The following is a 42,370-nucleotide window of genomic DNA, read 5'->3' as shown; positions in this document are numbered from 1 at the left end:
AGAGACAGCCCACGGCCGGGGCCGCCCGCGCGGGGCCGCCCGTCCACCGGCCGCGGGCAGCGTCTCGCCCCGCACCAGCTGGTCGCGCCGCGGCCCGGCGAACCGGAACAACCCACTCAACTCGGCACCTTGCCGAACCAGTTGAAACGCGCCACCCAGTGGACTGGACCTTGACTCGGAGCAGTGCCTACCGCTTTGCTGTGCGTGATCATTCGGCCACACCGTCCAACCGCCCGCGTCCTGGAGGGAATTCCGCGGATGTCCCCGCCTCCGCCGCCTCTCGGCCGCGCCCGCAAGCGGGACGCCCAGCTCTTCGACTCGGCCCTCTGTGACAGCGAACTGGTCGACGTGCGGAGCCAGTTCACCCAGGGCCGGTGGGCCAAGGCCCGCTCCCTCCTCGTCGCCACCGGCGACGACTGGGACCGCCGCGGCCACCGCCTCGTCGTCCTCGCCGAGACCCCCGCCGCCACCGCCTGGGCCCGCGAGTGGCTGCTCGCCGAGCCCGAGAGCGCCGACGCCACGACCCTCCTCGCCTGCGCGGCCGTCTTCACCGCCCTGCGCCGCAAGGGCACGCCCGAGGCTGCCGAGGAGGCCTGCCGCCGGGCCGCCGCCCTCTTCCCCGCCGACCCCACGCCCTGGCTGGGCCTGCTCCTGCTCACCCGCGCCTTCGGCACCGAGGAGGAGTTCAGCCGCCACTTCGACCAGGTCCGGGCCCGCCACCGGGAGCACCACCACGCGCACCACCTGATGGTCGCCAAGCTCGCCGAGCGCACCCCCGCCACCGGACACGACCCGCTCCACGAGGTGTACGACTTCGCCGCCTGGGCCGCCGAGGAGTCCCCGGCCGACTCCCCGCTCGCCGTACTGCCCGTCATCGCCCACGCCGAGCGCTACCGGGTGCTCGCCGGCAAGTACGGCTCCGACACCACCGCCGGCGCCGTGGCCCACTGGTCGGGCCGCCGCGCCCGCCAGGTACTGCGCTCCGCCTTCGACTGGTGGCTGGAGTGGGAGCGCGAGGACCACCCCCGCAACCGGGTGGACCTCAACTTCCTGGCCCACGCCAAGCTCTGCGAGGGCCGCCCCGCCGAGGCGGCCGCGCTCTTCCACCGCATCGGGAGCCACGCGACCCCGGCCCCCTGGTCCTACCCGGACCTCGACCCCCACAAGGCCTTCCTCGCCGCGCGCAGTGTGGCGCTCGGCACCGCCTGAGCCTTCGTCCCCGAAACCCCCGACCCCGAAGGCTCGCAGACCCCCGAAAGGACACCCGCCATGGCGACGGGCAGATCCACCACGCTCCACGACGCGGCCGAGATACGCACGTACAAGGGCCAGGACCGTGCCCTGCGCGCCGACCGCCTCGGCACCGCCGGCCTGCTGCTCTCCGTACTCGCCGCCAGTGCCCCCCTGATGGTGGTCGCGGGGGTCATGCCCACGACCTTCGGGGTCATGGGAGTCGTCGGCCAGCCGCTGCTGTTCGTCATCCTCGGAGCCGTCCTCGCGCTCTTCAGCATCGGCTACGCCGAGATGAGCCGGCACGTGCACAACGCCGGCGCCTTCTACGCGTACATCGCCCGCGGCCTCGGCCCCACCGCGGGGGCCGGCGCCTCGCTCGTCGCCCTCGTCGCGTACAGCGCCATGCAGGTCGGCGTCTACGGCATCCTCGGCTTCGAGATCTCCGGGCTCTTCGCCACCTACCTCGAGATCGAACTCGCCTGGTGGATACCGGCCCTGCTCGCGGTCGCCGCCACCGGCGCCCTCGGCTGGCTCAAGATCGACCTCAACGCCAAGGTCCTCGGAGTCCTCCTCCTCATCGAGTGCGCCCTCGTCGTCATCTTCGACGCCGCCGCCCTCGGCAAGCCCGCCGCCGCCGGCCTCTCGCTGCACGCCTTCAACCCCGAGACCCTCAGCGGAGCCGGGCTCGGCACCGCCCTGTGCTTCTGCATCGCCGCCTTCGTCGGCTTCGAGCAGTCTCCCGTCTACGCCGAGGAGACCAGCAAGCCGCACATCGTCGTCTCGCGCGTCATGTTCCTCGCCGTCGGCTTCGTCGCCCTCTTCTTCGCGCTCAGCGCCTGGGCCCTGACGGTCGCCACCGGCCCCGGCGAGGTGGTCAAGGCCTCCGCCGAAGCCGGCCCCGGCCTGCTCTTCCAGCTCACCGAGGACCGCCTCGGCACCGCCTTCACCGACGCCCTGCACGTCCTGTTCGTGACCGGCATGTTCGCGGCGATGCTCAGCTTCCACAACGTCGTCGCCCGCTACGCCTTCGCCATGGGCCGCGAGGGCCTGCTCCCGGCCGCCTTCGGCCGTACCAACGCCGGCACCGGCGCCCCCGCCACCGGCTCGCTCCTGCAGACCGTCGTCGCCGCCGTCGTCGTCATCGCCTTCGCCGTCACCGACGACAAGCCCGCCGGCGACCCCACCGCCCCGGTCCTGCACCTGTTCACCTGGATGGGCAGCGTCGGCGCCCTCGGAGTGACCCTCCTCATGGCCGCCGCCTCCTTCGCCGTCATCGCCTTCTTCGTCCGCCGCGGCACCGCCGGCGCCCAGGTCTGGCGACTGATCGCGGCCGGCGCCGCCGGCCTCGCCCTCCTCGCCATCGCCGTCTACACCGTCCGCGACTTCGGCGTCCTGGTCGGCGCCGAGGACGGCTCCGCGCTCAGCTGGGTGCTGCCCGGCATCATCGGCGCCGCCGTCGTGATCGGCCTGCTGTACGGGGCCCTGCTGCGCAGCCGCCGCCCCGAGGTGCACGCCCGCATCGGCCTGGGCAACGAGGCCTTCCGCCTCGACCAGGCGGCGGAGGCCGCACCGCACGAATAGCGGGATCGCCTCGCATTCCAGCCCCTGCGAAGCCCCCGACGACCGTTTCCAAGGTCGTCGGGGGCTTCGGCGCGCAGGGGGACGATTTTGGCGGGTGGCGGAGCCTCATGGTCTCCTGGGGCGACAAAACCATCGGACCGCAGCACGGGGGACACCACCCGGCTCCCCTGCGGCGTTCCCGACCTGCCTGTCCGACCCCCCCCACGAAGGCGAAGTCATAGATGAGTGACCGCACCTTGACCGAGGCCCCCGCCCCGGCGTCGCCCCGCCATGTCGACGCCGGTGACGAGGGCTACAGCAAGGACCTCAAGTCCCGCCACATCAACATGATCGCGATCGGCGGAGCGATAGGCACCGGCCTGTTCCTCGGCGCGGGCGGCCGCCTCGCCGGCGCGGGCCCCTCCCTCGCCATCGCCTACGCGGTGTGCGGGATCTTCGCCTTCTTCGTGGTCCGGGCCCTCGGCGAGCTCGTCCTCTACCGCCCCTCCTCCGGAGCCTTCGTCTCCTACGCCCGCGAGTTCATGGGGGAGAAGGGCGCCTACACGGCCGGCTGGCTCTACTTCCTCAACTGGTCCACGACCACCGTCGCCGACATCACCGCCGCGGCGACCTACGCCCACTTCTGGTCGATGTTCACCGACGTCCCCCAGTGGGTCCTCGCCTTCATCGCCCTCGCCATCGTCCTCGCCGCCAACCTGATCTCGGTGAAGTACTTCGGCGAGATGGAGTTCTGGTTCTCCCTGGTGAAGGTCGCCGCCCTGACGATCTTCCTGCTCGTCGGCATCTACCTCGTCGCCACCAGCACCGAGATCGACGGCCACACCCCGGGCCTGTCCTCCATCACCGACAACGGCGGCATCTTCCCCGTCGGCATGCTCCCGATGCTGCTCGTCATCCAGGGCGTGGTCTTCGCGTACGCCTCCGTCGAGCTGTGCGGCGTCGCCGCCGGCGAGACCGAGAACCCCGAGAAGATCATGCCCAAGGCGATCAACTCGATCATGTGGCGCGTCGGCATCTTCTACGTCGGCTCGGTGGTCCTGCTCGCGCTGCTGCTCCCGTACACCGCGTACTCGGACGGCCAGAGCCCCTTCGTCACCGTCTTCGACAAGCTGGGCATCCCCGGGGCCGCCGGGATCATGAACCTGGTCGTCCTGACCGCCGCCCTCTCCAGCCTGAACTCCGGCCTCTACTCCACCGGCCGCATCCTGCGCTCGATGGCCATGTCCGGATCCGCCCCCAAGTTCACCGCCCGCATGAACAAGGGCAAGGTCCCCTACGGCGGCGTCCTGTTCACCGCCGCTTTCGGCCTGGCCGGCGTCGCCCTGAACAAGTTCATGCCGTCCGAAGCCTTCGAGATCGTCCTGAACTTCGCCTCCCTCGGCATCCTCGGCACCTGGGCGATGGTCATGATCTGCTCGCTCTTCTTCTGGCGCCGCGCCCGCGAGGGCAAGGTCGAACGCCCCTCGTACCGCCTGCCCTGGGCCCCGTACACCCAGCTCGTGACGCTGGCCTTCCTGGTCACGGTCCTGGTCCTGATGTGGTGCGACGGCGGAGTGGGCCGCACGACCGTCATGTGCGTCCCGGTCATCGGCGCCGCCCTGGTCGGCGGCTGGTACCTGGTCCGCGGCCGGGTCGCCGAACTCGCCGCGTCCCGCGACTGACGCCGTCAGAACCCCGCGGTGCCCCGCGGGTCCGGTACGAAGGAGTCCAGCGCCGCGTCGAAGTGGCCGCGCGCGTCGGCGGCCCGGCCGACCGGCGCCGACACCCACACGTCGTACAGGACCCCGTCCTGTTCCCAGCAGACGTCGAAGGTGTGCCGGGCGCCCTCGGCGCGGGTGAAGCCGTCCCAGGTGAACTCCCACAGGGCGGCCGGCAGCCCGTCGTGCGTCGTCGGGACGACCTTGCCCTCCCGGTACCCCGGATTGCTCTGCGCACCGTGCCGGTCGGCGAGCCGCATCGACGCGAGCGGGCCGCCGGCCGGCGCCGGGGCCGTCTTGATCCCGATCCGCACGGACTCGTCCGGCGACGCGTAGAACACCCGCTGGTCGTCGGTGGTGCGCCGGAACCCGGCCGGTACGGCGAGGCTGAAGCCCTGCGCGTCGGACACGACCTGGTACCCGGCGGGCGCCGGCCGCACCGACCTGGCGGGCGAGCCCGACGGGGACGCCGACGCGGACGGAGACGGTGACGGGGCAGGGGAGGGGCCGGCGGCGCCCGCCGTCACACCGGACCCCTTCCCGTTGCCCTTCCCCGCGGCCCCGTCGTCGCCGAGCAGCGCCGTCGCCGTCACCGTGCCGACGACCGCCACGGCGATCAGCGCCGCCACCAGCCCCGCGCGCAGCGCCGCCCGCCGCCGCCCGGACCCCGGGGGCAGCGGGCCGCCCGGCCGGGTGGCCCGCTCGGTCGGCGTGTACACCGCGGCCGCCACGGCCACCGCCGCAACCGCCGCCCCGTCGCCCTCGCCCGCCGCGCAGGCCGCCAGCAGCCGCGCCGCCTCCGCCGCGCCCAGCCGCCGCTCCGGATCCCGTTCCAGCAGACCGCGGACCACCGGAGTCAGGGGCCCCAGCCCGTCCGGCGGGCGGATCTCGCCGAACGCCACGGCGTGCAGGACGCCGCCGACCGAATCGCGGTGGAAGGGCGACCTGCCCGTCGCGGCCGCACACAGCAGCACGCCGAGCGACCACAGATCGGCCGCGGGCCCGGCCTCCTCGCCCCGCAACCGCTCGGGCGCCGTGTACTCGGGCGAGCCCACGAAGGCCCCGGTCTCACTGATGGTCGTCGCCCCGGCCAGCCGGGCGATCCCGAAGTCGGTCAGCACGACCCGGCCCGTGCCCGCCTCCAGCAGGACATTGGCGGGCTTCACGTCCCGGTGCAGCACACCGCGGTCGTGCGCCGCGCTCAGCGCACCGAGCAGCGCGAGCCCGAGCCGGGCCGTCTCGACGGGGTTCAGCGGCCCCGCACCCGCGAGCCGGTCGGCCAGCGAGCCGCCGTCGACGAGCTCCATGACGATGTAGGGGACGCCCTCGTGCTCCACGACGTCGTGGACGACCACGACGTGCGGATGCCTGATCTGCGCGACGACCCGCGCCTCCCGCAGGGCGCCCGTGGCCCGCGTACCGCCGTCGACGTGGAGCTCCTTGGCAGCCACCGGCCGCCCGAGCAGCTCGTCCTCGGCCCGCCAGACGGTCCCCATGCCGCCCCGGCCCAGCCGCTCCCGAAGCCGGTAACGGCCACCGATCACCGTGCTGTTGCCCGGCCCGTCCTGCGCCACGCTCTTCCCCCGTCCGCCGGTCACGGGCCATGATGCCGTACCCGGCGCGGGGCAGACCGCAGTCCCCCAACGCAAAGGACCCCACCGAAGTGGGGTCCTTCACTCTGTGTCCGAGGGGGGACTTGAACCCCCACGCCCGATAAAGGGCACTAGCACCTCAAGCTAGCGCGTCTGCCATTCCGCCACCCGGACAAGGTGTCTGTCTCGCGTCCCTCGCGGGCCGTTCCGACGTGGAAAACATTACCAAACATTCCGGGGTCCTCGATCACACCCCCCGACGGCCGGGGATCGCCCTTGGGGAGAGCGGCCCGGGGCGGGAGGATGGGAGGCAGTTCGGTACCGATCAGTGGGAGGAAGCAGCGTGAGCGAGTCGAGCGCGGGCAGGACCGTCTCCGGCGAGGACGAGGTCGTCGACCTCTGCCGGGACCTCATCCGGATCGACACCAGCAACTACGGCGACCACTCCGGGCCCGGCGAGCGCAAGGCGGCCGAGTGGGTCGCCGAGCAGCTCGCGGAGGTCGGGCTGGAGCCGCAGATCTTCGAGTCGCACAAGGGGCGCGCCTCGACCGTCGCGCGCATCGAGGGCGAGGACCCGTCGCGGCCCGCGCTCCTGATCCACGGGCACACCGACGTGGTTCCGGCCAATGCCGCCGACTGGACCTACGACCCCTTCGCGGGCGAGATCGCCGACGGCTGCCTGTGGGGCCGCGGCGCCGTCGACATGAAGGACATGGACGCGATGACGCTGGCCGTCGTACGCGACCGCATGCGCAGCGGGCGCAAGCCCCCGCGGGACATCGTGCTGGCCTTCCTCGCCGACGAGGAGGCGGGCGGTGTCTACGGCGCCCGGCACCTCGTCGACAAGCACCCCGGGCTCTTCGACGGGGTCACGGAGGCGATCGGCGAGGTCGGCGGCTTCTCGTTCACGGTCAACGAGAACCTGCGGCTCTACCTGGTGGAGACCGCGCAGAAGGGCATGCACTGGATGCGGCTCACGGTGGAGGGCACCGCGGGCCACGGCTCCATGACCAACAACGACAACGCCATCACGGAGCTGTGCGAGGCCGTCGGGCGCCTCGGCCGCCACCAGTGGCCGGTGCGCGTGACCAAGACCGTACGGTCCTTCCTCGACGAACTCTCGGACGCCCTCGGAACCCCGCTCGACCCCGACAACATGGACGCGACGCTCGCCAAGCTCGGCGGCATCGCCAAGATGGTCGGCGCGACCCTGCGCAACTCGGCCGCCCCGACCATGCTCGGCGCCGGCTACAAGGTCAACGTCATCCCCGGCCAGGCCACCGCACACGTGGACGGCCGCTTCCTGCCGGGCTACGAGGACGAGTTCTTCGCCGACCTCGACCGGATCCTCGGCCCGCGCGTGAAGCGGGAGGACGTGCACGGGGACAAGGCCCTGGAGACGGACTTCGACGGCCGGCTCGTGGACGCCATGCAGGGCGCCCTGCGGGCCGAGGACCCGATCGCCCGCGCGGTCCCGTACATGCTCTCGGGCGGCACGGACGCGAAGTCCTTCGACGACCTCGGGATCCGCTGCTTCGGCTTCGCGCCGCTGCAGCTGCCGCCGGAGCTGGACTTCGCCGGGATGTTCCACGGAGTGGACGAGCGGGTGCCGGTCGACGGGCTCAAGTTCGGCGTCCGGGTGCTCGACCGGTTCATCGACAACGCCTAACGCCGGGGATTCGCAGAGGTGTGCGCAAACCACTGAGAAGAGTGAATGCGCTCATACGCTCGTAGCCCTGGTGAACCCTCCTCGTTACAGGTGGTGCGGTCCGCGGCTGGGACCGCACTTGCCTACTAGGAGGAACAATGCTCAAGAAGGTTGTCGCCGCTGCGGCTGCTACCGGTGGTCTGGTTCTCGCGGGAGCGGGTCTGGCCGTCGCCGACGCGGGTGCCCAGGGTGCGGCCATCGGCTCCCCCGGTGTCCTGTCCGGCAACGTCGTCCAGGTTCCGGTTCACGTTCCCGTGAACGTCTGCGGTAACACGGTCAACGTGATCGCCCTGCTGAACCCGGCTTTCGGCAACACCTGCGTCAACGCCTGACGCATCTGAAGTTCTCGGCCCCGGAGCGCATCCCAGCGCTCCGGGGCTGCCGGGCTTTACGGCCCGGCACCGATCTTTCGGCGTGCGCGGCGGGGGAGCCTGTACGGCCAGTGCGTCGACCACACGTACACACCAGGGGACGAAGTACAGATGCGACGACAGGTACAGGTCACCACCAGGAAGACCTTGATCACCGTAGCGGCCGCGGGGGGTCTGCTCGCGTTCGGCGGGGGTTACGCACACGCGGACTCCAGCGCGTCCGGTCATGCCGCGAACTCGCCCGGACTGCTGTCCGGGAACAACGCCCAGGCGCCCGTGGACACACCGGTGAACGTCTGCGGCAACACCGTCACGGTCGTGGGGGCCCTCAACCCGGCCTTCGGCAACCACTGTTCCAACGACTCGGGCAAGCACGGGCACCAGGGCCATCCGGGCAATCCCGGTACGCCGGGCCATCCGGGCAACCCGGGTACGCCGGGCCACCCCGGCCACCCGGACGAGCCGTGCGACGAGGACGAGTCCGGCCACCCCGGCCACCCCGGACATCCGGGGAACCCGGGCACCCCCGGCCACCCCGGTACGCCGGGCCACCCCGGGAATGGGGGCACGCCGGGCCACCCCGAAACTCCCGGCCAGCCGGGGAACCCCAGTACGCCGGGGAACCCCGGGAACCCGGGAACTCCCGGCCACCCGGGCACGCCCGGTACTCCGGGTCAGCACGGCACCCCCGGTAACCCCGGCGCTCCGGGTCAGCCCGGCACTCCCGGTACGCCCGCCGCCCCCGGCACCGGCCCCGGTTCCGTGACGCCCATCGGTACACACCCCGGCCAGCAGGCCGGCCCCGGGACCGGCGGTCTCGCCGCCACCGGCGCGGGCGACGTCCTCTCCGCCGGCGTACCGCTGGCCGGAGGCATGCTGCTGGCAGGCGCCGTGCTCTACCGCCGGGCGCGCAACGCAGCCTGACGGCGTACCCGTGACGTGGCGCGGCCCCGGCCCCCCGGGGCCCGCGTCACCAGGTCGCGCGGACCTGGCGGATGATCCGGCGGCGCAGTCGTACCCGGCGACTGCCGTCCCGAAGCAGGGTCAGCCGGTCGAGCTCCCAATGCCCGTACTCGGCATGATCGGTCAACAGGCGGGTCGTGTCCTGGCGAGGAACCCCGCGGGGCACGTACAGGTCGACGAATTCGTATTCCGGCATCGCATCTATTGTGCGGGCAGCACCCTGCTACGGATAGCGTCTGCACTATGTCTGATGCCGCTCTGCCCACTGTTGCCGAGGTACGCGCCGCCGCCGAGGCGGTCAAGGCCGCGCTCGACCGTCACCTCGCCGCGGTCGAGAGCAGGATCGGGGACGAGGACCCCGCCGTCTACACCGCGTTCAACGAACTCGCCGCCGCGGCCGAGGAGTACGACGAACTCCTCTACGACCGGTACGACGAGGTCACCCCGTTCGAGATCCCCACGCCCGAGGACGGGGTCCCGTACACCGGTCCCGCCGAGCCCGCCGCCTTCAGCGTCCTCGTCCGCCGCGATTACGCCGTCGTCGAACCGGCACGGCTGATCGCCCAGGCCGAGCGCGTCGCCGCGCACGACCGGGAGGCCGACCTCGACCACGACGGGGGCACCGCCGGTGCGCTCGGCGTGCTGTTCGGGGAGTACGAGCCGGACGAGATCGCTTCCCGCGCCAAGGACTTCGGCCTGGAGGAGGGCGACTCCACCCTCTGGATCGCGGCGTCACAGGAGATCGCCGAACCGGGGGAGTGGCTGGGCTCGCCCTTCGGCCACACCGATCCGCAGGACGTCCTGCACCGGTTCGACGTCAGCTCCGTCTTCGACGACGAGGCCGACGAATTCGACGAAGAGGCGGACGAGGAGCCGGACGAGGAGCCGGACGAGGAGCCGGACGGCGCGAGCGCGGAGCCGGGTCTGACGCCCGCCTGAGCCACCGCGGCCCCCGTCCCGGGAGGGAACGGGGGCCGCGGCCTGCTCATTCCTGCCCGGCGGCCGACTCCCGGGCCGAGGCCGCCAGCGCCCGCAGCAGACCCGCCAGCCGGGTCGTACGGGGCTTCGGCAGCACCTCGGCGACCGCGTGCGGCAGCGCCTGGTCGACACCGTGCACCACCGACAGGTGCCGCTCGGCGCGGCCGAAGGCCGTGTACACCCAGTCCCGGGACAGCGCGGGCGCCGCGTCACCGGGCAGTACGACGACCACCGCGGGCCAGCGCGCCCCGACGGCCTGATGCGCCGTCACCGCCCAGCCGTGCCGCACCTGGGCCTCCACCCGCTCCTTCGGTACGGTGACCCGCCCGCCCGCGGCCTCCAGGTGCAGCCCCTGCGCGTCCGCCGACACCACCCGGGCCGCCAGCGCGCGCCCGGGCGAGGGCACGTGGACCACGCGGTCCCCGGGGTCGAAGCCGCCGAACCGGCCGGGGCCCGGGTTCAGGCGCTCCTTGAGGGCGGCGTTGAGCGCGCGGGTGCCCGCGGAGCCGCCGTGGCCCGGGGTGATCACCTGCACGCTGTCGGCCGGGATCCCGAAGGCGCGCGGCACCGACTCGGCCACCAGCTGCACGGTGCGGTGGACGGCCTCCCCGGCGTCGCGCACCGGGACGATGACGACCTCCTTGCCGGGGGCGTCGACCTGGTTCAGCTCCCCGATCCCGACCCCGGAGACCAGCTCGCCGAGCGGACCGGGGTCCGGGGTGCGGGAGACCACCTGGGGGCAGGCGCGGGCGGCCAGCACATCGGCGAACACCCGGCCCGGCCCGGCGGAGCCGAGCACGCCCGGGTCGCCGGACAGCACCAGCCGGGCCCCGTCGGGGACCGACTCCACCAGCGCGGCGGCGGTCTCCACGTCCAGCTGGGGGGCGTCCAGGACCACGAGCAGGTCCAGCTCGAACTGCCCGTCCGCGTCCCGCCCGGGGCCCTCGGTCCCGGCGAGCAGGCCGGCCACGGTGACGGCACCGGCGGCCGCGGCGGGGGCCGGGGCGGGCGCGTGCGCGGCCAGGCAGGCGCGCAGGCCGAACTGGCGGGCGGCGGCCAGCAGGGCCAGCGGTTCGGCGCGGGCCGCCTCGCCGCCGGTGTGGGCGACCAGGCCGTGCCGGGCGGCGGCGCGGATCAGCTCGGCGCCCGGGCCGGTGGCGGCCTCGTCCCAGTCCGCCGGGTCCGTGAACGTGTTGGCCAGCCGGGCCAGGCCGTCGGCCAGGCTCTCCTCCGCCATGGCGGATCCCTCCAGGCCGACGAGCACCCGTACGGGCTGCTCCTCGCCCTCCGCGACGGGCTCGCCCAGCGGCTCGTGGAACACCAGCACCGCGCCGTCGCCCACGGCCGCTTCCAGGGCCTCGGCGGGGTCCGGTACGCCGTACTGCGCGAGGGCCGACTCCAGGGTCGGGGCCTCCAGGGCGGTGTGCCCCTTGGCGGCGGCCTGGGCCAGCAGCCAGCCCACCAGCGCGGTGGCACGGCGCTCGTCCCCGGGACCGGCCCCGGCGCCGAGCAGGGCCCGCGCGAAGCCGTCCGCCTGGGCCGGGCGGACGCCGGGGACGGCGAGCAGCCGCCAGGGATCCTCCGCGAGCTGCGCGGCGGCGTCGTCGCCGAGGGCCGCGGCGGCCGGCTCCGCGAGGGCCTCGGGGGCGCCGCCGCGCGCCAGTACGGCGCGGACGTCCTGGACGGAGCCGGCGGAGGGCGCGGGCGCCGGAGCGGGCGCGGGCGCGGGGGTGCGGGGCGGCGGGGGAGCCGGGGCCGCCTTGCGCGGCGCGGCCGGGGCGTCGTCGAAGTACACGGCGGGGGGCTTGGCCCCGCTCTCCACGGCCCGTACGGCGGCCAGCAGGTCGGCGGCCTGGCCGCTGAGCTTCCCGCCGGCCTCGACGGGCGTCTCGCGCTCCGCCTTCCTGCGCGCGATCCGCTCGCGCTCGACCTTCTGTGCGGCCAGCTCGGCCGCCGCCTCGCTCAGCGCGGGCGCTGCGGCCCCACCCTCGGTGGCGCCCTCCGCCGCGGGCTCGCCTTCGGCGGCGCCCTCCGACGCCGGCTCGCCTTCGGCGGCGCCCTCCGACGCCGGCTCGCCTTCGGCGGCGCCCTCCGACGCCGGCTCGGTCCCGAAGCCTTCCGCCGCTGCCGGGACCTGGCCTTCGTCGGCACCTTCGTCGTCCGCCGGCGCGCCTTCGTCAGCGGCCTCGGGCCCGGCAGCGGCGTCGGCCGGCGCGGGCTCGCCTTCGGCGGCGCCCTCCGGCGCGGGCTCGGTCCCGGGCTCGGGGGTGGGCCCTGCGGGGCTTTCCCCCGCCCCGCCCCTTCCCGAAACCGGGGGCTCCGCCCCCGGATCCCCTTCGCCGCCGGACCGCTCCCGGGCTTCGCCCGGACCGCCCTCGCCCTCCCGGGCTTCGCCCGGGTCCGTCCCGCCCGCGGCAACCGCCCCGGCTCCGGCCGGCCCTCCGGCGTCCGCGGGGGTCGCCTCGGTGGCGGCGAGGGGGGCGGCGGGGTCCGTGGTCACAGGGTGCTCCAGTCCTGGTCGGGGTAGCGGTGCACGGGCGCCGAAACGTCGTCCAGTGCCCGGCAGATCTCCTCCGGAAGACTAAGCGCCTCCACCGACAGCGCCGACGCGAGCTGCGCCGCCGTCCGCGCCCCGACGATCGGGGCGGTCACGCCCGGCCGGTCGCGGACCCAGGCCAGGGCCACCTGGAGCGGGGTGACGGCCAGGCCGTGCGCGGCCGTCGCCACCGCGTCCACGATGAGGCCCGCCGCCTCGTCCAGATACGGGTCCACGAAGGCCCCGAGGGTCTGCGACGCGGCCCGCGAGCCCGCCGGGATGCCGTCGCGGTACTTGCCCGTCAGGACGCCCCGGCCCAGCGGGGAGGAGGGGAGGAGCCCGACGCCCAGGTCCAGGGCCGCGGGCAGGACCTCCCGCTCGACCCCGCGCTGGAGCAGGGAGTACTCCATCTGCGTGGAGGCGAGCCGGGTGCGTACCCCCGGCGCCGCGAGCTGCCAGGTCGCCGCCTTCGCCAGCTGCCAGCCGCAGAAGTCCGCCACCCCCGCGTACCGGGCCCGGCCGCTGCTCACCGCCAGGTCCAGCGCCTGGAGGGTCTCCTCCAGCGGGACCGCCGGGTCGAAGGCGTGCACCTGCCACAGGTCCACGTGGTCCGTGCCCAGCCGGGCCAGGGAGTCGTCGAGCGCCGCGAGCAGGTGCCCGCGCGAGCCGTCGACGCGGCGGTGCGGATCCGGGACGCTGCCGGCCTTGGTCGCGACGACCAGCTCCCGGCGCGGCACCAGCCCCCCGATCAGCCGGCCCAGGAGGTACTCCGCCTCCCCGCCCCCGTACACGTCCGCGGTGTCGACGAGGGTTCCGCCCGCCTCCCAGAACGTCTTCAACTGCTCGGCGGCTTCCGCCTCGTCGGGCCCTTCCGCGGTTCGGCCCCAGGTCAGCGTGCCGAGGCCGATCCGGGACACGCGCAGTCCGGTGCGGCCGAGATGCCTCTGCTCCATGAGCGCTGAGACTACTGGGGCGCTGACGCGGGGCACCGGGGCGCGCTACAGTCCACCGCAGACCTAGGTTACTGATCGGTAAAGCGCACACCGTAAGGGGACGAACATGCGGCTCGGCATCAATCTCGGCTACTGGGGTGCGGGCATGGACGCCGACAACCTCGCCGTCGCCCAGGAGGCCGACCGCCTCGGCTACGACGTCTGCTGGGCCGCGGAGGCGTACGGCTCGGACGCGCCCACGGTGCTCGCCTGGGTCGCCGCCCAGACCGAGCGCATCGACGTGGGCTCGGCGATCATGCAGATCCCGGCCCGCCAGCCCGCGATGACCGCCATGACGGCCGCCACCCTCGACTCGCTCACCAAGGGCCGCTTCCGCCTCGGCCTCGGCGTCTCGGGGCCGCAGGTCTCCGAGGGCTGGTACGGCGTGAAGTTCGACAAGCCCCTCGCGCGGACCCGCGAGTACGTGGAGATCGTCCGCAGGGCGATGAGCCGCGAGCGCCTCTCGTACGAGGGCGAGCACTGGACCCTGCCGCTGCCCGGCGGCCCGGGCAAGCCGCTCAAGCTGACCGTGCACCCGGAGCGCGAGCACATCCCGCTGTACATCGCGGCCATCGGGCCGAAGAACCTGGAGCAGACCGGCGAGATCGCCGACGGCGCGCTGCTGATCTTCCCGGCGGCCGACCACCTGGAGGAGACGGCCCTGCGGCACATCCGCGCGGGCCGCGAGAAGGCCGGGCTGACGATGGACGGCTTCGACGTCTGCCCGACCGTGCCGCTGGCCCTCGGCGAGGACGTGGCCGGGCTCGCGGACATGTTCCGCCCGTACACCGCCCTGTACGTCGGCGGCATGGGCAGCCGCAAGCAGAACTTCTACAACCAGCTCGCCCAGCGCATGGGCTACGAGAAGGAAGCCGCCGAGATCCAGGACAAATACCTGGCGGGCGACAAGCAGGGCGCGGCCGCCGCGATCCCGCACTCGCTGATCGACTCCACCACCCTGCTCGGCCCGGTGGAGCGGATCGCCGACGGGATGCGGGCCTACGCGGAGGCCGGGGTCACCACCCTGACGCTGGCCCCGGCCGGCTTCACCCTGGAGGAGCGGATCGCCGCCCTGCGGGCCGGGACCCGGGCCATGGAGATCGCGGGACTGGCGTAGTTCCCGCCGTTTTACGAGGACTGCACGCCTGCGGCCGTGGTGGGGGCTCGGGGGGTCTTCCCCGCCACGGCCGGCACAGCCAACAACGCGCCGGGCGGTCCCCGGGTTACGCGCCGGGGGCCGTCTCCCCGGTTCGTTCATTCGGACGAGTCGTGCGACCCATCGGTTGCCCGCCCCGGCCACCGGCGTTTGACTCGGTGCATGCTCTCTGCCCGCAGCCTGTTCCAGGAGATCGTCGACCACGACGACTCCTTCCAGCTGTTCTGCTCCATCGCCGCCAGCGGGGAGTCCCAGGGCGGCTGGGAGAACGCCCGCATCGCCGCCCTGGTGCCCGACGGCATGCGCGATCTCGCGCCCAAGATCACCAGGCACGGTGCCGACGAGGACAAGCACGGCCGGATCTTCAGCGCACTGCTGCGCAAGCGCGGCCTGCCGCCCGTCCCGGTCCCGCCCGAGACCGACTACACGATGCTGCTGGAGCGGCGCGGCATCGGCCTCGCGCACGAGAAGCTCCGCCGCGAGCAGGCCCTGACCGAAGAGGACATCGTCGTCTACCTCGCGCACAGCCGGGTCACCGAGCAGCGTGCCGCCGACCAGATGGCCATGCTGGTCAAGTACTTCGGCGACCACCCCGAGGTCGGCAAGGCCGCCCGCATGATCAGCAACGACGAGGACAACCACCTCGCCTACTGCCACGAGGAATTGCTGCGCCTCGCCCGCGAGGGACACGGCCCCGCCATCCAGCGGGTCCTGCGCGAGAGCGCCCTGGTCGAGATCTCCGTCTACCGCGACGTCAGCCTCGCCGTCATGGACCACATGGGCCGGCTGCTGCGCTGGCCCGCGCCGAAGGCCGCCGCGCTCGTCGCCGGGATCCGCGGGATGTACGCGTACGAGCGGTTCAGCGGCTGGCACCGGATGGTCGACCTGCGCCCGCCGGAGCGGCGAAACGCCCTGGGCGGCGCCGCGGCTTCCGCGCCCGGGTTCGCCTGAGGCCGATCCGCTCCGATCCGCCCCGGCCTGGCCTGGCCCGCCCGGACCCGCGGGGCTACAGCCAGCCGCGGCGCTTGAACATCCGGTGCAGACCCAGGCACAGCGCGGCCATCAGCACCACCACCGCCGGGTAGCCCCAGTCCTGCTTGAGCTCCGGCATGTGCTCGAAGTTCATCCCGTAGATCCCCGCGACCATCGTGGGGACCGCCGCCATCGCCGCCCACGCCGAGATCTTGCGCATGTCGTCGTTCTGCCGGACGCCCATCTGCGCCAGGTGCGCGGCCAGCGCGTCCGAGAGCAGCCGGTCCAGGCCCTCGATGTACTCGTTCGCCTTCGTCAGGTGGTCCGCGACGTCGCGGAAGAACGGCTGGGAGTGCTCGTGCACGAAGGGCACGGTCCCGGAGGCCAGGCGGTCCATCGGCTGCAGCAGGGGGCTGGTGGCCCGGCGGAACTCCAGGACCTGCCGCTTGAACCCGTAGATCCGCGCGGCGGTGTTCTTGGTGTCCGCGGCGTTCGGTGCGAAGACCTCCGCCTCCAGCTCCTCCAGGTCGGCCTGGAGCTCGGCGGCCACCTCGATGTAGTGGTCCACCACCGCGTCGGACACCGCGTACAGCACCGCCGTCGGGCCGTGCCTGAGCACGTCGGGCTCCTGCTCCAGCCTGCGTCGTACGGCGGCCAGCGCGGCCCCCTCGCCGTGCCGGACGGTGACCACGAAGGAGTCGCCGATGAACACCATCAGCTCGCCCGCGGTGACCGTGTCCGTGTCGTCGTCGTACATCACCGGCTTGAGGACCACGAAGAGCGAGTCGTCGTACACCTCCAGCTTCGGACGCTGGTGCGCGGTCAGCGCGTCCTCCACCGCCAGCTGGTGCAGGCCGAACTCGTGGCTGACGTGCTCGAATTCCTTCTCCGTCGGCTCGTGCATGCCGACCCACAGGAAGGCGTCACCGGTCGCCCGGGCCTCGTCGAGGGCATCGGAGAAGTCCCCGGGAGCCTCGGAGCGGCGGCCGTTGCGGTACATCGCGCAGTCGACAATCACGCGGGGCATTCTCCCCTGCCCGCGGCCCGCCCGCACACCGGCGTCACCGCATACGCTTGCGCCATGGCCACGCTGATCCTCGTACGACACGGGCGTTCCACCGCCAACACCGCAGGGCTGCTCGCCGGATGGACCCCCGGAGTCGCCCTCGACGAGCGCGGCAACGAGCAGGCCGCGGCGCTGCCCGCACGCCTCGCCGCAGTGCCGCTCGCCGCCGTCGTCAGCAGCCCGCTCCAGCGCTGCCGGGAGACCACGGCCCCGCTGCTGGCCGCCCGCCCCGAGCTCGCGACGCACACCGACGAGCGGATCGGCGAGTGCCACTACGGCGACTGGTCGGGCCGCAAACTCTCCGAGCTCTCCGAAGAACCCCTCATGAAGATCGTCCAGCAGCACCCGTCGGCCGCGGCCTTCCCCGGCGGCGAGTCCATGCGGGCCATGCAGGCGCGGGCGGTGGACTGCGTACGGGACTGGAACGCGCGGATCGAGGAGGAGCACGGCGCCGACGCCGTCTTCCTGATGTGCTCGCACGGGGACATCATCAAGTCCCTTGTCGCCGACGCCCTGGGCATGCACCTGGACCTCTTCCAGCGCATCCACGTCGAGCCCTGCTCGGTCACCGCGATCCGCTACACGCCGACCCGGCCGTTCCTGCTCCGGCTCGGCGACACCGGGGACTTCGGGTCGTTCGCGCCGCGCGAACACCCCGCCGCACCCGGCGCCGCCTCGGACGAAGAGACCGAAGGCACCGGGAACGCCGTGGTGGGAGGCGGCGCGGGCGCGGTGTGATCGAACGGCGCAGTAGGGTGGACGGGCCAACCCAAGGGCGCAGCCTGCCCCTGCCTCCCCCAGACTCCGTCCGGGGGCACCCCCGAGCTTGGAGACTGGACGTGCCCCGTCAGGTGTTCCTCTACGACCCCCCGGACCGCTTCGTGGCCGGGACGGTCGGTCTGCCCGGACGCCGTACGTTCTTCCTGCAGGCCTCCTCCGGTCCCCGGGTCACCAGCGTCTCCCTGGAGAAGACCCAGGTCGCAGCGCTCGCCGAGCGGATGGACGAGCTGCTGGACGAGGTCGTGCGGCGCACCGGGGGCAATGCCCCGGTCCCGGCCATGGCCCCCGCCGAGGCCGCCGACACCGCGCCCCTGGACGTCCCCGTCGAGGAGGAGTTCCGCGTCGGCACCATGGCCCTGGCCTGGGACGGCGAGGAACAGCGCATGATCGTCGAGGCGCAGGCCCTGGTGGAGCTCGACGCCGACTCGGACGAGGACCTCGCCGAGGCGGAGGAGCGGCTGCTCCAGGACGAGGAGAACGGCCCGCCGATGCTGCGGGTCCGCCTCAGCGGCGCCCAGGCCCGGGCCTTCGCCAAGCGGGCCCTGGACGTGGTCAACGCGGGCCGGCCGCCGTGCCCGCTGTGTAGCCTGCCGCTGGACCCCGAGGGGCACGTCTGCCCGCGCCAGAACGGCTACCGGCGCCAGGCGTGAGTGCCACGGGGGAGCTGGAGGAACTGCTCGCCGAGGGCGAGCTGACCGTCGTCGGCCGGATCCGCGAGGCGTCCAACGCCGTACTGCTGTGCACCGTCGCGTACGAGGGCGTGAGCGCCGACTGCGTGTACAAGCCGGTCAAGGGCGAGCGGCCGCTGTGGGACTTCCCCGACGGGAACCTCGCCCAGCGCGAGGTCGCCGCCTACCTGGTCTCCGAGGCCACGGGGTGGGGGCTGGTCCCGCCGACCGTGCTGCGCGACGGGCCGTACGGCGAGGGCATGGTCCAGCAGTGGATCGAGTCGGGCGGGCCCGGTGAGCCGGGCGACGCCGCCGGGTCCGATGCCGCCGCCGGGTCCGACGCCGACGCCGACGCCGACTCCGGCTCCGGCTCCGACGCCGGGTCCCCGCAGGCGGGGCTGCTCGCGCTCGTGGACGGCGAGGAGGCGGGCGAGGGCTGGAAGCCGATCGCCTTCGCCGAGGTGGGGGAGGGCCGCACCGCCCTGCTCGTCCACGCAGACGACCCCAGGCTGCGCCGGCTCGCCGTCCTCGACGCCGTGATCAACAACGGCGACCGCAAGGGCGGCCACCTGCTGCCCGCGCCCGACGGCCGGCTCTACGCCATCGACCACGGAGTGACCTTCCACACCGAGGACAAGCTGCGCACCCTGCTGTGGGGCTGGGCGGGGGAGCCGCTGACGGACGAGGCCCGCGAGGTGCTGGCCGCTCTGGCGGCCCGGCTGGCCGACGGGGAGCCCCTGGCCACCCGGCTGGGTGAACTGATCACCCCGGTCGAGCTGGGCGCCGTACGGGGCCGTGTGGCCCGGCTGCGGGCCTTGGGCGTGCACCCCCAGCCGTCCGGTCAGTGGCCCGCGATCCCCTGGCCACCGGTCTGAACCAGCCATGTGCGGCTCGCACAGAACCGGCCAGATCGCAAGAGCGCGGATCAGGCCAACAGTGCAGGTCCGGTTCGTTTGATGAACACGCGTCCGGTTACGCTCGAGACATGCATGCCTGGCCCGCTTCTGAGGTCCCCGCCCTGCCTGGCAAGGGCCGCGACCTCCAGATCCACGACACCGCGACCCAGGGGACGATCACCCTCGCCCCCGGTCCCGTCGCCCGTATCTACGTCTGCGGAATCACCCCGTACGACGCGACCCACATCGGTCACGCGGCGACCTACAACGCGTTCGACCTCGTGCAGCGCGTGTGGCTCGACACCAAGCGGCAGATTCACTACGTCCAGAACGTGACGGACGTCGACGACCCCCTGCTGGAGCGTGCGCTGCGCGACAACCAGGACTGGACCGAGCTCGCCGAACGCGAGACGGCCCTCTTCCGCGAGGACATGACCGCCCTGCGGATGCTGCCGCCGCAGCACTACATCGGAGCCGTCGAGGCCATACCGGGCATCGTGCCGCTGGTGGAGCGGCTGCGGGACGCGGGCGCCGCCTACGACCTCGACGGCGACGTCTACTTCTCGGTGGAGTCCGACCCGCACTTCGGCGGGGTCTCCCACCTCGACGCCGAGGCGATGCGCCTGCTGTCGGCGGAGCGCGGCGGGGACCCGGAGCGCCCGGGCAAGAAGAACCCGCTCGACCCGATGCTGTGGATGGCCGCCCGTGAGGGCGAGCCGAGCTGGGACGGCGCCTCGCTGGGGCGCGGCCGGCCCGGCTGGCACATCGAGTGCGTGGCCATCGCCCTGGACCACCTGGGCATGGGCTTCGACATCCAGGGCGGCGGCTCGGACCTGGCGTTCCCGCACCACGAGATGGGCGCCTCGCACGCGCAGGCACTGACGGGCGAGTTCCCGATGGCCAAGGCGTACGTGCACGCGGGCATGGTCGCCCTGCACGGCGAGAAGATGTCGAAGTCCAAGGGCAACCTGGTCTTCGTGTCCGCCCTGCGGCGCGCGGGTGTCGACCCGGCGGCGATCCGCCTCGCGCTGCTGTCCCACCACTACCGCGCCGACTGGGAGTGGACGGACGACGTCCTCGCCGAGGCGCAGGCCCGCCTGGAGCGGTGGCGTGCGGCCGTGTCCCGCCCGGACGGAGTGCCGGCGGACGCCCTGGTCGAGGAGGTCCGTGAGGCCCTCTCCCGCGACCTGGACGCCCCTGCCGCGCTGGCAGCCGTGGACCGCTGGGCCGAGCTCCAGCTCGCCTCGGACGCGGACCCGGACGTGGAGGCGGACGACGAGTCGGCCCCGGGTCTGGTCTCCCGCACGGTGGACGCCCTGCTGGGCGTGGCGCTGTAACGCTCCACACGGACACGCAGAACGCCTGAGGGGCCGCGCATGCGCGGCCCCTCAGGCGTTTTCGGTCACCCGGCTACGCCTCCGGGGGCGTCCCGTCCTCGTCCGGGGCGGTGGACGGGGGCTCCTCGGGGGGCTCCGGGTCCGTCTTGCGCTTCGGCGGGAGGGGCAGGCCGCCGGAGGTGTCCCGGAGGTACGAGCCGTCGCCCGGCTCCGGGGTGGCGGACGGGTCGCGGCGGCGCAGGTACCGCTCGAACTCCCGCGCGATGGCGTCGCCCGAGGCCTCCGGGAGGTCCGCCGTGTCGCGCGCTTCCTCGAGCGTCTGGACGTACTCCGCCACCTCGCTGTCCTCGGCGGCCAGTTGGTCCACGCCGAGCTGCCACGCCCGCGCGTCCTCGGGGAGTTCGCCCAGCGGGATCCGGATGTCGATCAGATCCTCCAGCCGGTTCAGCAAGGCCAGCGTCGCCTTCGGGTTCGGCGGCTGCGACACGTAGTGCGGCACCGCAGCCCACAGCGACACCGCCGGAACCCCCGCGTGCGTGCACGCCTCCTGGAGCACGCCCACGATCCCCGTCGGGCCCTCGTACTTCGTCTCCTCCAGGTCCATCGTCCGCGCCAGGTCCGCGTCCGAGGTCACCCCGCTCACCGGCACCGGCCGCGTGTGAGGGGTGTCGCCGAGCAGCGCGCCCAGGATGACCACCATCTCCACGCCCAGTTCGTGCGCGAAGCCGAGGATCTCGTTGCAGAACGACCGCCACCGCATGGACGGTTCGATCCCGCGCACCAGCACCAGGTCCCGCGGCTTGGCACCGCCGATCCGGACCACCGACAGCCGCGTCGTCGGCCACGTGATCTTCCGTACCCCGTTGTCCAGCCACACCGTCGGCCGGTTGACCTGGAAGTCGTAGTAGTCCTCGGCGTCCAGAGCCGCGAAGACCTCGCCCTTCCACTCCCGGTCCAGGTGCGCGACCGCACCGGAGGCCGCGTCACCCGCGTCGTTCCAGCCCTCGAACGCGGCCACCATGACCGGGTCGATCAGCTCGGGCACGCCCTCAAGCTCGATCACCCAGGTCTCCTTCCGAAGTTCCCTTGCGTACGTGGGTCAGCCTAAGCCTTGATACGACACCAACCACAGCCCACGACAGAGGGGCGGTTCCCCTCGGAACCGCCCCTCTGCCCACCTGCCGAGCCTGCTATGCCTTGCGGCCCAGCATGTCCTCGACCCGGCCGCGGACCTCTTCGTTGTCCAGGCCCCGGATCGTGACCGTCGTACGGCGGCGCAGCACGTCGTCGACCGTCTCGGCCCACTCGTTGTCCCGGGCGTAGGCGACCTGCGCCCAGATCTCCGGACCGTCCGGGTGGATGCGCTCGGCCAGCGCCGGGTCCTCGTTCGCCAGGCGCGCGATGTCGAAGGCCAGCGAGCCGTAGTGCGAGGCCAGGTGGCGCGCGGTCAGCGGGTCCATCCGGGCACCCGGCTCATGGTCCACCAGCAGCCGGTGCGCGACCGCGTTGGGGTTGGCGACACCGGGCAGCGCGATCCGGCGCACCAGCGACTTGACCGGCTCCATGTCCTCGGTCAGCGGGCTGCCCGGGAGCTTCGCCAGCTTGTCCATGACCACGCGGCCGATGTGGCGGTACGTGGTCCACTTGCCGCCGGCCACGGACAGCATGCCGCCCGCGCCCTCGGAGACGACCGTCTCGCGCTTGGCCTTCTCGACGCCGCCGGGACCGCCGGGCAGCACCCGCAGGCCCGCGAAGGCGTACGTCATCAGCGAGCGGTCGAGGTCGGCGTCCTTCACCGAGAAGGCCGCCTCGTCCAGGATCTGCTGGATGTCGGCCTCGGTGGCACGCACGTCCGCCGGGTCGCCCTCGTACACCTCGTCGGTGGTGCCGAGCAGCAGCTGGTCCTCCCACGGCAGGGCGAAGGTGATGCGGTACTTGTCGATCGGGGTGGCCATGGCGGCCTTCCACGGCGACTTGCGCTTCATCACGATGTGCGCGCCCTTGGAGAGGCGGATCGACGGCATCGAGTGCTTGTCTTCCATGCGCCGCAGGTGGTCCACCCACGGGCCGGTGGCGTTGAGCACGACGCGCGCGTCCACTCCGAACTCGGTGCCGTCGAGACGGTCCTTGAGCTCGGCGCCGGAGACCCGGCCGCGCGTCATGCGCAGGCCGGTGACCTCGGCGTGGTTGAGGACGACCGCGCCGGACTCGACGGCCGCGCGGACCGTCATGACGGCGACGCGGGAGTCGTTCATCTGGTGGTCGTAGTAGACGGCCACGGCCTTGAGGTTGTCCGTCTTCAGACCCGGGTTGTCGGCGGCGGCACGGGCCGGCGATATGACCTTGCCCATGCCGTCGCCGAAGGCGGACAGCGCCGAGTACGCGAACACGCCCGCGCCCAGCTTCGCGGCGCCGACCGGCCCGCCCTTGTACACCGGGAGGTAGAAGGTGAGCGGGTTGACCAGGTGCGGGGCCACGTCCTTGGCCAGCACCCGGCGCTCGTGGTGGTTCTCGGCGACCAGCTTGACCGCGCCGGTCTGCAGGTAGCGCAGGCCGCCGTGGACGAGCTTGGAGGAGGCCGAGGAGGTGGCGCCGGCGAAGTCGCCGGCGTCCACCATGGCGACCCGCAGACCCGACTGCGCGGCGTGCCAGGCCACCGAGGTGCCCAGGATTCCACCGCCGATGACCAGCAGGTCGTACGTGGCCTTCGCCAGCTGCTCACGGGTCTCGGCGCGGCTCGCGTTCGAGCCGGCGGTCGGGTGCGTGCCCAGTGCGGTCACGCTCTGCAGGCTGCTCATATCCCTTGCTCCTACTTACTCGTCGATTGCGCCGGCTGTGCGGTCAGCTGGCGTCTTCGTCGTCGACCCAGCCCATGGACCGCTCGACGGCCTTGAGCCAGCTCTTGTATTCGCGGTCCCGCTGCTCGGCGGGCATCCGCGGGGTCCACTCCGCCGCGCGGCGCCAGTTGGCGCGCAGGGCGTCGGTGTCGGGCCAGAAGCCGACGGCCAGGCCGGCGGCGTAGGCGGCGCCGAGGCAGGTGGTCTCGGCGACCATCGGGCGCACCACGGGGGCGTCCAGGAAGTCCGAGAGCGTCTGCATCAGCAGGTTGTTGGAGGTCATGCCGCCGTCGACCTTGAGGGCGGTGAGCTCGACGCCCGAGTCCTTGGTCATGGCGTCGGTGATCTCGCGGGTCTGCCAGGCGGTGGCCTCCAGGACGGCACGGGCGATGTGCGCCTTGGTGACGTACCGGGTGAGGCCGGTGATCACACCGCGGGCGTCGGAGCGCCAGTACGGGGCGAACAGGCCGGAGAAGGCCGGCACGAAGTACGCGCCGCCGTTGTCCTCGACGGAGGAGGCGAGGGTCTCGATCTCGGCCGCGGACTTGATCAGGCCCATCTGGTCGCGCATCCACTGGACGAGCGAGCCGGTGACGGCGATGGAGCCCTCCAGCGCGTAGACCGGCTTCTCGTCGCCGATCTGGTAGCCGACCGTGGTCAGCAGGCCGCTGTAGGAGTTGATGATCTTGTCGCCGGTGTTCATCAGCATGAACGTGCCGGTGCCGTACGTGGACTTCGCCTCGCCCTCGGCGAAACAGGTCTGGCCGAACAGCGCGGCCTGCTGGTCACCGAGCGCCGAGGCGACCGGGACGCCGGCGAGGACGCCCTCCTTGACGTGGCCGTAGACCTCGGCGGAGGACTTGATCTCCGGGAGGACGTTGAGCGGGACGCCCATGGACTCGGCGATCTTGTCGTCCCAGGCCAGGGTGTGCAGGTTCATCAGCATGGTGCGCGAGGCGTTGGTGACGTCGGTGACGTGGGCACCGCCCTCGGCGCCGCCCGTGAGGTTCCAGATCACCCACGAGTCCATGGTGCCGAAGAGGATGTCGCCGGCCTCGGCACGCTCGCGCAGGCCCTCGACGTTGTCGAGCAGCCAGCGGACCTTGGGACCGGCGAAGTAGCTCGCCAGCGGCAGGCCGGTCTCGCGGCGGAAGCGGTCCTGGCCGACGTTGCGGCCGAGTTCCTTGCACAGGCCGTCGGTGCGGGTGTCCTGCCAGACCAGCGCGTTGTGGACCGGCTCGCCGGTGTTCCTGTCCCACAGGAGGGTGGTCTCGCGCTGGTTGGTGATGCCGACGGCCTTGACGTCCGCCGCGGTGATCTCGGCCTTGGCCATCGCGCCGGCGACGACCTCCTGCACGTTGGTCCAGATCTCGGCGGCGTCGTGCTCCACCCAGCCCGGCTTCGGGAAGATCTGCTCGTGCTCCTTCTGGTCGACGGCGACGATGCGCCCGTCGCGGTCGAAGACGATGCAGCGGGAGGAGGTGGTGCCCTGGTCGATCGCGGCGATGAAGGGGCCGGTGCTGCTGGTCATGATGGCTGCTCCTGGCAGGTCTCTAGGTAGGCAGATTCAGGTGCGGTGCGGATCTTGCGAACGCGGCCGGTGCTGATCAGGCGAACGCGATGTTGTACAGACCGCCGGCGGCGAGGGCACCGACGAGCGGGCCGACCACCGGGATCCAGGAGTATCCCCAGTCCGAGCCGCCCTTGTTGGGCAGCGGCAGCAGGGCGTGCACGATGCGCGGACCGAGGTCGCGCACCGGGTTGATGGCATAGCCGGTCGGGCCGCCGAGCGACAGGCCGATGCCGACGACGACGAACGAGGTGATCAGGACACCGATGACACCGAGGCCCTTGCCGTCGTCCTGGAGGCCCTGGGTGAGGATGGCCAGGACCAGGACGGCGGTGCCTATGATCTCGGTGGCGAGGTTCTGGACGACATTACGGATCTCGGGGCCCGTGGAGAAGACGCCGAGCACCGGACCGGCCACATCGTGCGGGTGCGGGTCCTCGGGACCCAGCTTGGCGTCGCGGATGTGCTCCGGGTCCGCCAGGTGCACGCGGAACTGGCCGTAGTACGTGACCCACATCAGGACCGCGCCGAGCATCGCGCCGAGCAGCTGGCCGGCGAGGTAGACCGGCACGTCATTCCACTCGCCGGTCTTGACGGCGAGGCCGACGGTGACCGCGGGGTTGAGGTGCGCGCCGGAGAGCGGCGCGGAGACGTACGCGGCTATCAGGACGGCGAAGCCCCAGCCGAACGTGATGGCCAGCCAGCCCGCGTTGCGGGCCTTGGAGCTCTTGAGGGTCACGGCGGCGCACACGCCACCACCGAGCAGTGTGAGCAGGGCGGTACCGATGGTCTCGCCGATGAAGATGTCGGAGCTGGACACCCGCGACTCCTTTGTCGTTCAGGGGGTGAGCGGTCACCGGTCCCGTCCGGCGGCCCGCGCACTCGGTGAGTGCTGCACCGGTCCTTGGCCTCGCCCTACCCTAACGCGTTTGCCGTTAGGTGTTCGACAATGCCGACCGGTGAACGGCAGTTTTCCGCTGAAGTGAAGAAGGCGTCAAGGGTTGGCCAGGCCAAAGTGTCGGATCGTTACCACGCGGTGCGATCGAACAAATCCGGCCATCCGATGGCCGGGATATGGCGAAAAGAGGGCAGAAAGAGGCCAGGAACTGGCCTTAAAGGGCCTATAGGGGGCTCAGAACCGGCCCGCGCCGAGATCGCGTGAAACCGCACGCGCACAGTCCCGCACGGACGCCACGAGCGCCGCCCGGGGCTCCCCGGACTCCCCGCAGACCCGCTCCACGGCGCCCGCGACCGCCACCGCGCCGACCGGCATGCGGCGCCGGTCGTGTATGGGCGCGGCCACCGAGGCGATGCCGTCCCAGGTCTCCTCGACATCCGCGGCCCAGCCGCGGGCCCGCGTCAGCTCCAAGACCTCTTCGAACCCCGCGGCGTCGGTGACCGTGCGCGGGGTGAACGCCTCGCGCTCCACCTCCATGGCCTGGGTGTGCGCGACCGGGTCGTACGCCGCCAGGACCTTGCCCAGCGCCGTGGAGTGCAGCGGCTGCATGGCCCCCACCTCCAGCACCTGGCGGCTGTCGTCGGGCCGGAACACGTGGTGCATGATCAGCACCCCGCTCTTGTGCAGCACCCCCACGTACACGCTCTCGCCGCTCGCGCGCGCCAGGTCGTCCGTCCACACCAGGGCCCGGGCGCGCAGCTCGTGCACGTCCAGGTAGCTGTTGCCCAGGCGCAGCAGCTCCGCGCCGAGCTGATAGCGCCCGGAGGCCGGGTCCTGCTCCACGAAGCCCTCGGCCTGCAGGGTGCGCAGGATCCCGTGGGCCGTGCCCTTGGCCAGACCCAGGGACGACGCCACGTCCGACAGTCCCAGCCGGCGCTCGCCGCCCGCCAGGAGCCGCAGCATCGCAGCGGCTCGTTCGAGCGACTGGATGTTCCGTGCCATCGCGCAGCCTCCTGCTGACGTAGTTCGACAATGCTGAACAGTATCGGTCGATGTCGACCCTTTGCACCGTGGGAGAAGCATTCGAGCCCGTTCCCGGGGCAGGACGGCTCCCCGCCACCTGCCGGACACCCCTGGCACAGAATGCCGTCCGCCACGTGGGACGCCCCCACCGGGGCCGCCACCACGCGGTTACGCTGACCGCGTGCACCCTTGACACAGAGGGGGTGCAAAGCCGACAGCCGTCGCATCCCAGGGAGCACAACCATGGCCTCGCTGCCGAACCCGCCCGCTGACACCCAGACCCGGGCCGATGCCCTCCGAGAGGCACTGGCGACCCGTGTGGTCGTCGCCGACGGGGCCATGGGAACGATGCTCCAGGCGCAGGACCCCTCGATGGCGGACTTCCAGCAGCTCGAGGGCTGCAACGAGGTCCTCAACGTCACCCGGCCCGACATCGTGCGCTCGGTCCACGAGGCGTACTACTCGGTGGGCGTGGACTGCGTCGAGACCAACACCTTCGGCGCGAACTACGCGGCCCTCGCCGAGTACGACATCGCCGAACGCAACTTCGAGCTCTCCGAGGCCGGCGCCCGCATCGCCCGCGAGGTCGCCGACGAGTTCACCGCCTCCACCGGACAGCAGCGCTGGGTGCTCGGCTCCATCGGCCCCGGCACCAAGCTGCCGACCCTGGGCCACATCACCTACGCGCAGATCCGCGACGCCTACCAGATCAACGCCGAGGGCCTGATCTCCGGCGGCGCCGACGCGCTGCTCGTCGAGACCACCCAGGACCTCCTGCAGACCAAGTCCTCCATCATCGGCGCCCGCCGCGCCATGGAGCGGCTCGGCGTCTCGGTCCCGCTGATCTGCTCCGTCACCGTCGAGACCACCGGCACCATGCTGCTCGGCTCCGAGATCGGCGCCGCCCTGACGGCCCTGGAGCCGCTCGGCATCGACATGATCGGCCTGAACTGCGCGACCGGCCCCGCCGAGATGAGCGAGCACCTGCGCTACCTCGCGCGCAACGCCCGCATCCCGCTCTCCTGCATGCCCAACGCCGGCCTGCCCATCCTCACCAAGGACGGCGCGCACTACCCGCTGACCGCCCCCGAGCTCGCCGACGCCCAGGAGACCTTCGTCCGCGAGTACGGGCTCTCCCTGGTCGGCGGCTGCTGCGGCACCACCCCCGAGCACCTGCGCCAGGTCGTGGAGCGGGTCCGCGGCACCGCCGTCACCGAGCGCACCCCCCAGCCCGAGCCCGGCGCCGCCTCGCTCTACCAGACCGTGCCGTTCCGCCAGGACACCTCGTTCATGGCGATCGGCGAGCGCACGAACGCCAACGGTTCGAAGAAGTTCCGCGAGGCCATGCTGGAAGCCCGCTGGGACGACTGCGTGGAGATGGCGCGCGACCAGATCCGCGAGGGCGCGCACATGCTCGACCTCTGCGTGGACTACGTCGGCCGCGACGGCGTCGCCGACATGCAGGAGCTCGCCGGCCGCTTCGCGACCGCCTCCACGCTGCCGATCGTCCTGGACTCCACCGAGGTTCCCGTCCTCCAGGCGGGCCTGGAGAAGCTGGGCGGCCGCGCCGTCATCAACTCCGTGAACTACGAGGACGGCGACGGCCCCGAGTCCCGCTTCGCCAAGGTCACCGGCCTCGCCCGGGAGCACGGCGCCGCGCTCATCGCGCTGACCATCGACGAGGAGGGCCAGGCCCGCACCGTCGAGCACAAGGTCGCCATCGCCGAACGCCTGATCGACGACCTCACGGGGAACTGGGGGATCCGCGAGTCGGACATCCTCATCGACACCCTGACCTTCACCATCTGCACCGGCCAGGAGGAGTCCCGCAGGGACGGCATCGCCACGATCGAGTCGATCCGCGAGCTCAAGCGCCGCCACCCGGACGTCCAGACCACCCTCGGCCTGTCGAACATCTCCTTCGGCCTCAACCCGGCCGCCCGCGTCCTGCTGAACTCCGTCTTCCTCGACGAGTGCGTCAAGGCCGGCCTGGACTCCGCCATCGTCCACGCCTCCAAGATCCTGCCGATCGCCCGGTTCGACGAAGAGCAGGTCACCACCGCCCTCGACCTGATCCACGACCGGCGCGCCGAGGGCTACGACCCGCTCCAGAAGCTGATGGCGCTGTTCGAGGGCGTCAACACCAAGTCGATGAAGGCCGGCCGCGCCGAGGAACTCCTCGCCCTGCCGCTGGACGAGCGGCTCCAGCGCCGCATCATCGACGGCGAGAAGAACGGCCTGGAGACCGACCTCCACGAGGCCCTGCAGACCCGCCCCGCCCTCGACATCGTCAACGACACCCTCCTGGAGGGCATGAAGACGGTCGGGGAGCTCTTCGGCTCCGGCCAGATGCAGCTGCCCTTCGTCCTGCAGTCCGCCGAGGTCATGAAGACGGCCGTCGCCTACCTCGAACCGCACATGGAGAAGACCGATGACGAGGGCAAGGGCACCATCGTGCTCGCCACCGTCCGCGGCGACGTCCACGACATCGGCAAGAACCTCGTCGACATCATCCTGACCAACAACGGCTACAACGTCGTCAACATCGGCATCAAGCAGCCGGTCTCCGCGATCCTCGAAGCCGCGCAGGAGCACAAGGCCGACGTCATCGGCATGTCCGGCCTCCTCGTGAAGTCCACCGTGATCATGAAGGAGAACCTTCAGGAGCTCAACCAGCGCAAGCTGGCCGCCGACTACCCGGTGATCCTGGGCGGCGCCGCCCTGACCCGCGCCTACGTCGAGCAGGACCTCCACGAGATCTACGAGGGCGAGGTCCGCTACGCCCGCGACGCCTTCGAGGGCCTGCGCCTGATGGACGCCCTCATCGCCGTCAAGCGCGGCGTCCCCGGCGCCAGCCTGCCCGAGCTCAAGCAGCGCCGCGTCGCCAGGCGTGACGCTCCGGCCGTCCCGGCGGACGAGCCGCAGGAGTCCGGCGGCCGCTCCGACGTCGCCACCGACAACCCCGTCCCCACCCCGCCGTTCTGGGGCACCCGCGTGGTCAAGGGCATCCCGCTCAAGGACTACGCCTCCTGGCTCGACGAGGGCGCCCTGTTCAAGGGCCAGTGGGGCCTCAAGCAGGCCCGCGCGGGCGGAGCGACGTACGAGGAGCTCGTCGAGACCGAGGGCCGGCCGCGGCTGCGCGGCCTCCTGGACAAGCTGCACACCGAGAACCTGCTGGAAGCGGCCGTGGTCTACGGGTACTTCCCCTGCGTCTCCAAGGGCGAGGACCTGATCATCCTCGACGAACAGGGCAACGAGCGGACCCGCTTCACCTTCCCGCGCCAGCGCCGCGGCCGCCGCCTGTGCCTCGCCGACTTCTTCCGCCCGGAGGAGTCCGGCGAGATTGACGTCGTCGGCCTCCAGGTCGTCACCGTGGGCTCGAAGATCGGCGAGGCCACGGCCAAGCTGTTCGAGTCCGACTCCTACCGCGAGTACCTGGAACTGCACGGACTGTCCGTCCAGCTCGCCGAGGCCATGGCCGAGTACTGGCACGCCCGCGTCCGCGCCGAGCTCGGATTCGGCGGCGAGGACCCGGCCCAGGTCGCGGACATGTTCGACCTGAAGTACCGCGGCGCCCGCTTCTCGCTGGGCTACGGCGCCTGCCCCGACCTGGAGGACCGCGCCAAGATCGCCGATCTGCTCCAGCCGGAGCGGATCGGGGTCCACCTGTCGGAGGAATTCCAGCTCCACCCGGAGCAATCCACCGACGCCCTTGTGATTCACCACCCGGAAGCGAAGTATTTCAACGCACGCTGAGGCGGGCCGACGTACACTTGTCGGTCCCATACAGGCCGGTCGCCTGTTCCCCCGGGCTCGTCCCGGGGGAAGGTGACCGGCCTTCTCGTCCCCTTTGAGAGGTGTGCCGAATGACCAGCACCGTCCCCGCCCCCGTCGCCCGCACGGCCGACGGGCACGCCCTGCAGGCGGTGCTGCTCGACATGGACGGCACCCTCGTCGACACCGAGGGATTCTGGTGGGAGATCGAGGCCGAGATCTTCCACGAGCTGGGCCACCGCCTCGACGAGGCCTGGCGCGACGTCGTCGTGGGCGGCCCCATGAGCCGCAGCGCGGCCTTCCTGATCGAGTCCACCGGCGCCGCCATCACCCTCGCCGAGCTCAGCGTCCTGCTCAACGAGCGCTTCGAGGCCCGCATCGCCGACCGCGTGCCCCTCATGCCCGGCGCCGAGCGGCTGCTGAGCGAGCTGGCCCGGCACAACGTGCCCACCGCCCTCGTCTCCGCCTCGCACCGCCGCGTCATCGACCAGGTCCTGCTCACCCTCGGGCGCGACCGCTTCACGATGACGATCGCCGGCGACGAGGTGGCGCGCACCAAGCCGCACCCCGACCCGTACCTGCACGCCGCCGCGGCCCTCGGCGCGCACCCCTCGCGCTGCGCCGTCATCGAGGACACCGCCACCGGCGTGGCAGCCGCCGAGGCGGCGGGCTGCCGCGTCGTCGCCATCCCCTCGGTGGGCCGGATCGAGGCCGCCCCGGGCCGCACCGTCGTGCGCTCGCTGGAAGACGTGGACCTGTCCTTCCTGCGCTCCCTCATCACTCCGATGAACTGACCGCACACGCTCCGTCCCGAACGGAACGCCCGCGGGACCCAGGTCCCGCGGGAGGATGTTCCGTAAAGGGCTCCGGAGGCTGAAATTCCATCCTTTCCGCGGCAGTTGTCCCGGGTGACCTTCGTCACCGTCGGGGCCCCCGCGAGGCGTGCCCGAAGGCCGCCGGGGCTTCCCTTGTGTCCGGATTGATCAGCACCTGACCGAATCTGTGAACGCCCCCGCATGAACAGCCCGTCCGCTCCCATCACGGTGCGATTACGCCCCAAGTCCTGCCAGTTCCAGCCATCCCGTCCAGGGCCACTAATGTCGATCCGGGCACCGCGCCGCACCTCAGCCTTTCCGGACACACACCCCTGTTCCGGAATCGCGTGGACCGATCGTCACAACACCGGCCCGATCGTTCCGCCCTGAACGGGCGACCGTCGCGAAGTGCCCTCAACGCCGCTTTGAGCAAGTGCCGGTTACAGGGAGTACTTCCAGCATGAACCGCAAGACCATGGTGCTGACGGCCGCGGCCGGACTGCTCACCCCCGTGCTGACCGCATGCGGCAGCACGAGCGGCGGAGGAGCAGGATCCGGGGCGATCGTCGTCGGAACCACCGACCGGTTCGAGGCCGCCGACTACGCCCCCGCCCCGTTCGACCCGGCCCACGCCTACGACGCCGGCGCCTGGAACGTACTGCGCCAGACCGTCCAGACGCTGATGCACACCCCGCGCGGCGGCGGCCAGCCCGTCCCGGAAGCCGCCTCCGACTGCCGCTTCACCGACACCGGCAACGAGAGCTACCGCTGCACCCTGCGCCCCGGCCTCAAGTTCGCCTCCGGCGACCCGCTCACCGCCCAGGACGTCAAGTTCTCCCTCGAGCGCGTCCTCGCCATCAAGGACGAGAACGGCCCCTCCTCGCTGCTCTCCACCCTCGACACCATCGAGGCCAAGAGCGCCGACACCGTCGTCTTCCACCTGAAGACCCCGGACGCGACCTTCCCGTACAAGCTCTCCACCCCCGCCACCGGCATCGTCAGCGCCAAGAACTACGACGCCAAGAAGCTCCGCGAGGGCTTCGCCGTGGACGGCTCCGGCCCGTACACGATGAAGGCCGAGGTCAAGGGCAACCAGCTGGTCCGCGCCGTCTTCAACAAGAACCCGCACTACAAGGGCGACATCAAGCTCCAGAACGACAAGGTCGAACTGCGCAGCTTCGCCGACTCCGACGCCATGAACAAGGCGCTCGCCGCAGGATCCATCCAGATGGTCTCCCGCACCCTGTCGCCCGCCCAGATCACCGAGCTCTCCGCCAAGCCCCCCAAGGGCGTCAAGCTCGTCCCGATGCCCGGCCTGGAGATCCGCTACCTCGGCTTCAACACCGAGGCCCCGGTCGTCAAGGAAAAGGCCGTACGCCAGGCCCTCGCCGCGGCCGTCGACCGAGGCAGCCTCATCTCCAAGGTGTACGGCAAGTCCGCGCAGCCCCTGTACTCGCTGGTCCCCACCACCGTGACCGGCCACGTCAACTCCTTCTTCAACAAGTACGGAGAGGCCAACACCGCCAAGGCCGCCGACCTGCTGAAGGCCGCCGGGATCAAGACCCCGGTCAAGCTGACGCTGAACTACACCAACGACCACTACGGCGACGGCACCGCGGCCGAGTTCGAGGCCCTCAAGGCCCAGCTCAACTCCACCCAGCTGTTCGACATCAGCGTCCAGGGCAGCGACTGGAACGACTTCCGGCCCGCGCAGAAGAAGGGCGACTACGCCGCCTACGGGCTCGGCTGGTTCCCCGACTACCCCGACGCCGACAACTTCCTCGCCCCGTTCCTGGAGCAGGACAACTTCCTGGGCACGCCCTACGCCAACGCCATGGTGCGAGGCAAGCTCATCCCCGACTCCCGGCGCGCGGTGGACCGCAACGTCGCCGTCCCCGCGATCACGGAGATGCAGGACATCGTCGCCGAGGACGTACCCGTCCTGCCCCTGTGGCAGGGCAAGCAGTACGTCGCCGCACGCGACGGGATCACCGGAGTGGAGTGGTCGGTCAACGCCATCTCCGACCTCCAGCTGTGGGAACTCGGCCGGGGCGTCAGCGGCTGAGAACGGAAGGAACCGGCAGCGGATGTCGCGGGCCGGCGCAACGAAACAGTTCGACTGTGAAGGACGTTCGCGTGATGAGACGTAACCAGTGGTTGGCGGCCCCGCTCGGCGCTGCCACCGCCGCCGCGCTGCTCAGCGGTTGCGGTTCGACGGAGGGCTCGAACGCCGGCAGCGGCAAGGGCGTCGTCATGGGCATATCCGACAAGGTCAAGTCCACCGACCCCGCCTCGGGCTACGACCCGGGCTCCTGGCTGCTCTTCAACAACGTCTTCCAGTCGCTGCTCAGCTTCCCCAAGGGCGGCACCACGCCCGAGCCCGACGCCGCGCAGTCCTGCGCCTTCGAGGGCGGGGACAGCAAGCTCTACAAGTGCACCCTGCGCGGCGGCCTGAAGTTCAGCAACGGCCACGGCCTCACCTCGAAGGACGTCAAGTTCTCCTTCGAGCGCACGCTGAAGATCAACGACGAGAACGGCCCGGCCGTGATGCTCTCGTCGATCGCCGGCATCGACGCCCCCGATGACAAGACCGTCGTCTTCCGCCTCAAGACGTCCGACGCGACCTTCCCGAGCAAGATCGCGTCGGGCGCGGGCTCCATCGTCGACCACGCCGAGTACCCGGCCGACAAGCTGCGTACGGACGGCAAGGCGATCGGCTCCGGTGTCTACAAGCTGGACTCGATCAACGACAAGAGCGCCGGATTCTCGGTCAACGACTCCTACAGCGGCAAGGCCAAGGCGAAGAACACCGGCGTGACGCTGAAGTTCTTCGACGGCGACCAGGCCGCCCTCAAGTCGGTCCTCGAGCGCGGCGACGTGGACTTCGCCTTCCGCGGCCTGGCCGCCAAGGACATCGCCGGTCTCGCCGCGGCCAAGACCGGCGACCAGAAGGTCGACGTCGTCCAGGGCACCGGCGCCGAGGTCGAGCACATGGTCTTCAACGTCAACGACCCGGTCGTCGGCAAGCTCCCCGTCCGCAAGGCCATCGCGTACCTCGTGGACCGCGAGGCGCTCGTCAAGGACGTGTACGCCGGCACCGCCGCCCCGCTCTACTCGATCGTCCCGGCCGGCATCGCCGGACACACCACCCCCTTCTTCGACCGCTACGGCGGCAGCCCGCAGCCGGACAAGGCCAAGGCCGTCCTCAAGGCCGCCGGCATCAACGGCAAGGTCAAGCTGACCCTGTACTCCACGCCGTCGCGCTACGGACCCTCCACCGACCAGCAGTTCCAGGTCATCGCCAAGCAGCTCAACGACAGCGGCCTGTTCGAGGCCGACATGAAGTCCGTCGAGTACGAGCAGTACGAGAAGGACATCCAGGACGGCAAGTACGGCGTGTACGTGAAGGGCTGGGTGCCGGACTACCCGGACGCGGACAACTTCACGCAGCCGTTCTTCGGCCCGGACAGCGTGCTGCACAACAACTACGACAACAAGGAGATCACCGGGACGATCATCCCGTCGACCTCCGCGAAGTCGGACCGCACCTCGGCCAACACGGACTACGACCGCCTCCAGGACATCGTCGCCGACGAGGTCCCGATCCTGCCGCTGTGGCAGGGCAAGCAGTACGCGGTCACCCGGCAGAACGTGACCGGCCTGCAGTGGTCCCTCGACGCCTCGACCGTCTTCCGCTTCTGGGAGATCAGCAAGGGCTGACCCGGACACGCACACGGCAACGGGCCGGTAGCCGCGCGATGCGGCTGCCGGCCCGTCGTCGCTGCCGGCCCCGGCTACTGAGCGCCCGGGCGCACCAGACCGCTCTCGTACGCGTACACCGCGGCCTGGACCCGGTCGCGCAGGCCCAGCTTCGTCAGCACATGACCCACATGCGTCTTGACCGTCGTCTCGCTCACGAACAGGTCCGCCGCGATCTCCGCATTCGACAGACCCCGCGCCACCAGCTTCAACACCTCGACCTCGCGCTCGGTCAGCGTCCCCAGGGTGTTGGGGGCGCTCTCCTCACCCGACGGCAGGTGACCGGCGTACTTGTCCAGCAGGCGCCGCGTGATGCTCGGCGCGAGCATCGCCTCACCCCCCGCGACCACCCGGATCGCCTGGACCAGCTCATTGGCGGGAGCGTCCTTCAACAGGAAACCGCTGGCACCCGCCCGCAGCGCCTCCACCACGTACTCGTCGAGGTCGAAGGTGGTCAGCACGAGCACCTTCGCCGGACCGTCCCGGCCCGGACCCGTGATCTGCCGGGTCGCCTCCACCCCGTCCATCCGCGGCATCCGGATGTCCATCAGCACCACATCGGGCTGTAGCGCCCGCACCTGGTCCAGCGCCTGCAGACCGTCCCCGGCCTCCCCGACGACCGCCAGGTCCTGCTCGGCCTCCAGGATCATCCGGAAGCCGGTGCGCAGCAGCGGCTGGTCGTCGACCAGTAGGACGCGGATCGCCACGGGGTCTACCTCGTATTCGTCAAACGGCTTCGGCGGACCCGCCCCATTCTGCCCTGCCCCGATGATCGGGCTCCGGCGGGTCGATCAGCCTCGGTATCAGCCCTTGGTGTCAGGCCTCGGTGTCAGGCCGCGGGGTGATCATCAGAGGATAGGCCGGGGGAGTGCCGCCGAACTCCGGACACACCGCCTGATGATCACACCAACCGCACAGCTTCGTCGGCCGCGGCCGCCAGTCACCCGACAGCGTCGCCTCCCGGATCGCCTCCCACAGCGCCAGCAGCTTGCGCTCCACCCGCTCCAGATCCTCGATCACCGGGTCGTACGTCAGCACGTCCCCACTGCCCAGGTACACCAGCTGCAACCGCCGCGGCACGACCTGCTTCAGCCGCCACACCACCAGCGCATAGAACTTCATCTGGAACAACGCGCCCTCGGCGTACTCCGGCCGCGGCGCCTTGCCCGTCTTGTAGTCGACGATCCGCACCTCGCCCGTCGGCGCCACATCCACCCGGTCGATGATCCCGCGCAGCCGCAGCCCCGACTCCAGCTCCGTCTCCACGAAGAACTCCCGCTCCACCGGCTCCAGCCGCGTCGGGTCCTCCAACGTGAACCACCGGTCCACCAGCGCCTCGGCCTCCGTCAGCCACCGCGCCAGCCCCGCCCCCTCGTCCCCCGCCGGGAACAGCTCCGTCAGCTCCGGCTTCGACTCCAGCAGCCGGTCCCACTGCCCCGGGATCAGCGCCTTGGCCCGCGGCGCAGTCCGCTCCGGCGCAGGATGGTCGAAGAGCCGCTCCAGCACCGCATGCACCAGCGTCCCCCGCGTCGCCGCCGGACTCGGCTTCTCCGGCAACTTGTCGATCACCCGGAACCGGTACAGCAGCGGACACCGCATGAAATCACTCGCCCGCGACGGGGACAGCGAAGAAGGCGCCACCGCACTCGCACGCGGCGCAGCGTCGTCATCGGCTTCGGCCGGCACAGCACCGGGACTCGTCGTCATACACAAAACCCTACGACCCGCCACCGACAGCAGACGCATACCATCGACGCCAAGCCCCCTCGCACTGCATGATCGGAGCATCACACCGCGCGATCGGCGCGGCCCGACACGCGAGCGGAGACGCACGAAAACCGCCGGGGCACCCACAGCACCGGACAGCAGCGAACGAAGGACAACCGTGGCAGACACCGACGAAACCGGCGAGCGCCCCAGCCGGCGCTCCGGACCGGGCGGCGGACTCCTCATGGGCCGCCCCTTCGGCGTACCCGTCTACGTCTCGCCCAGCTGGTTCCTCGTCGCCGCCCTCATCACCTGGGTCTTCGGCGACCAGCTCGACCGGATCCTGCCCGACCTCGGACCCGCCCGCTACCTCGTCTCCCTCTTCTTCGCCGTCGCCTTCTACGCCTCCGTCCTCGTCCACGAACTCGCGCACACCATCGCCGCACTCCGCTTCAAACTGCCCGTGCGCCGCATCCAGCTCCAGTTCTTCGGCGGAGTCTCCGAGATCGAGAAGGAGTCCGAGACCCCCGGCCGCGAATTCGTCCTCGCCTTCGTCGGCCCCCTGCTCTCCCTCGTCCTCGCCGGCGCCTTCTACCTCGGCATGAAGACCGTCGACCCGGCCACCGTCCCCGGCGTCCTCCTCGCCGGCCTGATGATCTCCAACCTCCTGGTCGCCGCCTTCAACCTGCTCCCCGGCCTCCCGCTCGACGGCGGCCGCATGCTCCGCGCCGTCATCTGGGGCATCACCGGCAAACCCATGACCGGCACCATCGCCGCCGCCTGGGTCGGCCGCGGCCTCGCCGTCACCGTCCTGCTCGGCCTGCCCCTGCTGACCCACACCGGAGCCCTCGGCAACCCCGCCCAGGAAATCGGCGGCATGGACACCGTCATGGACGCCCTCCTCGCCGCGATCCTCGCCGCCATCATCTGGACCGGCGCCGGCAACAGCCTGCGCATGGCCCGACTGCGCGAACACCTCCCCGAACTGCGCGCCCGCACCCTCACCCGCCGCGCCATCCCCGTCGAGAACACCACCCCCCTCTCCGAGGCCCTGCGCCGCGCCAACGAAGCCGGAGCCCGCGCCCTCGTGGTCGTCGACGGCCACGGCGACCCCACCGCCATCGTCCGCGAAACCGCCATCGCCTCCGTCCCCGAACACCGCCGCCCCTGGGTCGCCGTCAGCACCCTCGCCCAGGACCTCACCGACGGCATGACGGTCTCCGCCGAGCTCACCGGCGAAGAACTCCTCGACCACCTCCGCGCCACCCCCGCCACCGAATACCTTGTCACCGAAACCGGCGGCGAGATCTACGGCGTGCTCTCCACCCAAGACGTCGAGAGGGCCTTCGTGAAGGCCATGGCGCGGCCCCAGTCCTGAAGCCAATACACTGGTCACATGTCCGAACCGACCGGTGCCGCCCGCCGACGCGGGCCCTTCGAGGTCGGGGACCAGGTTCAGCTCACCGACCCCAAGGGCCGCCACTACACGTTCACGCTCGAAGCCGGGAAGAATTTCCACACCCACAAGGGTTCCTTCCCGCACGACGAGCTGATCGGTGCTCCCGAGGGCAGTGTTGTCCGTACCACGGGCAACGTCGCGTACCTCGCGCTGCGTCCCCTGCTCCCCGACTATGTCCTGTCCATGCCCCGCGGTGCCGCCGTGGTCTACCCCAAGGACGCGGGCCAGATCCTGGCCTTCGCCGACATCTTCCCCGGCGCCCGCGTCGTGGAAGCAGGTGTGGGCTCCGGCTCCCTGAGCAGCTTCCTGCTGCGCGCCATCGGCGACCAGGGCATGCTCCACAGCTACGAGCGCCGCGCGGACTTCGCCGAGATCGCCACCGCCAACGTCGAGCGCTACTTCGGAGGCCCGCACCCCGCGTGGCAGCTGACCGTCGGCGACCTCCAGGACAACCTGTCCGACACCGACGTCGACCGCGTGATCCTCGACATGCTCGCCCCCTGGGAATGCCTGGAGGCCGTCTCCAAGGCACTGGTCCCCGGCGGCATCCTGTGCTGCTACGTGGCCACCACCACCCAGCTCTCGCGCACGGTGGAGTCCATCCGCGAGTTCGGCTGCTACGCCGAGCCGCAGCCCTGGGAATCGATGATCCGCAACTGGCACGTCGAGGGCCTGGCCGTCCGCCCCGACCACCGGATGATCGGCCACACCGGCTTCCTCGTCACCGCCCGCCGCCTCGCCGACGGCGTCGAGCCGCCCATGCGCCGCCGCCGCCCCTCCAAGGGCGCGTACGGCGAGGACTACGACGGCCCCGGCAGCGACCGCTCCGCGTAGCCGCACCCTTCAACACGAAGGCGCTGTGGCGCAGTTCCCCGCACGATCCGGGAACTGCGCCACAGCGCCTTTTCGTTGTCAGGGCAGCCGGGCCACCGGCCCCGGACCCGGCCGTTCCACCTCCGTGTGAGGTGTGGCACGATGCTGGCTCCCCGTCACCCTTCGCACAGGAGACACCCCGCGTGCTGCACAGCCCCGCCGAGCTGACACCACTGGAAACCCTGGCGCACACCGGCACCAGGCCCATCCACTGGCTCGCCACGGCATCCGCCATGGCCGCCGTCATCGCCGCCGCGGGACTCCTCCAGCCCGATCCCGCCACCGGCGCCACCGCGGCCCCCCTGAGCGGCCCCCGGGCGGCCGCCCCCGACGCGCACGCGGTCACGTACCCGCTGGACTGCAAGGGCGCCCCGCAGACCGTCACCGCCACCGCCGAAGGCGATCTCGACGGCGACGGCCGCCCCGAAACGGTCGCCGCCGTCCGCTGCGAAGCCGGCTCGGGGACCCCGCCGCACGCGATCTACGTACTCACCCGGGACAAAACCGAAGGCGCCCCGCCCCGCGTCGTCGCCACACTGCTCGACGCCGGCCGGCGACAGACCGCCACCGACCTCACCATCCGCGACAAAACGGTCACCGCCAGTCTCCTCGGCTACTCCGGACCCGAGGTCCCGCGCTGCTGCCCCGACAAGAAGCAGCTCGCCAAGTGGCTCTGGAGCGGCGGGAAATTCCGCCAGGAGCTTACGGACTCGAGCTCCGCAAGTGTTTGAACCCTCACTCCGCGTCGGGACCGAAGACCTCGACCCTGTCCGAAACGCGCCTTACGTGAATGCAGTCACCCGGGCATTCCTTCGCCGAGTCCACCACGTCCTGGAGCAGAACCAACGGAACCGGAGTGCTCGCCCCCGCCTCCTGCAGCAGCTCCTCGCCGACGCCCTTCACGTACGCCAGACCGTCGATGTCCAGCTCGAACACCTCCGGGGCGTACTGCACGCAGATGCCGTCACCGGTGCAGAGGTCCTGGTCGATCCACACCTCGAGCGGTTCTCCGGCCACGCCGGCACCGCTCGTGGGAGCCTCCTGCTGCACGGTCATATCTCCTGCACTTCCCTGCCCTGAGTGATCCATCCCGGACACGACTCGCAGCAAGTCGCGCGAGCCCTGACGGGTGTTGAACAGTTCGACCTTACAACCGGCCGCTTTCCGATGTTGATGGGTGGGTATTTCCTTGGCGTGAGGGAGTACGCAAGGGTGAAGATCGGACACACCTCTACCGTCTTTGTGATCTAGGGGTTTCAATCACCACCAGCCCAGGTAGGGTCAGGAAGCGTCCAGCTCCCCTTGGAGGAGGTGAGGACCGTGGCAGCCCACGACGACGACATCAACCGCGGCATCCGGCCGGGGCGAGGGTCTGAGGACCCCGCCGGCCAGGTTGCCTTTCTCGAGCAGGAAATCGCCGTCCTGCGACGTAAGCTCGCCGACTCTCCGCGACACACGAGGATTCTCGAAGAGCGGATCGTCGAGCTCCAGACAAACCTGGCCGGCGTCTCCGCGCAAAACGAGCGCCTGGCCAATACCCTCCGCGAAGCCCGCGACCAGATCGTGGCCCTCAAAGAGGAAGTAGACCGGCTCGCACAGCCGCCGGCCGGCTTCGGTGTCTTCCTGCAGACCAACGAGGACGGCACCGTCGACATCTTCACCGGCGGCCGAAAGCTCCGCGTGAACGTGAGCCCCAGCGTCGACCCGGAAGACCTCCGGCGCGGCCAGGAGGTCATGCTCAACGAAGCCCTCAACGTGGTCGAAGCCATGGCATACGAGCGGGCCGGGGACATCGTCACCCTCAAGGAGATCCTCGAGGACGGCGAGCGCGCCCTGGTCGTCGGGCACACCGACGAGGAAAGGGTGGTGAGGCTCGCCGAGCCGCTCCTGGACGTCACCATCCGCCCCGGCGACTCCCTGCTGCTCGAACCCCGCTCCGGCTACGTCTACGAGATCGTCCCCAAGAGCGAGGTCGAAGACCTCGTCCTCGAAGAGGTCCCCGACATCGACTACGACAAGATCGGCGGCCTGGGCGACCAGATCGAGCTGATCCGCGACGCCGTCGAGCTCCCGTACCTCTACCCGGACCTGTTCAAGGAACACGAACTGCGTCCCCCGAAGGGCATCCTGCTCTACGGCCCGCCCGGCTGCGGCAAGACGCTCATCGCCAAGGCCGTGGCCAACTCCCTTGCCAAGAAGGTCGCCGAAGTCACCGGCCAGGCCCAGGGGAAGTCGTACTTCCTGAACATCAAGGGCCCCGAACTCCTCAACAAGTACGTCGGCGAGACCGAGCGGCACATCCGCCTCGTCTTCCAGCGTGCCCGCGAGAAGGCGAGCGAGGGCACCCCCGTCATCGTCTTCTTCGACGAGATGGAATCCCTCTTCCGCACCCGCGGATCCGGAGTCAGCTCGGACGTGGAAAACACCATCGTCCCTCAGCTGCTCGCCGAGATCGACGGCGTGGAAGGCCTGGAGAACGTCATCGTCATCGGCGCCTCCAACCGCGAGGACATGATCGACCCGGCCATCCTGCGCCCCGGCCGGCTCGACGTGAAGATCAAGATCGAGCGCCCGGACGCCGAGGCCGCGAAGGACATCTTCGCCAAGTACCTCAAGGCCTCGCTGCCCCTGCACACGGACGACCTGTCCGAACACTCGGGCTCCCCGGCCGGCACCGTCCACAGCATGATCCAGACCGTCGTCGAGCAGATGTACGCCGAAACCGAGGAAAACCGCTTCCTCGAGGTCACGTACGCCAACGGCGACAAGGAAGTCCTCTACTTCAAGGACTTCAACTCCGGCGCAATGATCCAGAACATCGTCGACCGTGCGAAGAAGATGGCCATCAAGGCCTTCCTCGAGCACAAGCAAAAGGGCCTGCGCGTCTCCCACCTCCTCCAGGCCTGCGTGGACGAGTTCAAGGAGAACGAGGACCTGCCCAACACCACCAACCCCGACGACTGGGCCAGAATCTCCGGAAAGAAGGGCGAGCGGATCGTATTCATCCGCACACTCGTCACCGGAAAGCAAGGCGCGGACACCGGACGCTCCATCGACACGGTGGCCAACACCGGTCAGTACCTCTGACGAAGCGGGGCGGCTGCGGGTGCCCCCACCGGGGCACCCGCC

At 71.3% G+C, this 42,370-nt stretch carries 34 protein-coding genes and 1 tRNA gene; 21 read left to right on the top strand and 14 right to left on the bottom strand.

Annotated features, from left to right (window positions below):
• Positions 1-258 precede the first annotated feature (258 nt).
• The 3 genes from ACFWB8_RS26505 (at position 259) to ACFWB8_RS26495 (ending at position 4,475) form a co-directional block, all read left to right on the top strand.
• Positions 259-1,209: a hypothetical protein gene (locus ACFWB8_RS26505; RefSeq protein WP_385232015.1), complete on the top strand. Its 951-nt coding sequence runs from the start codon at positions 259-261 to the stop codon at positions 1,207-1,209.
• Positions 1,210-1,269: 60 nt separating this feature from the next.
• Complete coding sequence (locus ACFWB8_RS26500; protein WP_385232012.1) at positions 1,270-2,814, top strand: APC family permease; 1,545 nt, start codon at positions 1,270-1,272, stop codon at positions 2,812-2,814.
• A gap of 221 nt (positions 2,815-3,035) precedes the next feature.
• Positions 3,036-4,475: an amino acid permease gene (locus tag ACFWB8_RS26495; protein WP_385232009.1), complete on the top strand. Its 1,440-nt coding sequence runs from the start codon at positions 3,036-3,038 to the stop codon at positions 4,473-4,475.
• 5 nt (positions 4,476-4,480) lie between these two features.
• Here the strand turns inward: ACFWB8_RS26495 and ACFWB8_RS26490 are convergent, their stop codons facing one another.
• A complete protein-coding gene (locus ACFWB8_RS26490; RefSeq protein WP_385232027.1) occupies positions 4,481-6,007 on the bottom strand; it encodes a protein kinase in 1,527 nt (508 codons plus the stop codon).
• A gap of 185 nt (positions 6,008-6,192) precedes the next feature.
• Positions 6,193-6,277 (bottom strand) — tRNA-Leu (locus ACFWB8_RS26485).
• A gap of 169 nt (positions 6,278-6,446) precedes the next feature.
• On the opposite strand from ACFWB8_RS26485, the gene ACFWB8_RS26480 reads away from it, so the two are divergent.
• From ACFWB8_RS26480 to ACFWB8_RS26470, 3 genes are all read left to right on the top strand, one after another.
• A complete protein-coding gene (locus ACFWB8_RS26480) occupies positions 6,447-7,772 on the top strand; it encodes a M20/M25/M40 family metallo-hydrolase (RefSeq protein ID WP_385232006.1) in 1,326 nt (441 codons plus the stop codon).
• Between the two features lie 137 nt (positions 7,773-7,909).
• Positions 7,910-8,143, top strand: coding sequence for a chaplin ChpH (gene chpH, locus ACFWB8_RS26475; RefSeq protein ID WP_385232003.1), 234 nt, complete (start codon positions 7,910-7,912; stop codon positions 8,141-8,143).
• A 150-nt stretch (positions 8,144-8,293) separates the two neighbouring features.
• On the top strand, positions 8,294-9,106 hold the full coding sequence (locus ACFWB8_RS26470; protein ID WP_385232000.1) for a chaplin family protein: 813 nt from the start codon (positions 8,294-8,296) through the stop codon (positions 9,104-9,106).
• Positions 9,107-9,152: 46 nt separating this feature from the next.
• Here ACFWB8_RS26470 and ACFWB8_RS26465 read toward each other — a convergent pair whose 3' ends face one another.
• On the bottom strand, positions 9,153-9,341 hold the full coding sequence (locus ACFWB8_RS26465; RefSeq protein WP_385231997.1) for a DUF5703 family protein: 189 nt from the start codon (positions 9,339-9,341) through the stop codon (positions 9,153-9,155).
• A gap of 47 nt (positions 9,342-9,388) precedes the next feature.
• Here ACFWB8_RS26465 and ACFWB8_RS26460 point away from each other — a divergent pair, with 47 nt between their 5' ends.
• Positions 9,389-10,084 (top strand): hypothetical protein, encoded by a 696-nt coding sequence (locus ACFWB8_RS26460; protein ID WP_385231994.1) that lies wholly within the window; start codon positions 9,389-9,391, stop codon positions 10,082-10,084.
• Between the two features lie 46 nt (positions 10,085-10,130).
• On the opposite strand, the gene ACFWB8_RS26455 is transcribed toward ACFWB8_RS26460, so the two are convergent.
• Entirely contained in the window at positions 10,131-12,623 is a 2,493-nt protein-coding gene (locus tag ACFWB8_RS26455) for a helix-hairpin-helix domain-containing protein (RefSeq protein WP_385231991.1), read from the bottom strand.
• A complete protein-coding gene (locus ACFWB8_RS26450) occupies positions 12,620-13,612 on the bottom strand; it encodes an aldo/keto reductase (protein ID WP_385231988.1) in 993 nt (330 codons plus the stop codon). Before ACFWB8_RS26450 ends, ACFWB8_RS26455 begins: the two co-directional genes overlap by 4 nt.
• A gap of 106 nt (positions 13,613-13,718) precedes the next feature.
• Here ACFWB8_RS26450 and ACFWB8_RS26445 point away from each other — a divergent pair, with 106 nt between their 5' ends.
• Positions 13,719-14,768, top strand: a complete 1,050-nt coding sequence (locus ACFWB8_RS26445; protein ID WP_385231985.1) for an LLM class F420-dependent oxidoreductase — start codon at positions 13,719-13,721, stop codon at positions 14,766-14,768.
• 201 nt (positions 14,769-14,969) lie between these two features.
• Entirely contained in the window at positions 14,970-15,758 is a 789-nt protein-coding gene (locus ACFWB8_RS26440; protein WP_385231982.1) for a ferritin-like domain-containing protein, read from the top strand.
• Between the two features lie 55 nt (positions 15,759-15,813).
• Here the strand turns inward: ACFWB8_RS26440 and corA are convergent, their stop codons facing one another.
• Positions 15,814-16,806: a magnesium/cobalt transporter CorA gene (gene corA / locus ACFWB8_RS26435; RefSeq protein WP_385231979.1), complete on the bottom strand. Its 993-nt coding sequence runs from the start codon at positions 16,804-16,806 to the stop codon at positions 15,814-15,816.
• A 54-nt stretch (positions 16,807-16,860) separates the two neighbouring features.
• On the opposite strand from corA, the gene ACFWB8_RS26430 reads away from it, so the two are divergent.
• From ACFWB8_RS26430 to mshC, 4 genes are all read left to right on the top strand, one after another.
• The gene (locus tag ACFWB8_RS26430; RefSeq protein WP_385231976.1) at positions 16,861-17,583 is read left to right on the top strand and encodes a histidine phosphatase family protein; all 723 of its coding nucleotides are present in this window, start codon (positions 16,861-16,863) and stop codon (positions 17,581-17,583) included.
• Between the two features lie 101 nt (positions 17,584-17,684).
• Positions 17,685-18,275: a DUF3090 domain-containing protein gene (locus ACFWB8_RS26425; protein WP_385231973.1), complete on the top strand. Its 591-nt coding sequence runs from the start codon at positions 17,685-17,687 to the stop codon at positions 18,273-18,275.
• The gene (locus ACFWB8_RS26420) at positions 18,239-19,168 is read left to right on the top strand and encodes an SCO1664 family protein (protein WP_385232024.1); all 930 of its coding nucleotides are present in this window, start codon (positions 18,239-18,241) and stop codon (positions 19,166-19,168) included. The genes ACFWB8_RS26425 and ACFWB8_RS26420 overlap by 37 nt, the downstream gene beginning before the upstream one ends.
• 110 nt (positions 19,169-19,278) lie before the next feature.
• Entirely contained in the window at positions 19,279-20,526 is a 1,248-nt protein-coding gene (gene mshC, locus ACFWB8_RS26415) for a cysteine--1-D-myo-inosityl 2-amino-2-deoxy-alpha-D-glucopyranoside ligase (RefSeq protein ID WP_385231970.1), read from the top strand.
• Between the two features lie 73 nt (positions 20,527-20,599).
• On the opposite strand, the gene ACFWB8_RS26410 is transcribed toward mshC, so the two are convergent.
• From ACFWB8_RS26410 to ACFWB8_RS26390, 5 genes are all read right to left on the bottom strand, one after another.
• On the bottom strand, positions 20,600-21,589 hold the full coding sequence (locus tag ACFWB8_RS26410; RefSeq protein ID WP_385231967.1) for a PAC2 family protein: 990 nt from the start codon (positions 21,587-21,589) through the stop codon (positions 20,600-20,602).
• Between the two features lie 127 nt (positions 21,590-21,716).
• Positions 21,717-23,324: an FAD-dependent oxidoreductase gene (locus ACFWB8_RS26405; protein WP_385231964.1), complete on the bottom strand. Its 1,608-nt coding sequence runs from the start codon at positions 23,322-23,324 to the stop codon at positions 21,717-21,719.
• 43 nt (positions 23,325-23,367) lie between these two features.
• On the bottom strand, positions 23,368-24,894 hold the full coding sequence (glpK, locus tag ACFWB8_RS26400; protein WP_385231961.1) for a glycerol kinase GlpK: 1,527 nt from the start codon (positions 24,892-24,894) through the stop codon (positions 23,368-23,370).
• Positions 24,895-24,970: 76 nt separating this feature from the next.
• Positions 24,971-25,753 carry an MIP/aquaporin family protein gene (locus ACFWB8_RS26395; protein WP_385231959.1) on the bottom strand — a complete coding sequence of 261 codons (783 nt, stop codon included), beginning with the start codon at positions 25,751-25,753 and terminating at the stop codon, positions 24,971-24,973.
• A gap of 312 nt (positions 25,754-26,065) precedes the next feature.
• Entirely contained in the window at positions 26,066-26,833 is a 768-nt protein-coding gene (locus ACFWB8_RS26390; RefSeq protein WP_385231957.1) for an IclR family transcriptional regulator, read from the bottom strand.
• A 264-nt stretch (positions 26,834-27,097) separates the two neighbouring features.
• On the opposite strand from ACFWB8_RS26390, the gene metH reads away from it, so the two are divergent.
• The 4 genes from metH (at position 27,098) to ACFWB8_RS26370 (ending at position 35,163) form a co-directional block, all read left to right on the top strand.
• Positions 27,098-30,610, top strand: a complete 3,513-nt coding sequence (gene metH, locus ACFWB8_RS26385) for a methionine synthase (RefSeq protein ID WP_385231954.1) — start codon at positions 27,098-27,100, stop codon at positions 30,608-30,610.
• Between the two features lie 110 nt (positions 30,611-30,720).
• On the top strand, positions 30,721-31,422 hold the full coding sequence (locus tag ACFWB8_RS26380) for an HAD family hydrolase (RefSeq protein ID WP_385231951.1): 702 nt from the start codon (positions 30,721-30,723) through the stop codon (positions 31,420-31,422).
• Positions 31,423-31,903: 481 nt separating this feature from the next.
• Positions 31,904-33,508, top strand: coding sequence for an ABC transporter substrate-binding protein (locus tag ACFWB8_RS26375; protein ID WP_385231948.1), 1,605 nt, complete (start codon positions 31,904-31,906; stop codon positions 33,506-33,508).
• A 74-nt stretch (positions 33,509-33,582) separates the two neighbouring features.
• Positions 33,583-35,163 (top strand): ABC transporter substrate-binding protein, encoded by a 1,581-nt coding sequence (locus tag ACFWB8_RS26370; protein ID WP_385231945.1) that lies wholly within the window; start codon positions 33,583-33,585, stop codon positions 35,161-35,163.
• A gap of 74 nt (positions 35,164-35,237) precedes the next feature.
• Here the strand turns inward: ACFWB8_RS26370 and ACFWB8_RS26365 are convergent, their stop codons facing one another.
• A complete protein-coding gene (locus ACFWB8_RS26365; RefSeq protein WP_385231942.1) occupies positions 35,238-35,909 on the bottom strand; it encodes a response regulator in 672 nt (223 codons plus the stop codon).
• A gap of 109 nt (positions 35,910-36,018) precedes the next feature.
• Positions 36,019-36,909 (bottom strand): RecB family exonuclease, encoded by an 891-nt coding sequence (locus tag ACFWB8_RS26360; RefSeq protein WP_385232021.1) that lies wholly within the window; start codon positions 36,907-36,909, stop codon positions 36,019-36,021.
• Positions 36,910-37,153: 244 nt separating this feature from the next.
• On the opposite strand from ACFWB8_RS26360, the gene ACFWB8_RS26355 reads away from it, so the two are divergent.
• The 3 genes from ACFWB8_RS26355 (at position 37,154) to ACFWB8_RS26345 (ending at position 39,972) form a co-directional block, all read left to right on the top strand.
• Entirely contained in the window at positions 37,154-38,287 is a 1,134-nt protein-coding gene (locus tag ACFWB8_RS26355) for a site-2 protease family protein (protein WP_385232018.1), read from the top strand.
• 18 nt (positions 38,288-38,305) lie between these two features.
• On the top strand, positions 38,306-39,202 hold the full coding sequence (locus ACFWB8_RS26350) for a tRNA (adenine-N1)-methyltransferase (RefSeq protein WP_030233594.1): 897 nt from the start codon (positions 38,306-38,308) through the stop codon (positions 39,200-39,202).
• A gap of 182 nt (positions 39,203-39,384) precedes the next feature.
• The gene (locus tag ACFWB8_RS26345) at positions 39,385-39,972 is read left to right on the top strand and encodes a hypothetical protein (RefSeq protein ID WP_385231938.1); all 588 of its coding nucleotides are present in this window, start codon (positions 39,385-39,387) and stop codon (positions 39,970-39,972) included.
• A gap of 4 nt (positions 39,973-39,976) precedes the next feature.
• On the opposite strand, the gene ACFWB8_RS26340 is transcribed toward ACFWB8_RS26345, so the two are convergent.
• Entirely contained in the window at positions 39,977-40,297 is a 321-nt protein-coding gene (locus tag ACFWB8_RS26340; RefSeq protein ID WP_385231935.1) for a ferredoxin, read from the bottom strand.
• A gap of 264 nt (positions 40,298-40,561) precedes the next feature.
• Here ACFWB8_RS26340 and arc point away from each other — a divergent pair, with 264 nt between their 5' ends.
• Entirely contained in the window at positions 40,562-42,328 is a 1,767-nt protein-coding gene (arc, locus tag ACFWB8_RS26335; protein ID WP_385231932.1) for a proteasome ATPase, read from the top strand.
• The last annotated feature ends 42 nt before the right edge of the window (positions 42,329-42,370 follow it).

Origin of the sequence: Streptomyces sp. NPDC060031, from assembly GCF_042736805.1 — a bacterium.
GTDB lineage: Bacteria > Actinomycetota > Actinomycetes > Streptomycetales > Streptomycetaceae > Streptomyces.
Note: the sequence above shows the minus strand (reverse complement) of the source record. Positions and strands in the feature narration are given on the sequence as shown.

Excerpts from the sequence above, each read along its gene's own strand:
- ACFWB8_RS26505 (WP_385232015.1), top strand. The coding sequence starts at position 259 with ATGTCCCCGCCTCCGCCGCCTCTCGGCCGCGCCCGCAAGCGGGACGCC.
- ACFWB8_RS26500 (WP_385232012.1), top strand. The coding sequence starts at position 1,270 with ATGGCGACGGGCAGATCCACCACGCTCCACGACGCGGCCGAGATACGC.
- ACFWB8_RS26495 (WP_385232009.1), top strand. The coding sequence starts at position 3,036 with ATGAGTGACCGCACCTTGACCGAGGCCCCCGCCCCGGCGTCGCCCCGC.
- ACFWB8_RS26490 (WP_385232027.1), bottom strand. The coding sequence starts at position 6,007 with ATGGGGACCGTCTGGCGGGCCGAGGACGAGCTGCTCGGGCGGCCGGTG.
- chpH (WP_385232003.1), top strand. The coding sequence starts at position 7,910 with ATGCTCAAGAAGGTTGTCGCCGCTGCGGCTGCTACCGGTGGTCTGGTT.
- ACFWB8_RS26470 (WP_385232000.1), top strand. The coding sequence starts at position 8,294 with ATGCGACGACAGGTACAGGTCACCACCAGGAAGACCTTGATCACCGTA.
- ACFWB8_RS26465 (WP_385231997.1), bottom strand. The coding sequence starts at position 9,341 with ATGCCGGAATACGAATTCGTCGACCTGTACGTGCCCCGCGGGGTTCCT.
- ACFWB8_RS26460 (WP_385231994.1), top strand. The coding sequence starts at position 9,389 with ATGTCTGATGCCGCTCTGCCCACTGTTGCCGAGGTACGCGCCGCCGCC.
- ACFWB8_RS26450 (WP_385231988.1), bottom strand. The coding sequence starts at position 13,612 with ATGGAGCAGAGGCATCTCGGCCGCACCGGACTGCGCGTGTCCCGGATC.
- ACFWB8_RS26445 (WP_385231985.1), top strand. The coding sequence starts at position 13,719 with ATGCGGCTCGGCATCAATCTCGGCTACTGGGGTGCGGGCATGGACGCC.
- ACFWB8_RS26440 (WP_385231982.1), top strand. The coding sequence starts at position 14,970 with ATGCTCTCTGCCCGCAGCCTGTTCCAGGAGATCGTCGACCACGACGAC.
- corA (WP_385231979.1), bottom strand. The coding sequence starts at position 16,806 with ATGCCCCGCGTGATTGTCGACTGCGCGATGTACCGCAACGGCCGCCGC.
- ACFWB8_RS26430 (WP_385231976.1), top strand. The coding sequence starts at position 16,861 with ATGGCCACGCTGATCCTCGTACGACACGGGCGTTCCACCGCCAACACC.
- mshC (WP_385231970.1), top strand. The coding sequence starts at position 19,279 with ATGCATGCCTGGCCCGCTTCTGAGGTCCCCGCCCTGCCTGGCAAGGGC.
- ACFWB8_RS26405 (WP_385231964.1), bottom strand. The coding sequence starts at position 23,324 with ATGAGCAGCCTGCAGAGCGTGACCGCACTGGGCACGCACCCGACCGCC.
- glpK (WP_385231961.1), bottom strand. The coding sequence starts at position 24,894 with ATGACCAGCAGCACCGGCCCCTTCATCGCCGCGATCGACCAGGGCACC.
- ACFWB8_RS26390 (WP_385231957.1), bottom strand. The coding sequence starts at position 26,833 with ATGGCACGGAACATCCAGTCGCTCGAACGAGCCGCTGCGATGCTGCGG.
- metH (WP_385231954.1), top strand. The coding sequence starts at position 27,098 with ATGGCCTCGCTGCCGAACCCGCCCGCTGACACCCAGACCCGGGCCGAT.
- ACFWB8_RS26380 (WP_385231951.1), top strand. The coding sequence starts at position 30,721 with ATGACCAGCACCGTCCCCGCCCCCGTCGCCCGCACGGCCGACGGGCAC.
- ACFWB8_RS26375 (WP_385231948.1), top strand. The coding sequence starts at position 31,904 with ATGAACCGCAAGACCATGGTGCTGACGGCCGCGGCCGGACTGCTCACC.
- ACFWB8_RS26370 (WP_385231945.1), top strand. The coding sequence starts at position 33,583 with ATGAGACGTAACCAGTGGTTGGCGGCCCCGCTCGGCGCTGCCACCGCC.
- ACFWB8_RS26360 (WP_385232021.1), bottom strand. The coding sequence starts at position 36,909 with ATGACGACGAGTCCCGGTGCTGTGCCGGCCGAAGCCGATGACGACGCT.
- ACFWB8_RS26355 (WP_385232018.1), top strand. The coding sequence starts at position 37,154 with ATGGGCCGCCCCTTCGGCGTACCCGTCTACGTCTCGCCCAGCTGGTTC.
- ACFWB8_RS26350 (WP_030233594.1), top strand. The coding sequence starts at position 38,306 with ATGTCCGAACCGACCGGTGCCGCCCGCCGACGCGGGCCCTTCGAGGTC.
- ACFWB8_RS26340 (WP_385231935.1), bottom strand. The coding sequence starts at position 40,297 with ATGACCGTGCAGCAGGAGGCTCCCACGAGCGGTGCCGGCGTGGCCGGA.